This is a genomic window from Pseudomonas sp. GNP013, assembly GCF_054343995.1.
In genome coordinates this window covers 1,316,685-1,372,869 of record NZ_JBTGUT010000001.1, presented here as the reverse complement: position 1 = coordinate 1,372,869, position 56,185 = coordinate 1,316,685, and the positions used below count along the sequence as shown (strand labels likewise).

Below are 56,185 nucleotides of genomic sequence, written 5' to 3'. Positions count from 1 at the left end.
ACCCACACATCGGCTACGACAAGTCCGCACAGATCGCCAAAAAAGCCTATGCCGAAGGCCTGACCCTACGCCAGGCCGCACTGGACCTGGGCTACCTCACCGACGAAGAATTCGACAAATGGGTACGCCCTGAAAACATGCTGGAAGCCGGCCATTAAAAAGCCTTTGATCTTGATCTTGATCTGCTTTTGATCTTGACCTTGATCCCAGGCGCCCCGTCAACCACGCTGGCCGCACGCAGGCTTGAATCCGTGGGTAACCCGGCAGGACGCCGGGTTAGCCGCACTGGGCCAGGGATGGCCCATTGCGGCGGCCCACGGATTCAAGCCTGCGTGCGGGCACACCGAGCATTAGCGAGGTGCCGAGTGGTGGGGCAAGAGCCCTTTTGGTTACTTTTGGGGCTCTTTTCCAAAAGTGACCCGCTGTAAGAGCGGAACCAATACCCGCCATAACCGCAGCAACGGATATGTACACAACCAAACCACCATCGGGAGCAAGCCCCCTCCCACATTAGGAAGCCAGTCTTAACCGACGAGCCCTGAGCCCGGCAATCAAAGAAGGCGCCAAAGCGACCATCGCCGACCCCATCACCACCACCAACGCCCCAAAATACCCCAACGCATTAATCTCCTCAGCCTGCACAAACCCAGGCCACCACCACGCCGCCAACGCCACCGCTATAAACGTCACCAACGGCGTCAACGCCAACGTCGCACTCACCCGGGAAGCTTCCCAGTGCGCCAGCGCCTCCGCAAACGCCCCATACGCCACCAACGTGTTCATGCAGCACGCCAGCAACAACACCCCCTGCAACGGACTCAACGCCAACGCCTCCAGCGGCTGCGCCCACGGCGTCAACAACGCCGCGCAAAACAGATAAATCACCATCATCACCTGCAGCGAATTCCACACCGTCAGCAACTGCTTCTGCCCCAGCGCATAAAACACCCAGATCGTGGTCGCCAACAGCACCGTCAACACCCCGGCGGTATAAGTGCCCATGGACGTAAGCAGCTCCGCCAGGCGCTGATTGAAGAACAACCCGAAACCCACAATCAACACGACCAACCCCACGCCTTGCCCAAGGCTGAAGCGCTCCTTGAACACAAACACACTGGCGACCATCAGAAAGATCGGCCCCATCTGCACCACCAGTTGCGCGGTGCCGGGGCTGAGCATTTTCAGGCCCACCAGGTACAGCACGTAGTTGCCCACCAGTCCGCACACCGCCATTGCTACCAACCCGCCACCTCTGGCGCCCAGCACCTTCAAGCTGGGCAAACGCCGGGTCGCCGCCAGGTAGATGAACAGGCAACCGCCGGCCACCATCAGGCGAAACCAGGTGACGGTGATCGGGTCCATCACCTGCAAGACCTGTTTGAGCTTGATCGGGAGAATGCCCCAGAGCAATGCGGTCAGCAGGGTCAGGAGAAAACCGTAGACCCAGCGACCGGAAGAGATGTGCATGAGTTGCCCCAAATGCCTGAGGTAGAAGAGCCTGCATTCTAGGGCCAAGCAAACAGATCGGGCTATGCCCTAATGCCGTTCAGGCAAGCGCAGATCCCCTGTGGCGAGCAGGCTTGTCCTGCGTTGGGCTGCGCAGCAGCCCCAAAGCCAGGCGCTGAGCCGTATCAGGTACACCGCGTTTTGCTCGATGGGGGGCGCTTCGCACCCCAACGCGGGGCAAGCCCGCTCGCCACAATAAGCCCACACATTTTCCTTAACTGAACGGCATTAGGGCTTGCCCCAATGCCGTTCAGCTAAGCGCAGATCCCCTGTGGCGAGCAGGCTTGTCCTGCGTTGGGCTGCGCAGCAGCCCCAAAGCCAGGCGCTGAGCCGTATCAGGTACACCGCGTTTTGCTCGATGGGGGGCGCTTCGCACCCCAACGCGGGGCAAGCCCGCTCGCCACAATAAGCCCACACATTTTCCTTAACTGAACGGCATTAGGGCTTGCCACAGAGGCGCCAGTTTGCTGCGCGACAGCGCTGGTTCAGCGCACGGCTTCAAAGAGTCCGCTCGCGCCCATGCCGCCGCCCACGCACATGGTGACGATGCCATAGCGCAAACGACGTCGCTGCAGTTCGCGCACCAGATGCCCCACTTGCCTCGAACCGGTCATGCCGAACGGGTGGCCGATAGCGATAGCGCCGCCATTGACGTTGTACCTGGCATTGTCGATTTCCAGCCGGTCACGCGCATACAGGCACTGGGACGCGAACGCTTCGTTGAGCTCCCACAAGTCGATATCCGCCACCTGCAAGCCCTTCGCCTTGAGCAGTTTGGGCACCGAGAACACCGGCCCGATGCCCATCTCGTCGGGTTCGCAGCCGGCCACGGTAAAGCCACGGAAAAACGCCTTGGGCTTGAGCCCCAGTGCCAGCGCTTTCTCCAGGCTCATCACCAGCGTCATCGATGCGCCATCGGACAACTGCGAGGCATTGCCCGCCGTCACCGAGCCGTCTTCGGCAAACACCGGCTTCAAACCGCTGAGGCTGGCCAGGGTGGTGTCGGGTCGGTTGCAGTCGTCGCGGTCGACCACACCGTCGAGGATCTGCACGCCGCCCGTGTCCTTATCCTCGACCCGGTACTTGACCGCCATCGGCACGATTTCATCATCGAACAGGCCATCCGCCTGCGCCTGCGCGGTGCGCTGCTGGCTTTGCAGCGCATACGCGTCCTGCGCTTCACGGCTGACGTGGTAGCGGCGCGCGACGATTTCGGCGGTCTGGCCCATGGGAAAATAGATGCCCGGCACCTGTTCCTTGAGCAACGGATTGATCAGGTTGTCAGTGTTGATGCTCTTGAGAGTCAGGCTGATGGACTCGACGCCGCCGGCGACAATGATCTCGCTGCAGCCCGAGGCAATCTGGTTGGCCGCCATGGCAATCGCCTGCAGGCCGGATGAGCAAAAGCGGTTGAGCGTCATCCCCGCCGTACCGGTGCCCAACCGCGACAGCACCGCCACGTTGCGCCCGATGTTTTGGCCCTGGGCGCCTTCGTTGGAGGCCGCGCCGACGATGCAGTCTTCCACCGTCGCCGGGTCAATGCCGTTGCGGGTGAGCAGCGCGTTGACGCAATGGGCCGCCATGTCATCCGGGCGAGTCTGGTTGAACTTGCCGCGAAAGGACTTGGCCAGGCCGGTTCGCACGCTGTCGACGATCACTACTTCACGCATGGGCTACCTCGATCTTGTGGTTGTTGGCAGATCAATCGAGGATAGATCCAGACCTGCCCAACCGCGATGATCATTCACCCGGCCTATACAAAAGCATGGTGATCAGGCTGCCTGTGGCAAGCGGCCGAAGGTTATTTCTTTTTCTTCTTCCCGCGCTTGCCAGCGTGCTCGAACGCCTCTTCCAGCGCCCGGTTGATCGTGCGCAACACCTTGACCCGCGCCCAGCGCTTGTCGTTGGCCTCCACCAGCGTCCAGCACGCAACCTCGGTGCTGGTACGGTCGACCATATCGTCGACGGCGGTGCGGTAGGCGTCCCACTTGTCGCGGTTGCGCCAGTCGTCCTCGGTGATCTTGAAGCGCTTGAACGGAATCTCCTCGCGCGCCTGGAAGCGTTCGAGCTGGGTCTGCTTGTCGATGGCCAGCCAGAACTTGACCACGATCACCCCGGCGTCGCGCAGTTGCTCTTCGAAGTCGTTGATCTCGCCATAGGCGCGCATCCAGTCGGCCGGGGTGCAGAAACCCTCGATCCGCTCCACCAGCACACGGCCGTACCACGAGCGGTCGAACACGGTGAACATGCCGCGCGCCGGAATTTTCTGCCAGAAGCGCCACAGGTAAGGCTGGGCGCGCTCGTCTTCGCTGGGCGCGGCAATCGGCACGATGTGGTACTGGCGCGGGTCCAGCGCGGCGGCGACCCGGCGGATGGCGCCGCCCTTGCCTGCTGCGTCGTTGCCTTCGAACACAGTGACCAGCGCGTGGCTGCGCATGCGCTTGTCACGCATCAGGCCAGAGAAGCGCGCCTGCTCGGTAATCAGTTGTTCTTCGTAATCGTCCTTGTCCAGGCTCACTGTCATGTCGAGGCTGTCGAGCAGGCTTTTTTGATCGACCGAGGCCAGCAACGGTGCGGGGTTCATGCCACTGGTTTTGGCCTTGGGCAACGTCAATGCACTGTGCAGGCCCTCGAGGAGAATTTTGCCCACGGTGAGGCTGCGGTAGTGCGCGTCGGCGCCCTCGATCACGTGCCACGGCGCATAGTCGCGGCTGGTGCGACGCAGGATGCGTTCGCCAAAATGGACAAACTTGTCGTAAGTCTTCGATTGCTGCCAGTCCAGCGGGCTGATGCGCCAGCTGTGCAGCGGGTCGTCGGCCAACGATTTGAGCCGCGCCTTCATCTGTTTTTTGGACAGGTGGAACCAGAACTTGAAGATCAGCGCGCCTTCGTCACACAGCATTTTCTCCAGCCGCTCGGCACCGGCAATGGCCTGGTCGAGCCGGGCATCCTTGATCTGCCCGTGCACCCGGCCCTGCAGCATCTGGCTGTACCAGTTGCCGAAGAAAATGCCCATGCGCCCCTTGGCCGGGAGCTGGCGCCAGTAGCGCCAGGCCGGCGGGCGCGCCAGTTCTTCGTCGGTCTGCTGGTCGAAGGTGCGCACCTCGATCAGGCGCGGGTCCATCCATTCGTTGAGCAGCTTGACGGTTTCGCCCTTGCCGGCGCCTTCGATGCCGTTGATGAGGATGATCACCGGGAAGCGTTTCTGCTGGTGCAGCTCGTACTGCACGTCCAGCAACGCTTCACGCAGCGCGGGAACCTCTGCCTCGTAGGTGTCTTTGTCGATGGCGTGACCGATTTCGGCGGATTCGAACATGGGCAGCTCCGTTTCAAGATGGCTCAAGACTAGCGGATTGGGCAACGACACGCGGGAGGAAATTCCACCGGCGCCTGTCACGGGGCAAATCATTGCCGGTCGATCGGCTAGAATGGCCGCCTTGCCTTTGCCGAGCCGCCCATGAACCCCGTAACCCACGCCCAGCTCGACTGGGACGACCAAGGTCGCCCGCACTCGCAGGTCTTCGACGACGTGTACTTCTCCGACCAGTCGGGCCTTGCAGAAACCCGCTATGTGTTTCTTGAGCAGAACCGCCTGCAGGAACGCTTTGCTGCCTTGCCTGCGGGCGGGCGGCTGGTGATCGGCGAGACCGGTTTTGGCACCGGGCTGAATTTTCTATGCGCCTGGCAGTTGTTCGAACAGCACGCCATGGCGGGCGCGCGCCTGCATTTTGTCAGCGTCGAAAAATACCCGCTGAGCCACGCCGACCTGCAACGCGCCCTCGCCCTCTGGCCGGAACTTGCGCCGTTCGCCGAACAACTGCTGGCCCACTACATTGCCATCCACCAGGGCTTCCAGCGGCTGGTGCTGGACAATGGCCGCGTGACCCTGACCCTGTTGATCGGCGACGCCCTGGAGCAGTTGCCGCAACTGGACGCACAGATCGATGCGTGGTTTCTCGACGGTTTTGCCCCGGCGAAAAACCCGGACATGTGGACCGCCGAGCTGTTTGCCGAACTGGCACGCCTGGCCGCGCCGGGGTCGACCATCAGCACCTTCACCAGCACCGGCTGGGTACGCCGGCTGATCAATGCCGCCGGGTTCAAGATGAAACGCACGCCGGGCATCGGACATAAATGGGAAATCCTGCGCGGTGAGTTTCTTGGCTGGCCCGCCGACACCCCGGCAGCGCCGGGCATCAAGCCGTGGTTCGCCCGCCCTCCCGCCGTTAGCGGTGAGCGCAAGGCCCTGGTGATCGGCGCCGGCCTGGCCGGGTGCGCCACCGCTGCCAGCCTCGCGGCCCGAGGTTGGCAGGTGAGCCTGCTGGAGCGCCATGAAGCCCTGGCCCAGGAAGCCTCGGGCAACCCGCAAGGCGTGCTGTACCTCAAGCTCTCCGCGCACGGTACGGCGCTGTCGCAGATGATTCTGGCCGGGTTCGGCTACACCCGTCGCGTGCTTGAGCACCTGCAGCGCGGCGTGGCATGGGACGGCTGCGGCGTGCTGCAATTGGCCTTCGATGCCAAGGAAAGCGAGCGCCAGGCACAACTGGCCGAGGCCTTCGCGCCAGGCTTGCTGCACCGGCTCGACCGCGAACAGGCGCAGGCTCGCGCCGGGGTCGCACTGGCGCACGGCGGGCTGTTTTTCCCGGAGGGCGGCTGGGTCCACCCGCCCGCCTTGTGCGCATGGCAAGCGCAGCGCGGCGGTATCACCGTGCTGACGCATCACGAGGTGCTGGACCTGCGCAACATCAACGGACGCTGGCAAGCCTGGGAAGGCGAGCGGCTGCTGGGCGATGCCCCGGTGGTGGTCCTGGCTGGCGCCGCCGAGGTGCAACGTTTCGCCAACCTGCCGCTCAAGCGCATCCGCGGGCAGATCACCTCGCTGGCGCAAACCGCCGAAAGCCAGGCCCTCGCCACGGTGGTCTGCGCCGAAGGCTATGTGGCACCGCCACGCCTGGGTGAGCACACCCTTGGCGCCAGCTTTGACTTCAAGAGCGATGACCTCACGCCCACCGCCGCCGAACACGCCGGCAACCTGGAACTGCTCAAGGGTATTTCCGTGGACCTGGCCCAACGCCTGCACGTCGACAGCCTCGACCCGGCCACGGTGCAAGGCCGTGCGGCCTTTCGCTGCACCAGCCCGGACTACCTGCCGATCGTCGGGCCACTGGCCGACGCGGCCGCCTTTGACCAGGCATATGCCGGCTTGCGCAAGGATGCGCGCCAGGTGCCCGCCATCGCCTGCCCGTGGCTTGACGGCCTGTATGTCAACAGCGGCCATGGCTCGCGCGGCCTGATTACCGCGCCGTTGTCGGCCGAGCTGCTTGCCGCCTGGCTGGACAACGAGCCCTTGCCGCTGCCACGCAGCGTCGCCGAAGCCTGCCACCCCAATCGCTTTGCCGTGCGCAGCCTGATCCGCAGCCATGCGCCCGTTCCACGCTGACGGCGTTTTGCCTTATAACTTATTGTTCTAAAACTCCACGTATAGCACCGGGTCAGTTTCTGGGTACGCGCCCTCTTGGGCGTATTGAGTATTGACCCTCCCCAACGGAAAAACCGGTAAGGAATTTATGTGCGGATTAGCTGGAGAATTACGTTTCGATGCCCAACCTGCCGACCTGGCAGCGATTGAGCGCATCACCCATCACCTGGCCCCGCGTGGCCCCGATGCCTGGGGCTTTCATGCCCAGGGGCCGGTTGCCCTGGGCCATCGGCGCCTGAAGATCATGGACCTGTCGGACGGCTCGGCGCAGCCGATGATCGACGCCCAGTTGGGGCTGTCCCTGGCGTTCAACGGTGCGATCTATAACTTTCCGGAATTGCGTGAAGAGCTGGAAGCCTTGGGCTATGCCTTCTATTCCGGCGGCGACACCGAAGTGCTGCTCAAGGGCTACCACGCCTGGGGCGAAGCGCTGCTGCCCAAGCTCAACGGCATGTTCGCCTTCGCCATCTGGGAGCGTGATGCCCAGCGCCTGTTCATCGCCCGTGACCGCCTTGGCGTCAAGCCGTTGTACCTGTCGCGCACCGGTCAGCGCCTGCGTTTTGCGTCGGCATTGCCGGCACTGCTCAAGGGCGGCGACATCAACCCGATCCTCGATCCGGTGGCGCTGAACCATTACCTGAATTTCCACGCCGTGGTGCCTGCGCCGCGCACGTTGCTGGCGGGCATTGAGAAACTGCCCCCGGCGAGCTGGATGCGCATCGACGCCAACGGCACCACCGAACAGAAAACCTGGTGGACGCTGCCCTACGGTCCCCATGACGATGAAAAAAACCTGACGTTGCAGGACTGGACCGACCGTGTCCTCGACAGCACCCGCGAAGCCGTGGCCATTCGTCAACGGGCGGCAGTGGACGTGGGCGTGCTGCTCTCCGGCGGCGTCGATTCGAGCATGCTCGTCGGCCTGCTGCGTGAAGTCGGCGTGCAGGACCTGTCGACCTTCTCCATCGGCTTTGAAGATGCCGGCGGCGAGCGCGGCGACGAATTCCAGTATTCGGACCTGATCGCCAAGCATTACGGCACGCGCCATCACCAATTGCGCATTGCCGAAAGCGAGATCATCGAACAGCTGCCGGCGGCGTTCCGCGCCATGAGCGAGCCGATGGTCAGCCACGACTGCATTGCCTTCTACCTGCTATCGCGGGAAGTGGCCAAGCATTGCAAGGTGGTGCAGAGCGGCCAGGGCGCCGACGAACTGTTTGCCGGCTACCACTGGTACCCGCAGGTGGACGGCGCCAGCGATCCCTACGCGGCCTATCGCGAGGCGTTCTTCGACCGCAGCTACGACGATTACGCCGCCACCGTCGCGCCGAAATGGCTGACCGCCAACGACGCCGCCGGGGATTTTGTGCGTGAACACTTTGCAATGCCCGGTGCCGATGCCGCCGTGGACAAGGCCCTGCGCCTGGACAGCACGGTGATGCTGGTGGACGACCCGGTCAAACGCGTCGACAACATGACCATGGCTTGGGGCCTGGAAGCGCGCACGCCGTTTCTGGACTATCGCCTGGTGGAACTGTCGGCGCGGGTGCCGGGTAAATTCAAGCTGCCCGATGGCGGCAAGCAGGTGTTGAAAGAGGCGGCGCGCCGGGTGATCCCGAGCGAAGTCATCGACCGCAAAAAAGGCTATTTCCCGGTGCCGGGCCTCAAGCATTTGCAGGGCGACACCCTGAACTGGGTGCGCGAGCTGTTGCTGGACCCGAGCCAGGATCGCGGCCTGTTCAACCCGGCCATGCTCGACCGCCTGCTGACCGACCCGCAGGGCCAACTGACCCCGCTGCGCGGCTCCAAGCTTTGGCAACTGGCGGCGCTGAACCTGTGGCTCAGCGAACAAGGAATCTGATTGATGAAACAGAATGCCGCGGCGTACAGCCAACGCTTGCTCAAGGGCCAGGCGCCGACCTATGAGCGCCTGCAAGCCCGCCTGGCCGAGGACGGCAACCCGCAGAGCCCCGGCCATATCGCGGTGCATTGCGGCTGGGGACGGCTGTTGATCGGCCATACCTTCCCGGACCCGGCGAGCCTGGCCGAGGAACTGCTCAATGAACAAGCCGGTGAGCGCGACATTGCGTTGTATGTGGCCGCGCCCCAGCAGATCCTCGGGATTGATCCGCAGCAGTTGTTCCTCGATCCGTCCGACACCTTGCGCCTGTGGTTCAGCGACTATCGCCCGGCCACCCGGGTGTTTCGCGGCTTTCGCATTCGCCGGGTGCAGAATGAGGCGGACTGGCAGGCGGTCAACCGCCTCTACCAGGGACGCGGCATGTTGCCGGTCGATACCGAACGCCTCACACCGCGTCATCAGGGCGGCCCGGTGTACTGGCTGGCCGAGGACGAAGACAGCGGCGCAGTGATCGGCAGCGTGATGGGCCTCAATCACCAGAAAGCCTTCAACGACCCGGAGAACGGTTGCAGCCTGTGGTGCCTGGCGGTCGATCCGCAGTGCACGCGCCCAGGCGTGGGCGAGGTGCTGGTGCGCCACCTGGTGGAGCACTTCATGAGCCGTGGCCTGAGCTACCTCGACCTGTCGGTGCTGCACGATAACCGCCAGGCCAAGAGCCTCTACGCCAAGCTGGGCTTTCGCGCGCTGACCACCTTTGCGATCAAGCACAAGAACGGCATCAACCAGCCGCTGTTTCTCGGCCCGGGCCCGCAGGCGGGGTTCAACCCGTATGCGCGGATCATTGTCGAAGAGGCGCATCGGCGCGGTATCGATGTGCAGGTGGACGACGCCGACGCCGGTCTGTTTACCCTCAGCCACGGCGGGCGCCGCGTGCGTTGTCGCGAATCGTTGAGCGACCTGACCAGCGCCATCAGCATGACGTTGTGTCAGGACAAGAGCCTGACCCACAAGGTGCTCAAGGCTGCCGGTTTGAACGTGCCCTCGCAACAACTGGCGGGCAGTGCCGATGACAACCTGGAGTTTCTCGACGAACACCAGCGCATCGTGGTCAAGCCGCTGGACGGCGAACAGGGCCACGGCGTGGCGGTGGACCTGCGCACCATCGAAGAGGTGCAGCAGGCCATCGAAGCGGCGCGTGCGTTCGACAGCCGTATTTTGCTCGAAAGCTTTCACGAAGGCCTGGACCTGCGCATTCTGGTGATCGGTTTTGAAGTGGTGGCCGCAGCGATCCGCCGCCCTGCCGAAGTCAAAGGTGATGGTCAGCATTCCATCGGTGCGCTGATCGAGGCTCAGAGTCGGCGGCGCCAGGCCGCGACCGATGGCGAAAGTAAAATTCCCGTGGATGCGGAAACCGAACGCACCCTGCACGCCGCCGGCTACGACTACAGCAGCATCCTGCCCCGAGGCCAGACCCTGGCCGTGCGCCGCACCGCCAACCTGCACACCGGCGGCTGCCTGGAAGACGTGACCGCGATCCTGCACCCGACGCTGGTGGACGCTGCCGTGCGGGCCGCTCGCGCCCTGGACATTCCCATGGTGGGCCTGGACCTGATGGTGCCCGCCGCCGATCAACCCGAGTATGTATTTATCGAGGCCAACGAACGGGCCGGCCTGGCCAATCATGAGCCGCAGCCGACTGCCGAGAAATTTGTGGATCTGTTGTTTCCCCACAGCCAGTCAACGGTTTGAGAGAGGCGTTGCCTGATCGGCCGCCTCGCGGGCAAGCCCGCTCCCACAGGCTGACCGCATGCCACCGTGGAAACCGGCTTGCCCGCGAAGGCGCCGATACCGGCGCCACCCTTCCTCAGGCCTGCCACTTCAACAGGAGTCCTTATGACCCGAACCATCCCCGAACCGGACCTGAATTACCTGCAGAAAGTCCTGCTGGAAATGCTCGCCATTCCCAGCCCCACCGGTTTCACCGACACCATCGTGCGCTATGTCGCCGAGCGCCTGGAAGAACTCGGCATTCCGTTTGAAATGACTCGGCGCGGCACCATTCGCGCCACCCTCAAGGGCCAGAAAAACAGCCCCGATCGGGCCGTGTCGGCGCACCTGGACACCATCGGCGCCGCCGTGCGGGCGATCAAGGACAACGGTCGCCTGACCCTGGCCCCGGTGGGTTGCTGGTCGAGCCGATTCGCCGAAGGCAGCCGCGTCAGCCTGTTCACCGATAACGGCGTGATCCGTGGCAGCGTGTTGCCGCTGATGGCCTCCGGGCACGCGTTCAACACTGCCGTCGACGAAATGCCGGTGAGCTGGGACCACGTGGAACTGCGCCTGGACGCCTACTGCGCGACCCGTGCCGACTGCGATTCGCTGGGCATCAGCGTGGGCGACTACGTAGCCTTCGACCCGCTGCCCGAGTTCACCGAGAGCGGGCATATCAGCGCGCGACATCTGGACGACAAGGCCGGCGTGGCCGCCCTGCTCGCGGCACTCAAGGCGATCATCGACAGCGGCGAGCCGTTACTGATCGACTGCCACCCGCTGTTCACCATCACCGAGGAAACCGGCAGCGGTGCCGCGGCCGCCCTGCCGTGGGACGTGAGTGAGTTTGTCGGCATCGATATCGCCCCGGTCGCACCCGGGCAGCACTCCAGCGAACATGCGGTGAGTGTGGCGATGCAGGATTCCGGCGGGCCGTATGACTACCACCTGTCGCGTCATCTCCTGCGCCTGGCGGCGGACAACGACCTGCCGGTGCGCCGCGACCTGTTCCGCTATTACTTCAGCGATGCGCACTCGGCGGTGACCGCCGGCCACGACATTCGCACCGCCCTGCTGGCGTTTGGTTGCGACGCGACCCACGGTTATGAGCGCACTCACATCGACAGCCTGGCCGCGTTGAGCCGTCTGCTGGGCGCCTACATCCTCAGCCCGCCGGTGTTCGCCAGCGATGCGCAACCGGCCCAGGGTTCACTGGACCGGTTCAGTCATCAGATCGAGCATGAAACGCAGATGGAGAGCGACACGCGCGTGCCGTCGGTGGACAGCCTGGTCGGGAACAAGACCTGATACTGGCAACTCGGGTCCCGGCGCAGTAGCATCGCCGGGACCCGCTACCTGAGGCTTGTATGCTGATTCCCTACGATGCACTTGAAGTCGACACCCTGACCCGCCTCATCGAAGATTTCGTGACCCGCGACGGCACCGATAACGGTGACGACACGCCCCTGGAAACCCGTGTATTGCGCGTGCGCCAGGCGCTGACCAAGGGCCAGGCGCTGATCGTGTTCGACCCCGACAGCGAGCAATGCCAGTTGATGCTCAAGCACGATGTGCCCAAGCATCTGTTTGACTAACACCCTGCAATCAGGGATTGGGCACCGGCACCGGATGGGTGTTGGCGTCCTGGCTACGCTGGATTTTCCGGTAGACCTCGGCGCGATGGACGTTGACGCCCGCCGGCGCCGCAACGCCAAACCTCACCTGGCCTCCATTGAGTTCAAGAATGTGCAGAGCGATGTCATCGCCGATGGCGATGATTTCGCCCACTGCGCGGCTTAATACCAGCATGTCGATTGTCCTTTTCGAATGACAGGACCTCGACCATGCGCGCACCGGGCGTGTCGCGACAATGGCGCGCGATCAAATCAGGTCTTCCCTACACCGCTGGGTAATTTGCCTGACAGACCACGCCTAAATCAGCCTTTAACAGCCTGCGCCTTGGCGCGCATCTTGTCGGCCATGGTGGTCATTTCGTCATACAGCAACTGGGGATTTTTCTGCTTCAACACCCAGGCCATACGCCCCTGCTCGTGGGGCAGAATCATGAACTCGCCTGCGGCCACGCGCTGGTAGATGTAATCGGCAATGTCCGCCGCCGAAATCGGTGAGCTTTCGAGCAACTTGCCTACCTGCGCTTTCATCGCCGGGGTGGGCCCGCGAAACGAATCCAGCAGGTTGGTCTGGAAAAACGACGGGCACACCACGTGCACGCCCACTTCCTGCTGCTTGAGTTCCACCAGCAGGCTTTCCGACAGCGCCACCACGCCGGCCTTGGCCACGTTGTAGTTGCTCATCGCTGGCCCCTGCATCAAGGCGGCCATTGACGCGATATTGATGATGCGGCCCTTGCTCTTTTCCAGCAGCGGGAGGAACGCTTTGCAGCCCTTGACCACGCCCATCAGGTTGATCGCGATCTGCCAGTCCCAGTCTTCCAGAGACAGCTCGGCGAAGAAGCCACCCGAGGCCACGCCGGCATTGTTGACGATCACATCGATGCCACCCAGCTTGACCTCGCACGCCTGGGCCAGGGCGGTGAGCTGGCTGTAGTCGCGCACGTCGCAGCGCTGGGTGAAGCCATCACCGCCCGCCTCGCGTACCCTTTTCAAGGTGTCCTGCAGGCCCGGCTCGCTGACGTCCGACAAGGCCAGCTGCCACCCCTCACGGGCCCAGCGCAGAGCGATTTCACGACCCAGGCCGGACCCGGCGCCAGTGATCATCATGCGATTTTGCATAGGAGAGCTGCCTTGTGGTTCACGGAAGAAGTGAGCGGCAGTGTAGCGAAGGATTTTGCGCCAACCACGCACCATCAGGGTGATGAATGCCCCAGGCAAACCGTCGGCCCGGTCGGCTGCCGATCTATTGCTCAGAGGCGATTTTTTCAACTAAGGGAAAAGTTTTTTGTTCAGTGAAAAAGAAATAAGCAACTAATCGAAATACTTTAAAAAATTACTGAATTTTTTATCACACCCTCTAGTCCGAGTTGTTAAGGCGTACGCAATTAACGGTGCGAGCCTCTTGATAAATAACCGGTCTCGCTGAAGGCCTATAAGGAAATAAAACCATGAGCCTCATTCTGATCATTATCCTGATTCTGCTGCTGGTCGGCGGTCTGCCCGTGTTCCCGCACTCGCGTAACTGGGGCTACGGCCCGTCGGGTATCCTGGGTGTTGTGCTGGTAGTACTGGTGGTGTTGTTGTTGCTCGGCCGCATCTAAAAGCCGGACAAAAAAAGAGGCCTTTAAAGGCCTCTTTTTTATTGCCCGTGAATTAATCGGGCTTGCCGTCCACTACGCCGGCGGTGTTATCCAACAGGCTCTTGGTGGCCGTTTGCAGGAACGATTCAAGTTTCTGCTTCAACGCGGCTTCGTCCGGCGATTCCGCGATCACTTTACCGGTCGGGTTCGCGCCCAGTTCGTATTGCCACAACTTCGGCGGCATCTCCTTGGGCAATACCAGCACGCGGTCGCCGGTGAGCAAGGCCACGGTCTGGTCGCTGCCCGACGGTTTGATCACGCCGAAGCCCTTGTCGCCTTCCGGCAGGTTCAGCAGGTCGCGGCCCCAGCACTGGTGCAGGGTGTCGCCACCGAGGCGGCCCATGATGGTCGGCACGATGTCGATCTGGGTGCCCACGGTGTGGTCACGCTCGCCGAATTTTTCCTGCATGCCCGGTGCAATCATCAGCATCGGCACGTTGAAACGGCCCAGGTCCATTTCGGTGATCTGCTGCTCGTTGCCAAACCCGTGGTCACCGACGATCACGAACAGTGTTTCCTTGAAGTACGGCTCCTTGCGCGCCTTTTCAAAGAACTGGCCCAGGGCCCAGTCGGAGTAGCGCATCGCCGTCAAATGCTCGTCGAGGCTGCCACGGCCAGTGACTTTGTCCACCGGCAAGGGGTTGGGCAACGCGTACGGCGTGTGGTTGGACAGGGTTTGCAGCAGTGCGTAGAACGGCTTGCCGCCTTCACGGGCTTTGAGCTCTTCGAGGCCACGGTTGAACATGTCCTGGTCGGACACGCCCCACGTCGGGTCGGAGAACACCGGGTCGACGAAGTCGTTGCGCCCGATGAAGTTGGTCATGCCCTGGTTGCTGAAGAAGCCCGACTGGTTGTCCCAGGCGAAATCGCCGTTGTAGACATACACATCGTTGAAGTCACGCGCGCTGAGCAACTGCGGCAGGCCCGACAGCTTGTGGCTGCCTTCCGGGGTCTGCATCAGGTATTCGAAGCCAGGCAGGTTCGGGAAGCAGGCCATGGTGGCGAACATACCCTGGTGGGTGTGGGTGCCGTTGGAGAAGAAGCGGTCGAACAGCAGGCCTTCCTTGGACAGTTTGTCGAAGTAAGGCGTGATGTTGCCCGGGCGGCCCAATGCGCCCACCGAGTGACCGGCGAAGCTTTCCATCAGGATCACCACGACGTTCTTGATCGGCAGGGTCTTCTCGGCCGGTGGCGTGTAGTCGCGGCGCACAGCGGCTGTGTCGGTATCCACCAGTTTTTCGCTCGGCAGTACCAGCATGTCGCGCACGGTCTGAGTCGCCAACGGCTGTTCCAGGGTGGCTTTCCACACGTTGTCGCGGTGCTCGGAGAAACGTGCCTTGGCGGCGCCGATCAATGACAGCGTACCGTTGAGGCCCAACTGGTTGGCGAAGTTGGAATCGGTGGTGTACACGTCACCCCAGCGCAGCGGCGGGCCCTGGCGCAGGGTGCCACGGGCGGCGACCACGGCGATCAGCAGGCACACCACAAACACGGCGATGCGGCTGTACCACGGCGCCACCTGGCGGGTGCCGATACTGCCGCCGCTGAACGGGCCGCGCGGACGGGTGGCGCGGTCGGCGCCCTTGAACGCCATACTCAGGATCAGCGTGCCCACGGCCCAGGCCAGCAGGTAGCGCACCACCGGAAAACCGTACCAGAGCATGCTCACTACGGTCTTGGGATCTTCCTTGACGTACTGGAACACCAGGCCGTTGAGGCGCTGGTGGAACTCGCGGTAGAAGTCCATCTCCATCAGGCCCAGGAACAGCGCGATGCTCGAGGCAACGGTGAGCCAGCAACGGAAGAACCCGCGCGCCGCCATGGCTCGCACGCTGAACAGCGCCAGCAACAACGGGATCAGCAGGTACACCACCAGGCGCAGATCCAGACGCAGGCCATTGGCGAACGCTTCGAGGAAGGTCGCGGCCGGCGTGTCGAGGATCATCTCGCGGTTGTAGACCAGCAGCGCCAGGCGCAGCAGGGAGAACATCACCATCATGACCAGTGCACAGAGCAGCGTGTAAGCCAGATGGGATTTGACGGTCGGTTGCAGCAGGCGATTCGAAGCTCGCTGCTGACTCAGGGCGTCCGGGTTTGCCATGTCGTTTTCAGGACCCATTGGAAGTTAAGTGACGAAGCATTGCAGTGGCGCGAATGGTGCCCGATCAGTGCCGGCAAGGCTATTAATTACTGAACGAGTAACGCTACCACGCCTTTAAAAGCGCCCAGGGCAGGCCCGTGGCCGGAGGATAGAGCCAGCGAATTCTCTTGGATGAAATGTGAAAATTCTGTGCAGCGAATATTTCGACACACAAATCTCCCCTGGCACCGTAATGCAAATGTGGGAGGGGGCTTGCTCCCGGTAGTGGTGTTTCAGTACCAGATTGACTGGCTGATACACCGCTACCGGGAGCAAGCCCCCTCCCACACTTACCGTGCCCGCTCCCGCTATAGAGGGGTGTCAGATCCGCACGTTGCCCCGTGGCCCGGCGATTGCCCAGATGATCAGGCCAAGCACAGGCAGCAGCAGGATTAACAGGATCCACAACACTTTGGCGCCGGTACTTGCGCCGCTTTTGAACACGTTGATGATCGCCCAGATATCCAACGCCAGGATGATCAGGCCAATCAGGCCATTAAAGGTAGAACCCATGGTGTCGCTCCTTAAGTGAGGTCATGCCTGCTTAGGATAGGCGCTGCCAGCCATCGTTCCGTTTTAATTCAGACGTGTACGGCCACACGCAGGGCTTCCAGGGCCGGTTCAGCCTGGATGCCGACCTCGGCGCAGCGTTGCAAGACGTGCGGCAGGTGATTGCCATGCACCAGCACCACCTGGATGGCGTCATCCAGCAACTGGCTGAAATTCACCAGCACATAGCCACCGTCTTCGGCACTCAACGCGCTCATCTGGATCTGAATGCGATTGAGCGCCGTGAGGTCGTCGGCCTTGGCCAGTTGCTTGGGCTTGAGGTTGAACGCCACGCCAGGGCCGAACGAGGCAACGATCTGCGCGAACAGATCGGCATAACTGTCGGCCTGGAACAGCACCGTGTCCGGCAGGCTGCCGACCACCACCCACTCGCCAAGGGGGATTGGGAAGCTGTCGTCGTAGTTGATGTCCGGGTTCGCCGCCAAAAACGCCGCCGGATCGGCATACGCCTGGGCGGCCTCATCGGCAATGCGCGCCACCTCGTCCTCGCCCATGACGCCGGCGCTGATGTGGCTGATGAGTTCGACGAGGGCGGTTTTCATGGGGCAATCCTGTGGCGGGCGGGTTTTGGAGGGCGCAAAGCCTACACCAGTTTCTGTAACTTCGCCGCCGCATCCACCGCGCCCATGGTCTGCGCCGCCGCCAGCGCCGTGGCGCCCTGCGCATCGGTCGCCTTGGGATTGGCGCCCTGCTCCAGCAGGTAGTCGAGCATTTCGATACGGTTGAACATCGCGGCCATCATCAATGCGGTACGGCCATCGGAGGATGCGGCCTCCAGCGGGGTGCCACCTTCTATGAGCGCCTTGACCACGGCCATATGGCCCTTGAACGCCGCGCCGGCAATCGGCAGTTGGTTCTTGTCGTTGGCAATCAGCGGGTCGGCCTTGAATTCGAGCAGCACTTTTACCGCGTCGGCGTGGCCGTGGTAGGCCGCGAGCATCAGCAAGGTGTCGCCATTGTGATTGCGCAAGTTGGCGGGCAACCCCTTGGCCAGCAGCGCGGCGAGCATGGCGGCGTCGCCTTTGCGGGCAACATCGAAGACCTGCTCGGCAAATTCGGCAGCTTCGTCGTCGGTCATCTGTTTGGGTTGGTCTGACATATGGGGCTCCTTGATCAGTACTGAATAGGCGCCAGTGTTGCGAGGGAGTTCCCGCCTGTCATGGCTTTTTTGTCAAAAGTCGTCATAGCGACAATCAATCACCTGTTCAGACCGGCAGCAACGACAGAAGGGAATTTAACCGTATGTTTCGAGTCTTTTAGCTTAGGGACCTTGCAACCGCCGCTGACCAGACAGCGCAAAATGCAGGGGTGCACGATGGCCCTTCATGCAATTTGCACGAAACCGAAAATCCAGAATAAATTCAAGCCATTGATTTATAACGATATTTTAAATAGCCACTAGCTGGCACAATCACTGCACCTATCACTCCATGCTTGCCAACTTGAGCCAACGGAGCTGATAGACATGAGCCTGATCCAAGATAAATTCGCTTCAGTATTTTCCCAATACGACGTCACCACCCAGCCCCGTCCGGACGGCGGCATCCTGTTGACCCTGCGCAACGGCGAAGGCAAACAGGTCAAGCGCTCGATTTCCTATCAGCAGTTGCACACTGCCGACCAACTGACCTGGGTAATCAGTGCCATCCGCCGCGACCTGGCTGAACAAGCCAGTGACCTGCCGCAGATTTCGATGCTGCAAAGCCAGAACCGCTTTGCCCTGCCGACCTACCATTCGGCTTAAGCAACGGCTTTTTACGAGAAGGGCCGCGACGTCGTTGAACGTCGCGGCCCTTTTTCATGCGTTCAATACAGCCGTTGGCGCACCGCCTCATTGACTGCCTGCACGCGATTGCTCACCTGAAGCTTGCCGTAGATATTGCGCAGATGAAATTTGACCGCCGCCTGGGAGGTCGCGCGAATCTTGCTGATTTCCCAGACGGTCTTGCCCTCCGAGGCCCAGCGCAGGATTTCCAGCTCCGTGGGCGTCAGGGGTTTGCCGGACAGACTCAAGCGCTTTCGCGCCGCCATGGCCGTGTCGCACAGCCCGGTCGCGGGTGGATACAACTCCTGTGGGCCACTCATGCCGCTCTCCTTCTTATAAGCGCTTGGCGGATGCCTATACCGACCTTCGGATTCCTCCTATTGACAGCTGGTATAAGCACCGAAGCTTGAGAGCGTTACATAACCCACGCAGCCGTGCGCTTGGTCGCGACATAAATAGCCGTGACCTACACGTAAATACGGCTCTTCCCACAAAAAAATCCAACTCTTTGCGGTTGAACATTTACCTGGCTATTGCACTACCTCGCCCTGTCAGCGCGTGCGGACCATCAGTCATCCAGTCCCGGTAAGCCTGCAGTCACCGCGCCCACCGTGAACTCAGGCGTCAGCCCCTGCACACTGTTGGACAGGCACAACGTCACGCAGCAGGGGTTCTCGCCGATGTCGAACCCGTGTGACAAGCCTGCAGGGATCACCAGCAGGTCGTTTTTTTCACAGCGCACGGCATACAGGTAGTCACCCACTTGCAGGGTGTACAAGCCCTGACCTGCGATGAACAAACGCGCGTGGTCCTCACTGTAGCGTCGCGCCTTCAGGTGCCTGGCGCGCAACGCTTGCGGGTGCGGTTGATCGCTGCCGACGCTGAACACCTCGACCGCGCTGTAGCCCAGGGCGTCGATCTGCGGCTGGCACGCGGCAATCATCTGCGCCTCGCTGGCGCCCTTCTCCAGCGGACCAGGCTGCCAGCGCTCGAACCGCACACCGTGGTCGGCCAGGGTCGAGGCAATATCGTCGGCGTGGGTAAGGACTTTGTTCGGAGTATCCAGTGTGGCAAGGGCGTAGACGGCGACATGGCTCATGGGACGGTTCCTTGATTCTGCTCGTGCAAGCGAAGGCCGATGATAACGGCGGCGGCCAGGGCGGCGGCGCTGGCGATGCCGAACGTGAGGGTCGGGCCCAGCAGGTTCCAGCTGTAGCCCGAATAGAGGGCGCCGAGGGCGCCACCGGTGCCGGCCAGAGCGGCGTACAGCGCCTGGCCCTGACCCTGTTGTTTATCGCCGAAGCTGCGTTGCACAAAGGCAATCGCTGCGGCGTGAAAGCTGCCGAAGGTCGCAGCGTGCATCACTTGCGACAACAGCAGCACCCAGAAGAATTCGGCAAAGGTGCCCAGCAGCAGCCAGCGCAGCGCCGCCAACAGGAAACTGGCCAGCAGCACCCGGCGTAGGGAAAAGCGCATGAGGATGCGGCTCATCGCCAAAAACATCAGCACTTCGGCTACCACGCCCAGGGCCCACAGCAGGCCGATCACGCCACGGCTGTAGCCCAGGTGCTCAAGGTGCAGGGTGAGAAAGGTGTAATACGGGCCGTGGCTTAATTGCATCAGCGCCACACAGGCATAAAACGCCAGCACGCCGGGGCGGCGCAGCTGTTTGAGGAAACCGTCGCCGGCCGGGCGGTTGCCGTGGCTGACGGGTTGCGCATTCGGCACCCACAGGCTGGCCACGATAATCCCGGCCATGATCACCACGACCACCACCGGGTAGATGTCCAGGCTCAGCCAGTCGAACAGGCGGCCCATGAGCACCACGGTGAGGATAAAGCCGATGGAACCCCACAGCCGCAGCTGGCTGTAGCGTGCGGTCTGCTCGCGCAGGTGCGCCAGGGTGATGACCTCGAACTGCGGCAATACCGCGTGCCAGAAGAACGCATGCAGGGCCATGACCAGCGCCAGCCAGGCGTAGGTTTTGCTCACGAAAATCAGCGCAAAACTGGCCAGGGTGCACACCGCGCCAAAGCGCACGATGGCCAGGCGCCGGCCGGTGTAGTCGCCCAGCCAACCCCACAGGTTGGGCGCCACGCAGCGCATCAGCATAGGGATGGCCACCAGTTCGCCAATGCGCGCGCTGGAGAAGCCCAGGTGATCGAAGTACAGCGCGAGGAAAGGCGCGGTGGCCCCCAGCAGGGCGAAGTAGAACAGGTAGAAGCTGGAGAGGCGCCAGTAGGGGAGCGTTGACGTCATAGGTTACACGGGCCGCTTCGCGGCCCAACGCGAGCAAGCTCGCTCGCCACAGCAAGCTCGCCCGCCACAACGGACCGTCACAGCTGGCCCAGCACCGGGGTGTTCACGTGTACATCGGCGTTCTGCCCACGATGGCGCAGCAGGTGGTCCATCAGCACGATGGCCATCATCGCTTCGGCAATCGGTGTGGCGCGAATGCCCACGCAGGGGTCATGACGACCCTTGGTGATGATGTCCACCGGATTGCCGTGCACGTCGATCGAGCGGCCTGGCGTGGTGATGCTGGACGTGGCCTTCAGCGCCAGATGCGCCACGATCGGCTGGCCCGAGGAGATGCCGCCGAGGATGCCACCTGCGTTGTTGCTGAGAAAACCCTGCGGGGTCAGCTCGTCGCGATGCTCGGTGCCACGTTGGGACACGCAGGCGAAACCGGCGCCGATTTCCACGCCCTTCACAGCGTTGATGCTCATCAGCGCGTGGGCCAGCTCGGCGTCCAGGCGGTCGAAGATCGGCTCGCCCAGGCCCGGCTTGACCCCTTCGGCCACCACGGTGATGCGCGCGCCGACCGAGTCCTGGTCGCGGCGCAACTGGTCCATGTAGGCTTCCAGTTCCGGCACCTTGTCCGGGTCGGGGCAGAAGAAAGCGTTGTCTTCGACGCTGTCCCAGGTCTTGAACGGGATTTCGATGGGCCCCAATTGGCTCATGTAGCCACGGATCACGATGCCCTGGCTCGCCAGGTATTTCTTGGCGATGGCGCCGGCGGCCACCCGCATCGCAGTCTCGCGAGCCGAGCTGCGGCCACCGCCACGGTAGTCGCGTTCGCCGTATTTGTGATGGTAGGTGTAGTCGGCATGGGCCGGGCGGAACAGGTCCTTGATCGCCGAATAGTCCTTGGACTTCTGGTCGGTGTTGCGGATCAACAGGCCGATGGCGCAGCCGGTGGTGCGGCCTTCGAAGACGCCGGAGAGGATCTCGACTTCGTCGGGCTCCTGACGCTGGGTGGTGTGGCGGCTGGTGCCGGGCTTGCGGCGGTCGAGGTCACGCTGCAGGTCGTCCAGGGACAACTCAAGGCCGGGCGGGCAGCCGTCGACAATGGCGACCAACGCCGGGCCATGGCTTTCGCCCGCGGTGGTGACAGTGAACAGCTTGCCGAAGGTATTGCCGGACATGCAGGGCGCTCCGTGAAATCAGTTGAATCAAGTCAACCGTAATAACTTAAGGCCGCCAGTATACGCAGGCTAACCGACTAGTTCATCCTCGAAACCTTAGCGGTGGACACGGGTCCAACCGGCACCTTCCAATGATGGCGCGATGATGCTTCGAGTTCTGCTGTTAGCCCTTACCCTCTTTACAAGCCTGGCCCATGCCGCCTCCCCGGTGGTGCTGCAACGCCCCATCAGCCTCGACACCGGCAGCGGCGAGCTGTTCGGCTCGCTGCTGTTGCCACAATCGGACAAACCGGTGCCGGTAGTGCTGATCATCGCCGGCTCCGGCCCTACCGACCGCAACGGCAACAGTGCCGACGGTGCACGCAACGACAGCCTCAAGCGTCTGGCCTGGGTGCTTGCGCGGCATAACATCGCCAGCGTGCGCTACGACAAGCGCGGTGTGGCCGCAAGCCTTGCGGCCACACCCGACGAGCGCAACCTCACCCTCGACGCTTACGTGGCCGACGCCGTGGCCTGGGGCAAACGGCTCAAGGCGGACACACGCATGGGCCCGCTGATCGTGCTGGGGCACAGCGAAGGCGCACTGGTCGCCGCCCTCGCCGCGCCGCAACTGGACCCGGCCGGGGTGGTGTCGCTCTCCGGCAGCGCGCGCCCGGTCGACCAGGTGATCCGCCAGCAACTGGCCGACCATCTGCCTCCTGCCCTGTTGCTGCGCAGCAATGAAATCCTCGACCACCTCAAGGCCGGTCAGGTGGATGCCGATGTGCCGACTCCCCTGGAAGGGATTTTCCGGCCCAGCGTGCAGCCTTACCTGATCAGCCTGTTCCGCGCCGACCCATCGGCCGCGTTCGCCAGGCTGCACATGCCGGCACTGATCATCCAGGGCACCAACGATATCCAGGTCGGTGTGGCCGATGCGCGGCAACTGCAACAGGCCAAACCCGACGCGCAGTTGACCATCATCGAAGGCATGAACCACGTAATGCGCATCGTGCCCAACAACGTCAAGCAGCAACTGGCCTCCTACAACGACCCGAAACTGCCGCTGGCCGCCGAGCTGGGCGAGCGCCTGGTACGCTTTATCGACGGACTGCGCTCGCGCTAAGCAAGTATTGGCCTCCAGTCCTGGCAGAACCGGCCGATAAGCCCAGGGTCGACAGTAAAAAGACTGTCGGCTCGCACGGCTTGGACAGGATCGCGCCGCATGACAATCACCGAAGCAACACCGGAACCGACCAGCGACACCCCGGCCGACGTGCCCGAGGCCGTCGAGGCAGCGGCCCTGCCGTGGGCGGACGTGCAGGCCGAACATTTCAAGATGCTGCGCCTGGCGCCCCTGGCAATCGACCGTGCCACCGGAGCACGGCCCTTGCGCTTTGTGCAGTTCGGCTACGCCGAGCGGCATGATGCGCAACGCAGCCTGTTGCGCATGGTCATCGAGTTACCGAGCCAGCGCGTGCGGCGTGAGCAGAACCAGCTCGACGTGTGGGTGGACCACGAAACACACCGCGTGCACTTCGGCCCGGGCAACAGCCTGGAGATCGAACCGGTCAACCGTGGCCTTGGTCGTTTCCTGGTGGCCCAGGCCGCCGCCTGGGCGAAAAGGAAGTGGTCACATTACCGCGTCGACGGCGTGAGCCTGGCCAACAAGGATGCACTCAACGAAGCCACGCGCCTGCGCCGTGATCACTTCCTGCGCATTCAGGGTTTCGATGTGGCCTACGCCGATGTGCAGCATTTGAAAGGCAATGTGCAGCCGGGCAAGGTCAGCGACGTGCTGGACAGTTGGAACACCGAGAAGGTGCAGTTCGTGCAGATTCTGGAAGCGGCGCAGATGCTGCAACAGGCCGAGCAGAACCTGCAGGAGCAGGAAGTGAAGCTGCGCAAGGAGGAGGAAAAGGTCACCAAGTTCAAGCGCGAGGACAGCGGATTGCGCTTTACCATTACCTGCCTGGTGGCATTTACGGTGTTTCAGGCGGGGCTGTTGATCTGGATCGCCACGCACCGCTGATAAATGCAATGCGATCAACATGTGGGAGGGGGCTTGCTCCCTCCCACATTGACCTCACGTCCTCAGCTAGACCCGGGCGGCAAAGACGGCCTGATGCTCGCGGCACTGTTCAGCCGTGAGCATGAACACGCCATGCCCGCCGCGCTGGAAGTCCAGCCAGGCAAAATCCACTTGCGGGTACAGCGCCTCGACGTGCACCTGGCTGTTGCCCACTTCGACAATCAGCAAGCCCTTCTCGGTCAAGTGGTCCGCCGCCTCGGCGAGCATGCGCCGTACCAGGTTCAAGCCGTCGTCACCGCAGGCCAGGCCCAGCTCCGGCTCGTGCTGATATTCGTCGGGCATATCGGCAAAGTCTTCGGCATCCACGTAGGGCGGGTTGGACACGATCAAGTCAAAACGCTGGCCCGGCAGGCCATCGAAGCCATCGCCCTGCACGGTGTACACGCGCTGATCCACGCCATGGCGCTCGATGTTCTGGTTGGCCACTTCCAATGCTTCAAAGGACACATCACCCAGCACCACTTCAGCCTCCTGGAACTCGTAGGCGCAGGCAATGCCGATGCAACCGGAGCCGGTGCACAGGTCGAGGATGCGCGCAGGCGGCTGGGCCAGCCAGGGTTCGAAGCGGTTTTCGATCAGTTCGCCAATCGGTGAGCGCGGGATCAACACGCGCTCATCGACGATAAACGACAGACCGCAGAACCAGGCTTCCTTCAACAGGTAAGCCGTGGGCACGCGCTCATGGATGCGGCGATGCAGCAAACGCTGCACGTGGGAGATTTCCTCTTCTTCGAGGTTGCAGTCCAGATAGCTGTCGGCAATTTCCCAGGGCAGATGCAGAGCGCCGAGCACCAGTTGCCGGGCTTCGTCCCAGGCGTTGTCGGTGCCATGGCCAAAAAACAGGTCTTCCCCGTGGAAACGGCTGACAGCCCAACGGATATGGTCGCGCAAAGTGCGCAGGCGGGAAGTGATCACGGGGCAAGCTCCTGGAAAAAACGACTGGCGATTCTAACAGCCTTCGCCGGGACCGACGATGAGTGCAGTGCTCGCGCCATCTGTCGGATTTCATCCAAATGGCTGCCCTCTGGTTAAACACGGCAGTCTCTTGACAGGGCTGCACGCCAGCAACGGCGCAGCTTGCGATGGTAGCGATTCACAGAACCGCTCTGCCAGTGGACAATGTCGCAAACGCCCCCCTGACAGGAGCCCCAGAATGTCCGTTCCAAAGACGATGTTTCAACTCAGCGGTCGTGGTTACGCAGCAGCGAACCTTGCCCATGCGACCCTCGTGATCATCGACGCCCAGAAGGAATACCTCAGCGGCCCGCTCGCCCTCTCGGGCATGGACGCGGCCGTCGCCAACATCAGGCAGTTGGTGACCTCGGCGCGCAATGCCGGGCGCCCGATTGTGCATGTGCGTCATCTCGGCACCGTCGGCGGCCTGTTTGACCCCCAGGGCGAACGCGGCGAATTCATCCCCGGCCTTGAGCCTGAGGGTGACGAAACCATCATCGGCAAGCTGTTGCCAAGCGCCTTCCACGGCACCGGCCTGGAAAAACACCTGCAGGACCTGGGCTCGCTGGACCTGATCGTCTGCGGCTTCATGAGCCACTCCAGCGTCAGCACCACCGTGCGCGCCGCCAAGAACCTGGGCTTTCGCTGCACGCTGGTGGAGGACGCCTGCGCCACCCGCGACCTGCCTTGCAAAGGCGGTATCCTGAGTGCCGAGCACGTGCAGCAGACCGAAATGGCCATCATGGCCGACAATTTCGCGACCCTCGCGCTGACCAAAGATCTGATTTGATCGACCTGCGGGTGAGCGGTGTGTTTAAACCCCACTCATCCGCAAAGCCCTTTCATTTGGCGCATTTACCCCTCCACCCGGAACAACCTGTGTATCTTCCGGTCGAAGGGCCGATACCCTGGAGGAAAGGTCGGAATGAAGATATCCGATGGTTTTGATGCTCGTCGCTTGCGCCCCAAGGGCCCGAGCAACTGGCGTCTGCGTCTGGTGGCGTGCTTTGCCGCGCTGCTGACGATGTGTGGTCTGTTGTTGGCCGGCGCTGGTGGCGCCGGTTTGTTTGGTCACTCGCCGGCCCTTGGTGAGCTGAATGCCAGCCCCGGTGGCTCGGCGATTCTGCTGGTAATCGGCCTTCTGGTGCTGTGGTTCGGCGTATGGTTGTGGCGCCGCAGCCGTCGGAAAATGCGCCAGACCTCGTCACTGAATATCGCCTCGCACCTGATGAAAAAGCACGACTGATGGCGCCTGGATAGCGTTTCCTGCGCCCTGGCCGCCGCGATTAGGTAAACTGCCCGCCCCTCGCGGAGGCTGACATGCAAGACGACGACTTTTCCCTGTTCAAAAACGAGCTGCGCGGCGTCAAGCCGATCAAGCACGACCGCGCCGACACCGGCAAACCCAAAGCCGACCGGGCGCAGATCGCCAAGCTGCGCCAGGCCGCCACCGTGCGCACCGATGCCACCACCGTGGATGGTCTGTCGGACCAGTTCGTGATCGACGTCGGCCCCGAGGACGAGCTGATGTGGGCCCGCGACGGCGTGCAGGAAAGCCAGATGCGCAAGCTCAAGCTCGGCCAGATCCCCTTCGAAGGCAGCCTCGACCTGCACGGCATGACCGTGGAAAAAGCCCGGGAAACCCTGTGGGCCTTTCTCGCCGAAGCCACAAAATTCGAAATCCGCTGCGTGCGCGTCACTCACGGCAAGGCCGTGCGTCTGGACGGCAAGCGGCCGATGATCAAGAGCCACGTCAACACCTGGCTGCGCCAGCACACCCAGGTGCTCGGCTTTACTTCCTGCCAGGCCCGCCACGGCGGTGCCGGTGCGGTGTATGTGATGCTCAAGCGCACCATGATGGAAGGCCGCGACGAGTAACAAGTGCCATCGTCAGGCTTGCAGCGATGTGTCCGCCCCCGTAACCTTGCGCTTTGCGAAAATCCAACAGGTAGTTTCATGTCCCTGGAACAGAATTACACAGAGATTCTCGGCCAGCTCGGCGAGGACGTCTCCCGCGAGGGCCTGCTCGACACGCCAAAGCGTGCCGCCAAAGCGATGCAGTACCTTTGCCGCGGCTATGAACAGACACTCGAAGAAGTCACCAACGGTGCCTTGTTCAGCTCCGACAACAGCGAGATGGTGCTGGTCAAGGACATCGAGCTGTACTCGTTGTGCGAACACCACCTGCTGCCCTTTATCGGCAAGGCACATGTCGCCTATATCCCGAGTGGCAAGGTGCTGGGCCTGTCGAAAGTAGCGCGGATTGTCGACATGTACGCGCGCCGCCTGCAGATCCAGGAAAACCTCAGCCGTCAGATCGCCGACGCGGTACTGGAAGTGACCGGCGCGCTGGGCGTGGCCGTGGTGATCGAAGCCAAGCACATGTGCATGATGATGCGCGGCGTGGAGAAACAGAATTCGTCGATGATCACCTCGGTGATGCTCGGTGAGTTCCGCGAAAATGCGGCCACCCGCAGCGAGTTTCTCAGCCTGATCAAGTAACGGGCTGCTTCGATAAAAAACCGGCATTCATCGCCGGTTTTTTTTCGCCTGCAGAATTCAGGTAAGCTGCCACCCCTCAAGTTTAGGGCCAGAGGTTTCAGCCATGTTCGTCAAAGCACTTCGAGTGGGCCTGGGCCAACTCATCATCGCGGGCGACTTTCTTACCCGCCCCCGCAAAAAACAGCGTCCCGCCGAGCAACAGGCCCAGGTGAATGCGGCGGCCAGGGACCTGACCCTGTACCAGTTCCACGCCTGCCCGTTCTGTGTGAAAACCCGTCGCACCCTGCACCGCCTCAATGTGCCGGTGGCCTTGAAGGACGCGAAGAACAACGAACATGATCGCCAGACCCTGCTGGAGCAAGGCGGCCGGATCAAGGTGCCGTGCCTGCGCATCGAAGAGAATGGCCAGACCACCTGGATGTATGACTCAAAAGTGATCATCGACTACCTCGACAAGCGCTTCGCTGCGATCTGACCGCCCTGCGAATATCCCTGTGGCGAGCGGGCTTGCCCCGCGTTGGGGTGCGAAGCGCCCCCCATCGAGCAAAACGCGGTGTCCCTGATACGGCTCAGCGCCTGGTTTTGGGGCTGCTGCGCAGCCCAACGCAGGACAAGCCTGCTCGCCACAGGGAATCTGCGCTTGTGGGCTTATTGTGGCGAGCGGGCTTGCCCCGCGTTGGGGTGCGAAGCGCCCCCCATCGAGTAAAACGCGGTGTACCTGATACGGCTCAGCGCCTGGCTTTGGGGCTGCTGCGCAGCCCAACGCAGGACAAGCCTGCTCGCCACAGGGAATCTGCGCTTAACTGAACGGCATTAGGGCTTGCCACAACATGCCTGCTTGCCACAACGTGCCCGCTTGCCACTGTTCGAAGATTGGGTCACCTTCAGTCAAATATTGTCAGCTCCAACAACGCCGAACCCAGGCACTTGCCATGCGCATCCAGCGCCAGCGAGCGGGTCACGCCGCCGCGCAGGATCCCCGGCAGCACGAAGTTCAGCGCCTGCACGTTGGGCAGTTCATAGCGCCGCACCGGCGCAGCCCCCGGTTCGCGCAAGCCGTCGAAAAACTGCGCCACGCGTTCGGCGGTCAGTTGTTCACATAACAACGGGTAATCCTCGGCGCGGTAAGCAATGATCGAGATGTTCGACGTGTCGCCCTTGTCCCCGGTACGGGAGTGGGCCAGGGTGTGCAATTTCATGCTTCGATCCTCGCGTTGACCTTACCACGGGGCAGCATCAACGATGCCACCGCCACCACCTGACGTACGCTTTTGCTTGCGCCACCGCCGCCGGCCGGGCCATTGGTGTAAAGGGTTTCCACTTCATTGCCAACGCGCACCGCGTCGCTGCGCTCATCACAGCGCGCCGCCACGCGCAGGCGCACTTCCCAGGGTTCGACGCTGCTGCGCGGGCCATGCAGCGCGTCCATGCCGATCAGTTCGGCGCGCACCTCCTGCATCTGTACGCCCGTCAACGCCAGGCGCTTGAGAACGATGTCCCGCGCCAGTTGCGCCCGCGCGACCGCTCCCGGCCCGCCATAGGACATTTGCCCCTCACCGATCCAGCCATCCAGATAACCGACACTGACTTTCAACTGCTCCGGCCGCGCCCGCCCCGACGCCCCCTCGGCGCGCACGCGGTCGATGCCCTCCTGGGTAAATGCCACCTGGGAAAAGTCCGCCGTCACGTCGGGGGTCAAATACGCCGACGGGTCATGCACTTCATAGATCAACTGTTCGGCGCAGGTAGCAGGGCTGACGAGGCCACCGGAGCCGGCCACCTTTGTGATCACCGCAGCACCGTCTGCGTCGACCTCGGCCAGCGGAAAGCCCAGGCGCGCCAGATCATCCACGTCCTTCAAACCGGGCTCGGCGAAGTAGCCGCCGCTGACCTGCCCCGCACACTCGAGCAGATGCCCGACCAGGGTGCCGCGCCCCAGCAGTTCCCAATCGTGCGCCGCCCAGCCGAATTCAAACATCTGCGGCGCAAGAAACAACGAAGGATCGGCCACCCGCCCGGTGATCACCACATCGGCATCCTCGCGCAGGGCGTCCAGAATGCCATCGACGCCCAGGTAGGCATTCGCCGAGATCAGCCGCTCGCCCAGCGAGCCGAGCGTCTGGCCGTTATCCAGCACATGCTCGGGGCGCAACCCCTCCAGCACATCATCCCCGACCACGGCCACGACCTTGCAGCTCAGGCCCAACTCACTGGCGATGCGCCGTACCTCGACAGCCGCCGACACCGGGTTGGCCGCGCCCATGTTAGTGATCACCCGCAAGCGTCGCTTGCCTGCGTGGCGGCCCACCAATGGCAATACCCGGCGCATGCGTTCAGCCAGCAATGGGTCGTAACCGCCAGCCGGGTCGCCGATGCGCGCCTGCTGGGCCAGGGCGATGGTGCGTTCGGCCAGGCATTCGAACACCAGGTAATCCAGATCGCCCTGCTCGGACAGTTCCACGGCAGGTTCGATACGGTCGCCGGAGTAACCGGCGCCGGAGCCAATGCGCAAGGTTTTCATCTCAGATAACTCCCAGGAGCAATGCGGTGAGGGTCATCAACACCGACGCGGCAAACAGAAAAGGAATGGTGAAACGCTGGTGATCGGCCAATTCGATCTTGCACAGGCCCACCAGCAGGAAGGTCGCGGGGGTCAGCGGGCTGACCGGAAAACCGGTGGTGTGTACGCCGAGCAGCGAAGCCTGGGCCACCTGCAGCGGGTCGACGCCCAGGGCCTTGCCGACTTCGGCGATCACCGGCATCACGCCGAAGTAATAGGAATCGGGGTCAAACAGCATGCTCAGCGGCATGGAGATAAAACCCACCACCGCCGGGATCAGCTTGCCGTGACCGGCCGGAATCTGTGCCACTGCCACTTCGGCAATCGCCTTGAGCATGCCGGTGCCTTGCATGATGCCGGTGAATACCCCGGCGGCGAGCAGGATACTGGCCATGGTCAGGGCGGTCCTGGCGTGGGCGTCGATGCGGGCGCGCTGGGCATCGACGTTGGGGTAGTTGATGCACAGCGCCAATACCGTGCCGAGCATGAACATCACCACCGGATCGACCCAGCCGGCGATCATCACCACCATCACCGCGAGGGTCAGCATCAGGTTGACCCAGAACAGCCGGGGCCGGCGCAGCTTGATGTCGTCGTCGCTGAGCACCCGTTGCGGCACCGCATCCACCGTGGAGCCGGCGCCCAGGCCCAGGCGTTTTTCTTCACGCCGGCCCAGCCACCAGGCGCAGGCGAATACGAAAATCAGGCCGACGATCTGCACCGGGATCAGCGGCTGGAACAGGTCTGCCACCGGCACATGCAGCGCCGCCGACGAGCGCAGCACCGGGCCGGTCCAGGGCAGGAAGTTGACCCCGGCGGCCATGGCGCACACGCAGGCGAGGATGCGTTTGTCGATGCCCAGGCGGGTGTACAGCGGCAGCATCGCCGGCACCGTCACCAAAAAGGTCACGGCGCCGGAGCCGTCCAGGTGCACCAGCAACGCCAGGGTCGCGGTGCCCACCACAATGCGCGTAGGACGCGTGCCGACCGTGCGCAGGATGCGGTCGATGATGGGGTCGAGCATGCCGGCATCGGTCATGATCCCGAAGAACAGAATCGCGAACACGAACATGCCCACCACGGGGGCGACGTTCTTGATACCGGTGATGATGAAGGCGCTGGTTTGCAGACCGAACCCGCCGAGCAGCGCGGCGATAATCGGCAACGCGATCAGGGCGACAAGGGGCGAGAGGCGTTTGCTCATGACAGCAGCGAGCAGGCACAGAATGGTGATGACACCCAGAGTGGCGAGCATGGGTTACTCCAGAGCGGCCTTGGTGGCCGGTTATTGTTTTCCCCGGAGTATCAAAAGCACGCCAGCCTTTGTAAATTGGAATATTCAGCCCTGTGTGTTCGGAAAAACAAAATGAAAAACTCAGTCCAGCATATCCAGGCCTTCCTCGCGGTGGCGCGCCTGGGCAGCTTTGTTAAAGCCGCCAACGAACTGAATCTGTCGCCCTCAGCCCTCACCGTGCAGGTGCAGCAACTGGAAGATTGGCTGGGCGTCGCCCTCCTCGACCGCAGCCCGCGCCATCTGAGCCTCACCGCCGCCGGCCGCGACGCCCGTGGCCCCATGGAAAAACTGCTGCTGGACCTGGATAACATCGTCACCGGCTCGCGCGATCTCGCCGCCCTGCGGCGCGGCGTGGTCACCCTCGCCGCCCTGCCCTCGGTGTGCGCCGACACCCTGCCGCCGGCCCTGCGCCTGTTTCGCGAGCGCTTTGCCGGAATCGAGGTGCGCCTGCATGACCTCGTGGCCCAGCGCATTCACGCCGAGGTCCGCGCCGGAGCAGTGGACTTCGGTATCGGCGTGCGCGCCAAACTCAGCCATGGCCTGGATTTCGTGCCGGTGTTCAATGACCGGTTGTGCGCATTCGTGCCGCAGGACCACAGCCTCAGTCGCCACCGCCGGGTGACGCTGGCGCAACTGGCCGAGCACCCGATCGTCCTCACCGGGCGCGACAGCAGCGTGCGCGAGCAAGTGGACCGGTTGTTCGATGAGACGCGCTTGACGATGAACGCGGGGATTGAGGCCAACTACATGTCGACGGTGCTGGCACTGGTGCGCCAGGGATTGGGGATCAGTATTCTGCCGGAGTCGGCGGCGGACAGCCTGGAGGGATTGCAGCGCGTTGATATCGATCATCCCGGCGTTAACCGGGAGATCGGGCTGATCAGCCGCACAGGGATCGCGTTAAGCCCGGCGGCACAGCGCTGTTTCGAACTGCTGCATGAGCACTTACCTGAATAACGTTCGAACTGGATGTGGGAAGCAGCGCATCGATCAATCCAGCATCGCCACATGCCCGGGATGGTCGGCCACCCGCGCCAGCCACGCCTGCACACCCGGATAGGCGTCCAGGTCAAACCCGCCCTCATGGGCCACGTGGGTGTAGGCATATAGCGCCACATCGGCAATCGAGAACTGCTCCCCCACCAGGTACGGCGTCAGCTGCAGTTGGCGTTCCATCACCTTGAGCGCCTTGTAGCCGCCTTTGTGCAACTTCTTGTATTCCTCCTGCCGCTCCTGGGGCAGCCCCAAGTAAAACTGGATGAACCGCGCCACCGCAATGTACGGCTCGTGGCTGTACTGCTCGAAGAATTGCCACTGCAGCACCTGGGTCCGCAGGCGCGGCTCGCTCGGCAGGAACTCGCTGCCGTCGGCGAGGAAGTTGAGGATCGCGTTCGACTCCCACAGGCAGGTGCCGTCTTCGAGTTCCAGCACGGGGATCTTGCCGTTGGGGTTCTTCGCCAGGAACTCGGCGGTCTCGGTGTCGCCGTTGAGAATATCCACATCGATCCATTGATACGGGATGCCCAGCAGGTTGAGCATCAGCTTGACCTTGTAGCAGTTGCCCGACTTGTAATCGCCATAAACCTTGTACATGAAGCTCCCCTTATGCCGCTTGCGCGAGCTGTGCTTGACGGACCACCGCGGCCAGACGCTTGAGCCCTTCATCCAGGCGGGCCGGGTCGATATGGCTGAAGTTGAGGCGCAATGAACCCAGGTGCTGGTCCGGCTCGGAAAAGAACGGCTCTCCGGGCATGAATGCGACGTCCTGCTCCAGTGCTGGCGCCAATAAGGTGCGGGTGTCGAGCGGTTGTTTCAAGGTCAGCCAGAAGAATAATCCCCCCTGGGGCACTTGCCAGTCGGCGAGGTCACCGAAGTGGCGCATCAATGCAGTCTGGAACGCGTCGCGACGCTCGCGGTAAAAGCTGCGCAGTTCGGCCAAGTGTTGCTGATACTGTTCGGTACCGATCCACTGCATCGCCTGCCATTGGCCGACCCGATTGGTGTGCAGGTCGGCCGATTGCTTGAGCTTGAGCAGGTGCGGGAACAGGTCCGGGCTGGCGATCAGGTAGCCCACGCGCAGGCCCGGCAACAAGGTCTTGGACACAGTGCCGGTATAAATCCAGCTGGCCTTTTTCAGGCGACCGGCGATGGGCCTGGCACTGCCGCCATCGAAAGTCAGCTCGCGGTAGGGTTCGTCTTCGATCAGGGTCACACCGAACTCGTCGAGCAGCGCCGCAACGGCTTCGCGCCTGGCTTCGCTGTAGCGCACGGCCGAGGGGTTCTGAAACGTCGGGATCAGGTAGATGAACGCCGGGCGATGGCGTTCGAGGTTGGCGCGCAGGCTGGCCAGATCGGGGCCGTCAGCTTCCAGTTGCACGGTGAGGCAATCGGCGCCGAACAGTTGGAATATCTGCAAGGCGGCCAGGTAAGTCGGGCCTTCCAGCAGGATTTTAGTGCCTTTGTCGATATACAGCTTGGCCGCCAGGTCCAGGGTTTGCTGTGAGCCGCTGACCACCAGCACCTGGCTGGCCTGGCAGGGTACGCCCAGGGCGCGCGCCTGCGCGGCGAGCAGTTCACGCAGTTGCGGCTCGCCCTCGCTCATGCCGTATTGGCCGATGGTGGGCGGCATGTCATCCCAGTTCAGCGCCGGCAGCATGGTCTCGGCCGGCAGGCCACCGGCGAACGACATCACGTGCGGGCGTTGCGCCGCCGCGAGGATTTCACGGATCAGGGAGCTTTTTAAGCGCGAAACACGTTCAGAGAAGGCCATGAAAGTCACCGGTAGCGAAGGCTGTGGGAAATACGTCAAACTGCTTGACCGAAATTACGACGACTTGCGCGGATACGTCAAGATGATTGACCTTAAAAACTCGACCAGCCAGCAGCAGGCCATGGAAGCGTTCTTCTTCGGCTACCAGGCCTTTACCGCCAAAGCCGATGAAATGCTCGAGCGCCGTGGCCTGAGCCGGGTGCACCAACGCATCGTGTTTTTTATCGCGCGCTACCCGGCCTTGAGCGTGAAGGAACTGCTGGAACTGCTGGGGGTGAGCAAACAGGCGCTGAACATACCGCTGCGCCAATTGCAGGAAATGCATCTGGTGGACAGCGTGGCGTGCGACACCGACAAGCGTAAGCGCCTGCTGCAACTGACCGACGAGGGCCGGCGTTTCGAGCAGTCGCTGCGCCGTGAACAGGTGAAGCTGTTGCAGCGCGCATTCAGTGAGGCCGGCGAAGCAGCGGTGATGGGATGGCTGGCGGTCAATCAGGCCCTTGCCGGATAGCCTTGCACGTTCTCTGGTCAAGTTAATCGAAAACACTATTTGCTTTATTTGTATACAAAAGCATAATTCGCTTCGTGCGAGTTCCTGACTAGATGGTCAACAAACTCGCCACTCCCTCACAGCGCCGCAGCCCACTCAGGCGAGCAGCGCTGGACATAACAATAAAATGCTTGAGGAGTACTCGCTGTGGATAGCCGCAAACCCGAAGCTTCTACGCTCGACCTCGCCGCGCCACGCAGCGGCTTGCTCGAACGCCTGTTCAAACTGCGCGTGCATGGCACCACGGTGAAGACCGAATTGCTCGCCGGCCTTACCACCTTCATCACCATGGCCTACATCATCTTCGTCAACCCCAACATCATGGCGGACGCCGGCATCGATCACGGCGCGGCATTCGTCGCCACCTGCATCGCTGCCGCGCTGGGCTGCCTGCTGATGGGCCTGTACGCCAACTGGCCGGTGGGCCTGGCACCCGGCATGGGGCTCAATGCGTTCTTCACCTACACCGTGGTCGGCACGATGGGCTACAGCTGGGAAACCGCACTCGGCGCGGTATTCATCTCCGGTGTGCTGTTCATGATCCTCACCTTGTCGCGCATCCGTGAATGGCTGCTCAACAGCATTCCGGTGAGCCTGCGCCACGCGATGGGCGCCGGGGTTGGCCTGTTCCTTGGGGTCATCGGCCTGAAAACCGCCGGCATCATTGTCGACAGCCCGGCCACCCTGATCCGGCTCGGCTCGTTGCATGAGCCGGCGCCGCTGCTGGCGGCGGTGTGCTTTCTACTGATTGCCATCCTGAGCTATCACCGGGTGTTCGGCGCGATTCTGATCAGCATCATCGCCGTGACCCTGGCCGGCTGGGGCCTGGGCCTGGTGCACTACAACGGCATTCTCGCCGCGCCGCCGAGCCTGGCGCCCACCTGGATGGCGATGGACGTGATGGGTGTGTTCAATGTAAGCATGATCAGCGTGGTATTTGCCTTTCTGTTTGTACACATGTTCGACACTGCCGGTACACTGATGGGCGTTGCGCAACGCGCAGGCCTGGTGAATGCCGACGGCAGGATCGACAACCTGTCCCGCGCCTTGAAGGCCGACAGCGCGTCCAGCGTGTTCGGCGCCATGGTCGGTGTGCCGCCGGTAACCAGCTATGTGGAAAGTGCCGCGGGCGTCGCGGCTGGCGGGCGCACCGGGCTGACGGCGGTGACCGTGGGCATCCTGTTCGTGGCGGCGATGTTTTTTGCGCCATTGGCGGGCATGATCCCGGCTTACGCCACCGCTGGCGCGCTGATCTATGTGGCGATGCTGATGATGGGCAGCATGGCCCACATCAATTGGGATGAGGCCACCGACAGCATTCCGGCGATCGTCACCGCGATCATGATGCCGCTGACGTTTTCGGTTGCCGACGGGATTGCCCTGGGTTTTATTACGTACGTGGCGCTCAAGGCCGGTACCGGCAAGTACCGTGAGATTTCCGTCAGCCTGTGGGTGCTGTGTGCGATCTTTATCGCCAAGTTTGTATGGTTATGAACACGTGCAGTTGCCAAACACTGGAGCAATGAAATGACGCTTGAAACCTGGCTGCTGTTCAGCGGCGCCGCACTGATCGTGATTCTGATTCCCGGCCCGCTGTCGCTGCTGATGATCAGCAACAGCCTCAACTACGGCCTGCGTCGCTCGTACCCGGCATTTCTCGGCGGGGTGTTTGCGTCAATCTGCCTACTGAGCGCTTCGGCGCTGGGCCTGGGCGCGTTGCTGCTGGCTTCGGAGCACCTGTTCAACGCGCTGAAAATCGTCGGCGCGCTGTACCTGTTCTACCTCGCCTGGCAAAGCTGGCAGCAGTCGCGCCGGCCGGCCCAGGCAGCCAACGTGCCGCAGGCGCCAGGCGTGCCGCGCTTTCGTGCGCTGTTTGGGCGTGCGTTCGTGCTGGGCGCCAGCAACCCCAAGGACATCCTGTTCTTCGCCGCCTTCCTGCCGCAGTTTCTCGGCAGCCAGCAGCCGTTCCTGCCGCAACTGCTGATCATGATCGCGACCTGGACGGTGCTCGACCTGCTGTGCAAGCTCGCTTACGGCCTGAGCGCCCATGCTGCGGCGCGATACTTGCGCAGCGGCAATGGCCAGAGCTGGTTCAACCGGGTCAGCGCCGGGCTGTTCGGCGGCGCCGGCGCGGCGTCGCTGATCAATGCAGGGAATCCACTTTGACGAAATAGACGCTTGGAGGCGACAAGTCCTTGGTGGGCCACTGAATGCCAGCGAAAATTCGCCCCAGACGACCGCTTCGCATCGCGTTATCGACCGCTGCCATTAACAACGAAGCGTCGTGTTGCTTGATTGCCACGTTGATCCAGGCGTCCGTGAGTTTCTTCCCCACTGAAAGTTGCCCGGTCCCAATCCATCGATAGGTCAAGTAATACAGCTTGTCCGAATCGATATGCGTCGCGATTGATTCAAGGTTGCCCAATCCGGCCGTCGCGCCTTGACGTCGCACTGACAGGTCCAGCACGGAGAAACCCTGGGCTTCCAGCACGGCCCTGACCGCTGCATGTTGTGCAATAAACCGCTCATCCCCGACTGCAGTGGCCACGAATTTGAGTCTGGGGTTCAACGAGAAAGGCGGCGTGAAGTCAACACGGATGAAGCCGGGCGACATGCCCTCGAACCCGATATTCACATTGACACCGCTTCTTTTAGTCGGGCGCAGCATTCTCAGCAAGTCGTCCGTTTGACCGGGCCTGGCGGGCGCCGCAGGCAACCAGCGGTCCAACGTCGCGCGAATATTGAGCAGGTGGCTGGCCGTGGCCGCGCTGTCAGGATCGCTCAACTCAATCATCCTTGCCGCTGCGAACGCCCGGCTTTGATGCGTCATGGTGGGGAAAGCCGCACCCACATAATCCGGCAAAGACCTGTCGAACAAGGGCGCGTGGACCAGCCAGCCGCCCGTTGCAATACGCGACACCGCCAGAGGTTGCTCATCAAGGGCTGTGCTTGTCCATCGCTCGATATCAGCCCTGGCCGATGAACCCGGTGTGTCGTCCTTGCGGATAAACACGATGTTATCAAGAGGGGCCTGATCGCCCTCCGAAAGCAACCTGAAGTAACTGCTGGAAGGATCGGCAGGCCCGACGTTTGCCGGGGCCATCCGGATGATTTTATGGCGAGCGCCTGAGGAACCCTGGGTGATCTGAAACACCTCCGGGTCCGACGAAATCAACTGCATGTCGCGCTGAAACGGAATGGACCACGCTGTCCAGTGATCAGTCGTCACATACGACTGCACAATGGCTGTGTGTGTGGCCACGCGCGTAGCCGAGGTGGGCGACTGCCAGTCCGGCGGCGGCTGCGCAGGCGCACGCCACGGGTTGAGTCGCCCTGAACTGCTGCCTGCCACCGGCTGTGGGGCGTCCGCGTCGAGCAGCCACTCTCCGGGCCGATGGATGCTCAGGATCAGTTCATCCTTCCCCGGTGCCTGCTGGTTTTTCAAGCGATAGAACGGTTCCTTGTCGCGCCGGTAAAGTGGGTAATGGGATGAGTCATCGGCCACAAACAGCTCGCCATTTTTTACGAACACGCCTTGCTCACTCAGGCCTTTCAACGCTACGGCGCCCTCAGGCACACCCTTGCGCTGGAAACGTTCCAGGGCATTGAGTCGGGTGACGGGCGACGGGGCGGATACAGCCTGCGCGGTCATACGCCAGCGTTTCAGTTGCCCCAGGGCAGACCTAAGCGTGGGCTGCAGCGTGCGCGGCTTTACAGCGCCGATTCGCCTGGGCCCTGGCAAAAAACTCAGCAGCAGGTCAGTCGCAATAAGTGCGGTCCTGAAACCCACATCAATGGCATCGTCGGAGTCGCCGAAGCGATGATAGTGACGCGCGGCAAGCAACAGTTCGTAAACATCGATGAACCACCCGATCACCGAGCTGGAGGAGGCGACCAGATTGCGTAGCGCCGCATTGCGCCGCTCGGCAATGCGCCGGATTCGATAGGACTGCAGCTCTGTTGCAGAGCGACTGACAGCCTGGGTCTGACGCTGCCGCGCAAGCAGGCTGGCACGATACAACAATGCCTGAGCGTTACTGTGGGAGGTGGCGACCAGGGCCAGCCAGTTCTGGGGATCACTGGCAATCTGCTCAAACGTCTGTTGTTCAATTTCCTCAGGCACAGCCGTAGGCTCAAGATGCCGGATGGCAAATGAGCGAATAAAGTCCTTGGACTGACGAACGCCGTTGACCATGGCAAACGTAACCCTATCGAACATGTTGAATTCCTGGGCACGCTCATCGGCTCTGATCGGGTGATGCGTGATGGCTTCAAATGCCCAACAAGGGGCGACCTGACGTGCCAGTGCCCTGGCGTTGTCAGGCAATGCGCCGATGCAATTGAGTTCCGTATGGGCGTGCTGCAAGCAGCTGTAGAGCGTCAGAACCATGCCTTCAGGGGCCTTTGGCCAGTACACCAGACAGCGCCCGGAGCGCTTGTCATGCACCGCCACAATCCCGGCGATGTAACGGTCATGTTGCATCGTGTGGCCCACCAGATGGACCACATACAATTGCAATTGATGCTGGTTTTTCAACAAGTCCTGCGACGTACGCGCCGCCATCGCGGTATTGAATAGGCATTGGTCATTCACCGACAGCCCCTCTTGAACCGACGAAAAAAGCTGCTGCGCAAAACACGCCTGCAACGCGCGATTCAATAGCGGGGGAATACGCCCTTCGCCGAGCTTGCCGTGAGCGTCCCCAGGCGGATAAAACACCCTGTTGAGCAATCGGTCATACTGCCCGGCGATATCCAATGCCGACACCGTACTTATCAGGTAAGTGGAATTAATCTGACGCTTCCATTCGGGCTGCAGAAAACGGGCGTACCTGAATCGCCAATCGGTCCAGGCCGCCAACGGGTCCAGGTTGTGCAGCGCCAACTGCATCAGACTGAAGGTGGTGCGCGCAGTGGTCGGGGTATATACGATCATCTGGCCGACGCGCGTACAAAACGACGGGCTCGAGCAATACCTCGCGGTGACGTCATCGGGCATATCGATAAAGGGCTGATAAATATCCAACGACGCAGCGATGCCATCCTGGCGCAAGCGGGTGGTCAAGGCGCGCTGGGCAAACGTGTCCAGGCCCGGCAAATGTTGTTCAACTCGTTGTTGATAGGCAAGCACGCCACTCAGGTAAACCCGTTGCAGGCGCCTGAAGCCTTTATGCTGTACAGGTGTCGCATTCGCCAGCCAGGCCGGCATTTTCTTCGCCTCGGCGGCGGCCTTGCGCAGCAATTCAATCGTAGTCTGCGCCTGATTGAGGAGGCTATTGACGGGCATCTTCAGGTGATCTTGCAGCTCAACCATCAACAACTCACGGCTGACCGCGGCGTCCGTCACTTCGCTGAAAATACGCGTGATGTCTTCGTCGCTTTTATGCAGGCGATCATAGCTGCCCAGCAGTTTCTTCAGAGAGAGGAACGCGGGCTTCCCCTCGATGGGTACCAGCCGCACCGCCAGTGTTTCCCGCGCCGCATGGCCGCGCAAATCCTTGCGTTTATTCCGCTCGACATAGCGCCATAACACCGAGTCGTCACGACTGTTCAGGCTGGCCTTGAGGCTGTGGATCAATGCGTCGAGGCCGGCAAACGCTTTCACCGCGCCACTGCGGCCGAACGCACATAGCGTGACCGGCAGTTGGCGAGCGGGCCTCCTCAGCGCTGACGCTGTGGTGACCACCCAAAGGTTATGGATCGCATAGAACGCATCCGGCTCAATGCCCACTGCAATCGACAACACCTGGGTTTCGCTGCCCTCGCGCTTGCTCGCCAAGGGTTGCTCCACCACTTCGATCACCAGGTCCCGGTGCGCAGTGCTCAACAGCTTGAGGCGATGTTGCAGCTCAACCTCGCAGCGCAGCGCCTCGGTTTGGGCCTGCATGAAGAGCGACGCACGCCTCAACGATTGCTTGCCGGCGGGACGTTCAGTCCAGAAGCTCACTTTCAGTAACCTTTGCTGCGCCCCCAGCAGCAAGTCAGTCAGCGCCTGGTGATGGGCGTTGAGCTGGCTCATCAGCGACAACACTTCCTTATAAGCTGCTGTCTCAACACTTGGGTCATCCCGCTGCAGCAGCGCCACCAGGCCCATTTCGTAACGCGTGAGCTGTTGCTCTGCGGTGTGAAGCGCCAAGTTCGAACCGGCACTGGCGAAGGCTATTTCTGCGCCCCTTCGCTGCTGGTCCCACTTGAGCAGCGGCTCACGAAGATCACCAAGCCTGGCGCTGCCCACCAACTGTTTGCGGGCACGCTCGACATAAGTGAGAAAAGGCACGGCGCTCAACCGCCGCGCAGGCGTTTGGGTAGAAAACACGTACGCATGATTGATCTGCACAGCACAGGCCAGTTCGTTGCTCCACTGCCCGTCCAGCAGCGACTCGGCACTCCACGTCAAGGCGTCGCCCAACAGCTCAATACCGCCAACAAAACCGCATGTGCGGGACAGGTTATCGGGCGCGCACAATTCATTGCGACGACCCAGCGGCAAGCACTGCCAGAGGTTGTCGAACACGGCTTCCCCCAACGCCAGCAAGCCACGTTGCAAACTGTCAAGGGACGAATACTCATGGAAGTTGCGCGTCACACCCGGCAGGTAAATCACATGGAGCACAGGACTGGCGTCGCCTTCAACAAAGATATGCAAGGCGCCGGGAAGTGCTGCCGACTCATTGCCCGGCCACATCAACTGGCCCACCTTTACACGCGCCCATGCTGCGCCGGCGTGCTGGCGTGCCTCGGCGGTGGGGGCGTCGATCAGGGCCTGAACCATGGCCATTCCCGCACTCGACAGCTCATCCAGTTGTCGCGCCATAAAGGCTCGATCAGCGAAGAGTGCCCTTTGCAATTGAACCCAGTGCTCGCGCCGGGTCAGCCAGGAACCGTCTGCAAGGCCAAGCCAATAGTCAGTTGCAGCCCGATCCAGCCGTTCGAAAAGCCTCATCGCGATAACCCGGCGCAACACGTCCAGCGGTGTGTAGGGCAACCGACGGTTCGGCTCCCCCTTGACACTCAGGACAATGAAGCGATTAACGTTGGCCTCAACGGCAGGCCGAACCAACAGCAACAGCGCTTTATCGGTCAGGCTCTCGACGGTACAGCTGGACGTGGATGGCGGGAGTTCGGTGAACAACAGGCTGTCGGGGTCGATATCGAACTCTTCGCGCAACTCGGCGCGAATGACCTGCAGCACTCTGGGCGAACGCCATGTCAGGCGTGTCAGCGCCCGCGTCGACTCGGCGCTGCGCCGGTCGGCAAGGCCGATCTGGTTGATCAGGCGGCTGGGGTGGGTAGCGGCGTTGATCCGCAGTGTCAGTTGGTCGCGAATGGTTTGGGACGAGGTCATGGTTTTTCCATCTCTAAATGAGGAAAAGCCTAGGCATCGCGGGTGCTCTCAAGGCACTGCATAATTGAGCGTAAAAAAGCCCGCAGTGTGGGCGGGCAAAAAACCAACGAAGGACTTTGTGGTGTGAAGCGAGGTAACGCTCAGCTACCGCGATAGGTGGAGTAGCTGTAAGGCGAGATCAACAATGGCACATGGTAGTGCTCCTGTTCGGCACTGATGCCAAAACGCAGCACCACCACATCCAGAAAAGCCGGCTCGGGCAACGGCACACCCCGTGCGCGGTAGTAATCGCCGGCACTGAACTGCAATTGGTACACACCGCTGCGGTAGTCTTCGCCCTGCAGCAGCGGCGCGTCGCAACGGCCGTCGCTGTTGGTCATGGCGGTGTACACCAGTTCCAATTGGGCACCCTCGACGCGGTACAGCTCTATCTGGATATGGCTGCCGGGGCAGCCGTGTGCGGCGTCCAAAACGTGCGTGGTCAAACGTCCCATGGCGTTACGCGCCTCCCGAGGTCAGTAGAAGAAGAGGCCGCACTTTTTCAGGGCAGCAAAAAGTCGGCAATAGCCGATTAAGACACTTTTATAAAAAACTGTACACAATAATTTCAACAGGAGCCCAGCTCACTGTAGGAGCGAGCTTGCTCGCAAAAAACGTCAACGATGATGCGCTGTTGGAGCAGGAAAGGGCTGCCCTTCAGATCTTCGCGAGCAACGTCGCTCCTGCAGTAGCTTTTCTGTGGATTAACTGACCAGTTGGGCAAGTTTCTTGCAGTGATTGAATCAGGAAAAAATGCAGAAATGCAGGCTTACAAATTCCACGAAAAGTTGTATACAATCACGCATTGCTGTGACGCCACCCAGTATTTTCAAGGCCTTGCCGCCACACACCTGCTACCACGCACAAGAAGGAAGACTGCAGTGAGCGCTGACTACCCACGCGACCTGATCGGTTACGGCAGTAACCCTCCTCACCCCCACTGGCCGGGCGAGGCACGTATCGCGCTGTCGTTCGTGCTCAACTACGAGGAAGGTGGCGAGCGCAATATCCTGCATGGCGACAAAGAGTCCGAAGCCTTCCTTTCGGAAATGGTCTCGGCCCAGCCGCTGCAGGGCGCGCGCAACATGAGCATGGAGTCGCTGTACGAATACGGCAGCCGTGCCGGCGTGTGGCGCATCCTCAAGTTGTTCAAGCAGTTCGATATCCCGCTGACCATCTTCGCGGTGGCCATGGCCGCCCAGCGCCACCCGGACGTGATCCGTGCGATGGTCGACGCCGGCCACGAAATCTGCAGCCACGGCTACCGATGGATTGACTACCAGTACATGGACGAGGCCCAGGAGCGCGAACACCTGCGCGAAGCGATCCGCATCCTTACCGAGCTGACCGGTGAACGCCCGCTGGGCTGGTACACCGGCCGCACCGGCCCCAACACCCGGCGGCTGGTGATGGAAGAAGGCGGTTTCCTGTACGACTGCGACACCTACGACGATGACCTGCCCTACTGGGAACCGAACACCCCCACCGGTAAGCCGCACCTGGTGATTCCCTACACCCTCGACACCAACGACATGCGCTTTACCCAGGTGCAGGGTTTCAACAAGGGCGATGACTTTTTTGAGTACCTCAAGGACGCCTTCGATGTGCTCTACGCCGAAGGCGCCGAGGCACCGAAAATGCTCTCCATCGGCCTGCACTGCCGCCTCATCGGCCGCCCGGCACGCCTGGCCGCGTTGCAGCGGTTTATCGAATACGTCAAAGGCCATGAACAGGTGTGGTTTACCCGTCGCGTCGATATCGCGCGACACTGGCACGCCACCCACCCGTACACGGGAGTTGCGAAATGACCGCCTTCAACACGCTGAAACCCTCGAGCCTGAGCCGCGAGGCGTTCGTCGCCGCGTTTGCCGATATCTATGAGCACTCGCCCTGGGTGGCCGAAAAGGCCTTCGACCTGGGCCAGGATGCGTCCATCGACCAGATTGAAACCCTGCACCAGCGCATGAGCGATATCCTGCTCAGCGCCGATCATGCCAGCCAGTTGGCCCTGATCAACGCGCACCCGGACCTGGCCGGCAAAGCCGCCGTGCAGGGCCAACTGACCGAAGCCAGCACGAACGAACAGGCTGGCGCCGGTATTCACCAGTGCACGGCCGAAGAGTTTTCCCGCTTCACCGAGCTGAACCAAGCCTACAAGACCAAATTCAAGTTTCCCTTCATCATGGCGGTAAAAGGCAGCAACCGGCACCAGATCCTCGCTGCGTTCGAAACGCGCATTCATCATTCGGCGGACACCGAATTCAAATGCGCACTGGACGAGATCAACAAAATCGCGTTGTTCCGTTTACTCACCCTTTGAAGACCCGCCCCAGCCACTCAACTCAAGGCAGACAAGAAGAATGAAAGCTCACGCCGTACCTTTCGAGAAGTTCGTCAACCTCGCCGACGCCCGCCTGGGCACCCGGATTCTTTCGGTGACCGATGACTGGTTCGCCGACGCCAATCGCCTGTTCCAACCTACCCCGGCCGTGTGGAAGGAGGGCGTGTTCGATGACAACGGCAAGTGGATGGACGGCTGGGAGTCGCGCCGCAAGCGCTTCGAAGGCTACGACAGCGCGGTGATTCAGCTGGGCGTGCCCGGTTCGATCAAGGGCGTGGACATCGACACCTCATTCTTCACCGGCAACTACCCACCGTCGGCGTCCCTCGAAGCGTGCTTCCTCGCAAGCGGCGAGCCGGATGACAACACCCAATGGGTTGAGATCCTGTCGGCTGTCGAGCTACAAGGCAACAGCCATCACTTCCATGAAATCAACAACGACCAGGCGTTCAGCCACCTGCGCTTCAATATTTACCCGGATGGCGGCGTGGCCCGCCTGCGGGTGTACGGCGTGCCGTTCCGCGACTGGTCGGCGGTGGGCGACAACGAACAACTCGACCTGGCCGCGGCCTTGAATGGCGGTCGTGCGCTGGCCTGTTCCGATGAACACTTCGGACGCATGAGCAACATCCTCAACCCTGGCCGTGGCGTCAACATGGGCGATGGCTGGGAAACCGCGCGTCGTCGCACGCCCGGCAATGACTGGGTGATCGTTGCCCTGGGGCATGCTGGCGAGGTCGAGAAAATCATCGTCGACACCCTGCACTTCAAAGGCAACTACCCTGACACTTGCTCGATCCAGGCTGCTTTCGTGAAGGGCGGCACCGACAGCCAGATCGAAACCCAGTCGTTGTTCTGGCGCGAACTGCTGCCGGCACAGAAGCTGGAAATGCACGCCGAGCATACGTTTGCCGAGCAGATCAAGGCATTGGGGCCGATTACCCACATTCGCTTGAATGTGTTCCCGGATGGTGGGGTGAGTCGCCTGCGGGTTCTCGGCAAGGTAGCGAAGTAAGCGTTGAAACCATTCGCGAGCAAGCCCGCTCCCACATTTGAAATGCTTTCCCCTGTGGGAGCGGGCTTGCTCGCGAAGGCGTCAGACCAAACAACACAGCATTCGGATAAGAGACAGCCATGCGCACACTGATGATCGAACCCCTGACCAAAGAAGCCTTCGCCCCTTTCGGTGACGTTATCGAAACCGACGGCAGCGATCACTTCATGATCAACAACGGGTCGACCATGCGCTTTCACAAGCTGGCAACGGTAGAAACCGCCCAGCCTGAAGACCACGCAATCATCAGCATCTTCCGCGCCGACGCGCAGGACATGCCCATGACCGTGTGCATGCTGGAGCGACACCCGCTGGGCAGCCAGGCCTTCATTCCGCTGCTCGGCAACCCCTTTCTGATCGTGGTCGCGCCACTTGGCGATGCACCTGTATCGGGCTTGGTCCGCGCCTTCGTCACCAACGGCAGGCAGGGCATCAATTACCATCGCGGCGTCTGGCACCACCCGGTGCTGACGATCGAAAAGCGGGATGACTTCCTGGTGGTTGATCGCAGTGGCACCGGCAATAACTGCGATGAGCATTTTTTTCAAGAGGATGAGCGGTTGATCCTCGCCCCCCACCAATAAGAGAAGGCCGGATCACCCGACAACAAGGGTGACAGGCGAGAGGTAAAGACTGTGGAAGCACATCTGTTGGAATGGCTGAATCTCAGCGTGCGCTGGGTTCACATGATCACCGGCGTCGCCTGGATCGGCGCTTCTTTCTACTTTGTCTGGCTGGAAAACAACCTCAACCGCGTCAACCCCAGGGACGGCCTGGCCGGCGACTTGTGGGCGATCCACGGTGGCGGCATCTATCACCTGGAAAAATACAAACTGGCCCCACCGACCATGCCGGACAACCTGCACTGGTTCAAATGGGAAGCCTATTTCACCTGGATGTCGGGCGTTGCGTTGCTGTGCGTGGTGTTCTACTGGAACCCGACCTTGTACCTGCTGGCGCCGGGCAGCAGCCTCAGCGGCACCGAAGGCGTGTTGCTGGGCATCGGCTCGCTGTTTGCCGGCTGGTTCATCTACTCGTTTCTCTGCGACTCGGCCCTGGGCAAGCGCCCCGCCCTGCTCGGCCTGATCCTGTTCGTGCTGTTGATTGCAGCGGCCTACGGCTTCAGCAAGGTCTTCAGTGGCCGTGGCGCCTACCTGCACGTGGGTGCGGTGATCGGCACGATCATGGTGGGCAACGTGTTCCGCATCATCATGCCCGCCCAGCGCGCACTGGTGGCGGCCATCGCCGAGCACCGCACACCCGACCCGGCGCTGCCGGCCAAGGGCTTGCTGCGCTCGCGCCACAACAACTACTTCACCTTGCCGGTGCTGTTCATCATGATCAGCAACCACTTCCCGAGCACCTACGGCAGCCAGTACAACTGGCTGATCCTGGCAGGGATTGCGGTGGCGGCCGTGTTGGTGAGGCATTACTTCAACACTCGGCACAACAGCCAGAAGTACGCATGGACCTTACCGGTGGGTGCCCTGGCGATGATTTGCCTGGCGTACGTGACCGGGCCCAAGCCAGCGGTGGACGTGGCCAAGTCGCCGGCTGCCATCGAGTACCAGCCGTTGCCGGAAACCGCGCTGGGCGGTGGCTTGAAACCCGCCGCGCCCGCCGCACCACCTGCCGAACCGACACCGGCCCAGGCTGCCATCGATTTCGGCCAGGTGCACAGCGTGATCGAACAACGCTGCACCGTGTGCCATTCGGCCAGGCCCACCAGCCCGTTGTTCAGCACTGCGCCAGCCGGGGTGATGTTCGACACCCCGGCGCAGATCCAGCAGCAGGCCGCACGCATCCAGGCACAGGCCATTGCCAGTCCGATCATGCCGCTGGGCAACATCACCCAGATGACCCAGCAGGAGCGGGATTTGATCGGCACCTGGATCAGCCAGGGCGCGCACATCAACTGACAGGCTGACGCAGATCCAATGGTGGGAGGGGGCTGCTCGCACAGGGAAGAGTGTTTGTTCGCTCATGATGCGCGCTACCCAACCCGTGCGCCGCAACGGCGCACTTGAGCCAGGGTGCGCGAGTCAGTATTCTCCGCGCCCGCTCGAATTGATTGCCACTGCCTGCCTTGGCGCGGCTCTTGCTATCAGTATCAAAGCTGACCGATCAGACGATTTTTGCAGCAAACCCAAAGGCGCCACACCAGAGCGCCATTAGCAGAAACACACCACCTTAAACTCGGGAGCACCGAATGAAATCTATGTTCAAAGGCCTGATGCTGGCAGGATCCCTGCTGGCCGGCGGCCAGGCCATGGCCGATGATTTGCTGCAGTGGCAGAACAACAGCCTGACCTACCTGTGGGGCAAAAACTTTACGGTCAACCCACAGATCCAGCAAACCGTGACCTTCGAACATGCCGACGCCTGGAAGTACGGCGACAACTTCTTCTTCCTCGACCGCATCTTCTACAACGGCAAGGAAGACGGCAACGTCGGCCCGAATACCTACTACGGCGAGTTCAGCCCGCGCCTGTCATTCGGCAAGATTCTGGACAAGGACCTGTCGCTCGGCCCGATCAAGGACGTGTTGCTGGCCTTCACCTACGAGTTCGGCGAAGGCGATAACGAGTCCTACCTGCTCGGCCCGGCCTTTGATTTGAACGTCCCCGGCTTCGACTATTTCCAGCTGAACTTCTACCAGCGCCAGACCGAAGGCAATCGCCCGGGTGACGGTGTCTGGCAGATCACGCCGGTGTGGGCCTACACCCTGCCGGTGGGCAACTCGAACATCCTGATTGATGGTTTCATCGACTGGGTGGTGGACAACGACCGTAACGCCCGCGGCACTTACCACGCCAACCTGCACTTCAACCCGCAGGTAAAATACGACCTGGGCAAGGCGCTGCACTGGGGCGAGAAACAACTGTATGTCGGCTTTGAGTACGACTACTGGAAGAACAAGTACGGCATCGAAGACTCCGGCGCGTTCAAGACCACCCAGGACACGGCGAGCTTTTTGGTCAAATACCACTTCTAAACGTTGATTGCGGGCAGGCCGAGGAATCGGGTGATTTCCTCGCGCTTGGCCAACGCATCACGCCTGCCCAACTCAATCAACTCGCTGCAATAACCCGCTTCGAACAGCAAGTAACTCAACACCCCCGCCCCGCTCGTCTTCGTCGCCCCCGGCCCCTTCAGAAACACCCGCAGCGCCGCCGGCAATTCCTGGCGATGCCGCGCGGCAATTTCATCGATCGGCTGGCTGGGCGCGATCACCAGCACCTCCACTGCCGCAACGCCGGGCGCGGCATGACTGAACTGGTTCAAGCGCTCCAGCAACTCGATATCGCTCTCCAGGCTGTCGATGAACGTGCTGTTGAGCATATGCCCGCCGATCTGCGCCAGGGTCGGCTGCTGGCCGGTAAAACTGCGCGGCATCGACGGTTCATGACTGCGTAGATTGCCGCTGACGCCCACCACCAGTACCCGGCTGGCGCCCAGGTGCAGGGCCGGACTGATCGGGGCGGATTGGCGCACCGCGCCGTCGCCAAAGTATTCCTGGTCGAGTTTTACCGGAGCGAACAGCAAGGGGATCGCGGAGCTTGCCAGCAGGTGCTCGACGGTCAGTTGCGTGGGGACGCCGATGCGCCGGTGGCGCAACCACGCCTCAATGGTGCCGCCGCCCTGATAGAAGGTCACCGCTTGCCCGGACTCATAGCCAAACGCTGTGATCGCAACCGCATGCAGGTGCTTGTTGCGGATCGCCTCATCGATGCCCGGCAAGTGCAGTTTGTCCTGCAACAGGTCGCGCAGGGGCGAACTGTCGAGCAACGCCACCGGACATTGCCGGCCAAGGCCGAGCAGGCTGTGGATGAAAAACCGACTGGCCTGGCGCATCACCCCGGGCCAGTCGCTGCGCACCACCTGATGGCTGCCAAAACCCTGCCAGAACGCCGTAAGCCGTTGGATCGCCGCGCGAAAATCCATCGCGCCACTGGCCAGGCTCACCGCATTGATTGCCCCGGCCGAGGTGCCGACGATTACCGGAAACGGATTGGGCGCACCGGGCGGCAACAGTTCGGCAATCGCCGCCAGTACCCCCACCTGATAGGCCGCTCGCGCCCCGCCGCCGGAAAGAATCAAGCCTGTGACCGGTTCGGCTGAACGCATTGCATCACTCCATGTGGGGAAAAATGGCGGTTATCGACGGCGTTTTTCGTACAGTTTGGGCTCGCCCGGTGGCCGGCTCTTGAAGCGGCGGTGGGTCCACAAATATTGCTCGGGACATTCACTCACAGCAGCCTCGACCCACTGATTGATGCGCAGGCCGTCGACTTCATCGCTCTCGCCGGGGAAGTCGGTCAATGGTGCGTGGATCATCAGACGATAGCCGCTGCCGTCGGCCAGACGCTCCTGGGTGAACGGCACCACCAGCGCCTTACCGAGTTTGGCGAACTTGCTGGTGGCGGTGACGGTGGCGGCCTGGATGCCGAACAGTGGTACGAAAACGCTCTGCTTGGCGCCATAGTCCTGGTCCGGCGCGTACCAGATGGCGCGCCCGGCGCGCAGCAGCTTGAGCATGCCGCGCACGTCTTCACGCTCCACCGCCAGCGAGTCAAGGTTGTGCCGCTCGCGGCCACGGCGCTGGATATAGTCGAACAGCGGGTTGCCGTGCTCGCGGTACATACCGTCGATGGTGTGTTTCTGGCCGAGCAGGGCCGCGCCGATTTCCAGGGTGGTGAAGTGCAGGGCCATGAGGATGACGCCCTTGCCGTCCAGTTGCGCCTGCTTGAGGTGTTCAAGCCCTTCGACGTGAGCCAGACGCGCCAGGCGCTGGCGCGACCACCACCAGCTCATGGCCATTTCGAAAAAGGCGATGCCGGTGGAGGCGAAATTTTCCTTGAGCAGACGCTTGCGCTCCCGGGCGGACTTCTGCGGGAAGCACAGCTCGATGTTGCGCGCGGCAATGCGGCGACGCTCGCCGGCCACGCGGTACATGCCCGCACCCAGCAGGCGACCAATGGTCAACAGCGCCCGGTACGGCAATTGGGTGACCAGCCACAGCAGGCCGAGCCCCAGCCATAGCAGCCAAAAACGCGGGTGAAAAAATACAGCTCGAAAACGCGGGCGATCCATTACAGATTCCGGTAAAGACAGGGCCGCGCATTCTACAACGGTTCGACTCGGCTTGCGGCCAGTGGATGTTCTCGTTATAAGTCTCGACACTTTTCGTGACAAGCCGCTTTTGCCGACCATGAGCCAAACCGAACCGCTAGACCAAGATCCCGTGTTCCAGCTGAAAGGCAGCATGCTCGCCATCACCGTGCTGGAACTGGCCCGCAACGACCTCGACGCCCTGGACCGCCAGCTCGCCGCCAAGGTCGCCCTCGCGCCGAACTTCTTCAACAATGCCCCGCTGGTACTGGCCCTGGACAAACTGCCCGCCGGTCAGGGCGCTGTCGACCTGCCCGGCCTGATGCGCGTCTGCCGCTCCCACGGCTTGCGTACCCTGGCAATTCGCGCCAGCCGGATCGAAGACATTGCCGCGGCCATCGCAATTGAATTGCCAGTACTGCCACCGTCCGGCGCACGCGAGCGTCCGCTGGATCCAGGCGAAGGCGAGGTGAAGAAAAAACCGGAAAAACCGGCGGAACCGCTGATCAAGCCTACAAAGATCATCACCACCCCCGTACGCGGCGGGCAGCAGATTTACGCCCAGGGCGGCGACCTTGTTGTAGTCTCCTCGGTCAGTCCCGGCGCGGAACTTCTCGCCGATGGCAACATCCATGTATACGGTCCGATGCGCGGCCGTGCGCTCGCCGGCATCAAGGGTGATACCAGGGCCCGTATTTTCTGCCAGCAGTTGACCGCTGAGCTGGTATCCATCGCGGGTCAGTACAAGGTTGCCGAAGATTTACGCCGCGACCCGCTGTGGGGGGCCGGGGTACAGGTCAGCCTGTCGGGCGATGTGTTGAACATCACCCGTCTTTAACGGATACTGCCGCATTTTCCAAGCATCTCTAGACTCTGATAGCAAAGCGAAACCGGCAATACTTGCGTAGGAATAACTGAAAATTGGCGTCCCCCGTGGAAACCGAGTCTTTTTCCTACACAGGCTGTCCGCCTGCAGCGAGTTTCAAGAGATGTTTTTCAGGGGCTGAAAAGTCCTTTTTCCTTAGGGGTGAAACACCTTGGCCAAGATTCTCGTGGTTACATCCGGCAAGGGTGGTGTGGGTAAGACCACCACCAGCGCCGCTATCGGTACCGGCCTCGCACTGCGCGGCCACAAGACAGTCATCGTCGACTTCGACGTCGGTTTGCGTAACCTCGACCTGATCATGGGTTGCGAGCGCCGCGTGGTGTATGACTTCGTCAACGTGGTAAACGGCGAAGCCAACCTGCAGCAGGCCCTGATCAAGGACAAGCGCCTTGAGAACCTGTACGTGCTGGCCGCCAGCCAGACCCGTGACAAGGACGCGCTGACCAAGGAAGGCGTAGGCAAAGTCCTCGCCGAACTGAAGGAAACCTTCGAATACGTGGTGTGCGACTCCCCGGCCGGTATCGAAACCGGTGCTCACCTGGCGATGTACTTCGCCGATGAAGCCATCGTGGTCACCAACCCGGAAGTGTCGTCGGTACGTGACTCGGACCGCATGCTCGGCCTGCTGGCCAGCAAGTCCCAGCGCGCCGAGAAAGGCGAAGAGCCGATCAAGGAACACCTGCTGCTCACCCGCTACAACCCTGAGCGCGTCAGCAATGGCGAAATGCTCGGCGTGGAAGACGTCAAGGACATCCTCGCGGTGACGCTGCTGGGTGTGATCCCGGAGTCCCAGGCGGTGCTGAAGGCGTCCAACCAGGGCGTGCCGGTGATTCTCGATGACCAGAGCGACGCCGGCCAGGCCTACAGCGATGCGGTTGACCGCCTGTTGGGCAAGACCGTTGACCATCGCTTCCTCGACGTCAAGAAGAAGGGATTCTTCGAGCGTATCTTTGGAGGCAATTGAACAATGAAATTTCTCGACTTCTTTCGCGCCAACAAAAAGCCAAGTACCGCGTCGGTCGCGAAAGAGCGTCTACAGATCATCGTGGCGCACGAACGCGGCCAACGCAGCACCCCGGATTACCTGCCGGCCTTGCAGAAGGAACTGGTTGAAGTGATCCGCAAGTACGTCAATATCGGCAACGATGACGTGCATGTCGCCCTGGAAAACGACGGCAGTTGCTCGATTCTGGAACTCAATATCACCCTGCCTGATCGTTGATCGAACAGGCGGCCGCTGCGGCGGCTCGGTCACCTTGATCCCTGTAGGGGAACCGGGTGGTCGAGCCGCCGTTGGCGTTTGTTACGAGGCTGTTTAATGCCGCTGTCCAACATCCATATCCTGCATCAGGATGCCGCCGTCCTGGTGGTCAACAAACCTACCCTGCTGCTCTCGGTGCCCGGTCGGGCCGACGACAACAAGGACTGCCTGATCACCCGCCTGCAGGAAAACGGCTACCCCGAAGCGCGCATTGTGCATCGCCTGGACTGGGAAACCTCGGGGATCATCCTGCTGGCGCGGGACGCGGATTCCCATCGCGAACTGTCTCGCCAGTTTCACGACCGCGAAACAGAAAAAGCCTACACCGCCCTGGCCTGGGGCCAGCCGGCACTGGACAGCGGCAGCATTGACCTGCCCCTGCGCTATGACCCGCCGACCAAGCCGCGCCACGTGGTGGACCACGAATTCGGCAAGCACGCGCTGACCTTCTGGAAGGTGCTGGAACGTTGCGGCGACTGGTGCCGCGTGGAGCTGACACCCATCACCGGGCGCTCGCACCAGTTGCGCGTGCACATGCTCTCGATTGGCCATCCGTTGCTGGGCGATGGCCTGTACGCCCATGAACAGGCCCTGGCCGCATGGCCGCGCCTGTGCCTGCACGCGAGCATGTTGAGCTTTACGCATCCGCAGAGCGGCGAGCGGCTGCGCTTCGAGTGCCCCGCCCCGTTCTAAAGCTGCCAATGCATTAAAAATGTGGGAGGGGCTTGCTCCCACATTTGTACTGTGCACTTCTGACAATCGGACGGTAAACTCCGCGCACTGCTGTCTGGAGCTATTTATGCGCGAAGCGTTGAATCAAGGCCTGATCGACTTTCTCAAGGCCTCCCCTACTCCCTTTCATGCCACTGCCGCCCTCGCCCAGCGTCTGGAAGCGGCCGGCTACCAGCGTCTCGACGAGCGCGACACCTGGGCCACCGAGGCCAACGGTCGCTACTACGTCACCCGTAACGACTCCTCGATCATCGCCTTCAAGCTCGGCCGTCAGTCGCCGCTGCAGGACGGCATCCGCATGGTCGGCGCCCACACCGACAGCCCGTGCCTGCGCGTCAAGCCTCAGCCCGAGTTGCAACGCCAGGGTTTCTGGCAGTTGGGCGTGGAAGTCTACGGCGGCGCACTGTTGGCACCGTGGTTCGACCGCGACCTGTCGCTGGCCGGCCGCGTGACCTTCCGCCGCGACGGCAAGGTCGAGAGCCAATTGATCGACTTCAAGCTGCCGATTGCCATCATTCCCAACCTGGCCATTCACCTGAACCGGGAAGCCAACCAGGGCTGGGCGATCAATGCCCAGACCGAATTGCCACCGATCCTTGCGCAGTTTGCCGGTGACGAGCGTGTGGACTTTCGCGCCGTGCTCACCGATCAACTGGCCCGCGAACACGGCTTGAACGCCGATGTGGTGCTTGACTACGAGCTGAGTTTCTACGACACCCAAAGCGCGGCCGTGATTGGCCTGCACGGCGACTTCATCGCCGGCGCGCGCCTGGACAACCTGCTGTCGTGCTATGCCGGCCTGCAGGCCCTGCTCACCAGCGACAGCGACGAAACCTGCGTGCTGGTGTGCAACGACCACGAAGAAGTCGGCTCCTGCTCGGCCTGCGGTGCCGATGGCCCGATGCTCGAGCAGACCCTGCGCCGCCTGTTGCCCGAAGGCGAAGCGTTCGTGCGCACCCTCCAGAAATCACTGCTGGTGTCGGCGGACAACGCCCACGGCGTGCACCCCAACTATGCGGAAAAGCACGACGCCAACCACGGTCCCAAGCTCAATGCCGGCCCGGTGATCAAAGTCAACAGCAACCAGCGCTATGCCACCAACAGCGAAACCGCAGGCTTCTTCCGCCACCTGTGCATGGCCCAGGAAGTGCCGGTGCAGAGCTTCGTGGTGCGCAGCGACATGGGCTGCGGCTCGACCATCGGCCCGATCACTGCCAGTCACCTGGGCGTGCGCACCGTGGACATCGGCCTGCCGACATTCGCCATGCATTCGATCCGCGAGCTGTGCGGCAGCCATGACCTGGCGCATCTGGTGAAGGTACTCGGCGCGTTCTACAGCAGTCGCGACCTGCCCTGATGTGGAAGGGGCTTGCCCCTCCCTCAGAGGTTCTGTGTGCACCTGACCTGCACTGTCGTGCACAAGACTTTCGCCAAACTGGCCGAATGCCGCGTGCAATCGTACACTCGGGCCACTCGTCGTTTTCAAGGTTGACCGCCTCGTGCTTTCCCGTCTGTTTGCCCTGCCCTGCTACCTGTTGATCGCCCTGCTCACTCTGCTGCCGCTCTCACCTGCGCAGGCCGTGGGCCTGCCCGGCCTGCTGGGCAGCGGCACCAAGACCCAACCCCAGGCAGAAGTGCCGCTGGGCCAGTCGCTGGACGAGGTGATCAAGACCCTCGAAAACGACCAGCAGCGCACCCAACTGCTGAGCGATCTGAAGAAACTGCGTGCCGCCACGCAAAAGGCCCAGCCGGCGGCCGAGCAAGGCGTGCTGGGGTTGATCGGCAGTACGTTGACGGGCCTCGAATCACAGTTTTCCGGGGCTGACAGCCCGCTGGGACGCTGGTCCAGTGAAGTCGACCAGGCCAGGGACGAATTGAGCGCCCTGATGCTGCCGGCCACTGAATGGCTGCCGATCATCTTTGGTTTCGCCTTGATCCTTGCGCTGTGGAGCCTGTTGGCTGCCGCGCTGATCTGGCTGAGCCACCGCCTGCGCGAGCGCTTTGGCCTGCCCGAGGAACTGCCGCAACACCCGCGCACCTGGGACATGCTGCGCTTCGCCCTGCGCAAGCTCGGCCCGTGGCTGATCGCACTGGTGATCACCGTGTACCTGAGCTACGCGCTGCCCTCGTCGCTGGGTAAATCCCTGGCGATGGTGCTGGCCTATGCGTTGGTGGTGGGCACCTGTTTCTCGGCGATCTGCGTGATTGCCTTTTCCCTGCTCGATGGCCCGCATCGCCATCGCGCGCTGTACATCCTGCGCCACCAGGCCTTCCGCCCGTTGTGGCTGATCGGCAGTTTCGCTGCGTTCGGCGAAGCCTTGAGCGACCCACGCATGATGCAGGCCCTCGGACAGCACCTGGCCCATACCGCCGCGACTGTGGCGAATGTGATGGCCGCGCTGTCCACCGGCGTGTTTATCCTGCGCTTTCGCCGGCCGATTGCGCACCTGATCCGCAACCAGCCGCTGTCGCGCCGCCTTAATCGCCGCGCCATCAGCGACACCCTGTCGATCATCGGCTCGTTCTGGTATCTCCCGGCACTGCTGCTGGTGGGCATCTCGCTGTTCGCCACGTTCCTGTCTGCCGGCGACACCAGCACCGCCCTGCGCCAATCGCTGCTGTGCACGGTGTTGCTGGTGTTGTGCATGGTCATCAACGGTCTGGTGCGCCGCCACGCCCTCAAGCCGATGCGCGGGCACAAGCGCCATGCGCTGTACTCCGAGCGCCTGAAAAACTTCGTTTACACCCTGGCCCACCTGGCGGTGTGGCTGGTGTTCATCGAACTGGGCCTGCGGGTATGGGGCCTGTCGCTGATTCGCTTTACCGAAGGCGACGGCCATGAAATCAGCGTCAAGCTGTTCGGCCTGGGCGGCACGCTGCTGTTTGCCTGGCTGATCTGGATCCTCAGCGACACCGCGATC

General features: G+C 61.9%; 54 protein-coding genes (2 of these 54 only partly in view). 31 read left to right on the top strand and 23 right to left on the bottom strand.

Going from position 1 to position 56,185, the window contains the following annotated elements:
- Window positions 1-158, top strand: the end of a protein-coding gene (locus ACXX81_RS06235) for a class II fumarate hydratase (protein ID WP_209983297.1). It extends 1,231 nt beyond the left edge of the window; 158 of the gene's 1,389 nt are visible here — the last part of the coding sequence; the start codon falls outside the window, past its left edge; the stop codon is at window positions 156-158.
- A 352-nt stretch (window positions 159-510) separates the two neighbouring features.
- Here ACXX81_RS06235 and ACXX81_RS06230 read toward each other — a convergent pair whose 3' ends face one another.
- The 3 genes from ACXX81_RS06230 to pap form a co-directional block, all read right to left on the bottom strand.
- Window positions 511-1,467 (bottom strand): DMT family transporter, encoded by a 957-nt coding sequence (locus ACXX81_RS06230; RefSeq protein ID WP_458571362.1) that lies wholly within the window; start codon window positions 1,465-1,467, stop codon window positions 511-513.
- Between the two features lie 524 nt (window positions 1,468-1,991).
- Window positions 1,992-3,176, bottom strand: a complete 1,185-nt coding sequence (locus ACXX81_RS06225) for a thiolase family protein (RefSeq protein ID WP_209983301.1) — start codon at window positions 3,174-3,176, stop codon at window positions 1,992-1,994.
- Between the two features lie 131 nt (window positions 3,177-3,307).
- Window positions 3,308-4,822: a polyphosphate:AMP phosphotransferase gene (gene pap, locus ACXX81_RS06220; RefSeq protein WP_458571361.1), complete on the bottom strand. Its 1,515-nt coding sequence runs from the start codon at window positions 4,820-4,822 to the stop codon at window positions 3,308-3,310.
- A gap of 141 nt (window positions 4,823-4,963) precedes the next feature.
- On the opposite strand from pap, the gene mnmC reads away from it, so the two are divergent.
- From mnmC to ACXX81_RS06195, 5 genes are all read left to right on the top strand, one after another.
- The gene (mnmC, locus tag ACXX81_RS06215) at window positions 4,964-6,946 is read left to right on the top strand and encodes a bifunctional tRNA (5-methylaminomethyl-2-thiouridine)(34)-methyltransferase MnmC2/FAD-dependent 5-carboxymethylaminomethyl-2-thiouridine(34) oxidoreductase MnmC1 (RefSeq protein ID WP_458571360.1); all 1,983 of its coding nucleotides are present in this window, start codon (window positions 4,964-4,966) and stop codon (window positions 6,944-6,946) included.
- A gap of 127 nt (window positions 6,947-7,073) precedes the next feature.
- Entirely contained in the window at window positions 7,074-8,846 is a 1,773-nt protein-coding gene (locus ACXX81_RS06210; RefSeq protein WP_458571359.1) for an N-acetylglutaminylglutamine amidotransferase, read from the top strand.
- A 3-nt stretch (window positions 8,847-8,849) separates the two neighbouring features.
- On the top strand, window positions 8,850-10,595 hold the full coding sequence (ngg, locus tag ACXX81_RS06205; RefSeq protein ID WP_209983309.1) for an N-acetylglutaminylglutamine synthetase: 1,746 nt from the start codon (window positions 8,850-8,852) through the stop codon (window positions 10,593-10,595).
- Window positions 10,596-10,739: 144 nt separating this feature from the next.
- Window positions 10,740-11,924, top strand: coding sequence for an osmoprotectant NAGGN system M42 family peptidase (locus ACXX81_RS06200; protein WP_057008098.1), 1,185 nt, complete (start codon window positions 10,740-10,742; stop codon window positions 11,922-11,924).
- A 59-nt stretch (window positions 11,925-11,983) separates the two neighbouring features.
- The gene (locus tag ACXX81_RS06195; RefSeq protein WP_003236706.1) at window positions 11,984-12,211 is read left to right on the top strand and encodes a YheU family protein; all 228 of its coding nucleotides are present in this window, start codon (window positions 11,984-11,986) and stop codon (window positions 12,209-12,211) included.
- Window positions 12,212-12,221: 10 nt separating this feature from the next.
- Here ACXX81_RS06195 and csrA read toward each other — a convergent pair whose 3' ends face one another.
- Together csrA and ACXX81_RS06185 are read right to left on the bottom strand one after the other, a co-directional pair.
- Window positions 12,222-12,425, bottom strand: coding sequence for a carbon storage regulator CsrA (gene csrA / locus ACXX81_RS06190; protein ID WP_209983311.1), 204 nt, complete (start codon window positions 12,423-12,425; stop codon window positions 12,222-12,224).
- Window positions 12,426-12,553: 128 nt separating this feature from the next.
- Window positions 12,554-13,369: an SDR family oxidoreductase gene (locus ACXX81_RS06185; protein WP_209983313.1), complete on the bottom strand. Its 816-nt coding sequence runs from the start codon at window positions 13,367-13,369 to the stop codon at window positions 12,554-12,556.
- A 329-nt stretch (window positions 13,370-13,698) separates the two neighbouring features.
- Here ACXX81_RS06185 and ACXX81_RS06180 point away from each other — a divergent pair, with 329 nt between their 5' ends.
- A complete protein-coding gene (locus ACXX81_RS06180) occupies window positions 13,699-13,851 on the top strand; it encodes a DUF3309 family protein (protein ID WP_003236711.1) in 153 nt (50 codons plus the stop codon).
- A gap of 52 nt (window positions 13,852-13,903) precedes the next feature.
- Here the strand turns inward: ACXX81_RS06180 and ACXX81_RS06175 are convergent, their stop codons facing one another.
- From ACXX81_RS06175 to ACXX81_RS06160, 4 genes are all read right to left on the bottom strand, one after another.
- Window positions 13,904-15,991, bottom strand: coding sequence for an LTA synthase family protein (locus ACXX81_RS06175; protein WP_231421627.1), 2,088 nt, complete (start codon window positions 15,989-15,991; stop codon window positions 13,904-13,906).
- A gap of 360 nt (window positions 15,992-16,351) precedes the next feature.
- Entirely contained in the window at window positions 16,352-16,543 is a 192-nt protein-coding gene (locus ACXX81_RS06170; RefSeq protein ID WP_003172956.1) for a PLDc N-terminal domain-containing protein, read from the bottom strand.
- 68 nt (window positions 16,544-16,611) lie between these two features.
- A complete protein-coding gene (locus tag ACXX81_RS06165; protein WP_209983317.1) occupies window positions 16,612-17,142 on the bottom strand; it encodes a hypothetical protein in 531 nt (176 codons plus the stop codon).
- Between the two features lie 41 nt (window positions 17,143-17,183).
- Entirely contained in the window at window positions 17,184-17,699 is a 516-nt protein-coding gene (locus tag ACXX81_RS06160; RefSeq protein WP_209983319.1) for an ankyrin repeat domain-containing protein, read from the bottom strand.
- Window positions 17,700-18,065: 366 nt separating this feature from the next.
- Here ACXX81_RS06160 and ACXX81_RS06155 point away from each other — a divergent pair, with 366 nt between their 5' ends.
- A complete protein-coding gene (locus ACXX81_RS06155; RefSeq protein ID WP_003236719.1) occupies window positions 18,066-18,344 on the top strand; it encodes a DUF3509 domain-containing protein in 279 nt (92 codons plus the stop codon).
- Between the two features lie 62 nt (window positions 18,345-18,406).
- Here the strand turns inward: ACXX81_RS06155 and ACXX81_RS06150 are convergent, their stop codons facing one another.
- The 4 genes from ACXX81_RS06150 to aroC form a co-directional block, all read right to left on the bottom strand.
- Window positions 18,407-18,685, bottom strand: a complete 279-nt coding sequence (locus tag ACXX81_RS06150) for a response regulator transcription factor (protein WP_209983322.1) — start codon at window positions 18,683-18,685, stop codon at window positions 18,407-18,409.
- A gap of 248 nt (window positions 18,686-18,933) precedes the next feature.
- Complete coding sequence (locus ACXX81_RS06145; protein ID WP_458571358.1) at window positions 18,934-19,464, bottom strand: 1,2-dihydroxy-3-keto-5-methylthiopentene dioxygenase; 531 nt, start codon at window positions 19,462-19,464, stop codon at window positions 18,934-18,936.
- The gene (locus ACXX81_RS06140) at window positions 19,461-20,624 is read right to left on the bottom strand and encodes an MFS transporter (RefSeq protein WP_231421625.1); all 1,164 of its coding nucleotides are present in this window, start codon (window positions 20,622-20,624) and stop codon (window positions 19,461-19,463) included. The genes ACXX81_RS06145 and ACXX81_RS06140 overlap by 4 nt, the downstream gene beginning before the upstream one ends.
- 77 nt (window positions 20,625-20,701) lie before the next feature.
- On the bottom strand, window positions 20,702-21,793 hold the full coding sequence (gene aroC / locus ACXX81_RS06135; RefSeq protein ID WP_231421624.1) for a chorismate synthase: 1,092 nt from the start codon (window positions 21,791-21,793) through the stop codon (window positions 20,702-20,704).
- Between the two features lie 142 nt (window positions 21,794-21,935).
- On the opposite strand from aroC, the gene ACXX81_RS06130 reads away from it, so the two are divergent.
- Together ACXX81_RS06130 and ACXX81_RS06125 are read left to right on the top strand one after the other, a co-directional pair.
- Window positions 21,936-22,898, top strand: a complete 963-nt coding sequence (locus ACXX81_RS06130; protein ID WP_209983331.1) for an alpha/beta hydrolase — start codon at window positions 21,936-21,938, stop codon at window positions 22,896-22,898.
- Window positions 22,899-22,997: 99 nt separating this feature from the next.
- On the top strand, window positions 22,998-23,804 hold the full coding sequence (locus tag ACXX81_RS06125; RefSeq protein ID WP_322214132.1) for a hypothetical protein: 807 nt from the start codon (window positions 22,998-23,000) through the stop codon (window positions 23,802-23,804).
- Window positions 23,805-23,870: 66 nt separating this feature from the next.
- Here ACXX81_RS06125 and prmB read toward each other — a convergent pair whose 3' ends face one another.
- The gene (gene prmB / locus ACXX81_RS06120; protein ID WP_209983335.1) at window positions 23,871-24,779 is read right to left on the bottom strand and encodes a 50S ribosomal protein L3 N(5)-glutamine methyltransferase; all 909 of its coding nucleotides are present in this window, start codon (window positions 24,777-24,779) and stop codon (window positions 23,871-23,873) included.
- A gap of 238 nt (window positions 24,780-25,017) precedes the next feature.
- Between prmB and ACXX81_RS06115 the strand changes: the two genes are divergently transcribed.
- From ACXX81_RS06115 to ACXX81_RS06095, 5 genes are all read left to right on the top strand, one after another.
- The gene (locus ACXX81_RS06115) at window positions 25,018-25,608 is read left to right on the top strand and encodes a cysteine hydrolase family protein (protein WP_209983337.1); all 591 of its coding nucleotides are present in this window, start codon (window positions 25,018-25,020) and stop codon (window positions 25,606-25,608) included.
- A 135-nt stretch (window positions 25,609-25,743) separates the two neighbouring features.
- Entirely contained in the window at window positions 25,744-26,064 is a 321-nt protein-coding gene (locus tag ACXX81_RS06110; RefSeq protein WP_209983339.1) for a hypothetical protein, read from the top strand.
- Window positions 26,065-26,138: 74 nt separating this feature from the next.
- On the top strand, window positions 26,139-26,696 hold the full coding sequence (locus tag ACXX81_RS06105) for a Smr/MutS family protein (protein ID WP_209983341.1): 558 nt from the start codon (window positions 26,139-26,141) through the stop codon (window positions 26,694-26,696).
- A gap of 78 nt (window positions 26,697-26,774) precedes the next feature.
- Window positions 26,775-27,320 carry a GTP cyclohydrolase I FolE gene (gene folE, locus ACXX81_RS06100; protein ID WP_003192797.1) on the top strand — a complete coding sequence of 182 codons (546 nt, stop codon included), beginning with the start codon at window positions 26,775-26,777 and terminating at the stop codon, window positions 27,318-27,320.
- Between the two features lie 103 nt (window positions 27,321-27,423).
- Window positions 27,424-27,795 carry a glutaredoxin family protein gene (locus ACXX81_RS06095; RefSeq protein WP_057008115.1) on the top strand — a complete coding sequence of 124 codons (372 nt, stop codon included), beginning with the start codon at window positions 27,424-27,426 and terminating at the stop codon, window positions 27,793-27,795.
- Window positions 27,796-28,204: 409 nt separating this feature from the next.
- Here the strand turns inward: ACXX81_RS06095 and ACXX81_RS06090 are convergent, their stop codons facing one another.
- From ACXX81_RS06090 to ACXX81_RS06080, 3 genes are read right to left on the bottom strand one after another with little or no spacing between them, the layout of a single operon-like run.
- Complete coding sequence (locus ACXX81_RS06090) at window positions 28,205-28,519, bottom strand: AtuA-related protein (protein ID WP_209983343.1); 315 nt, start codon at window positions 28,517-28,519, stop codon at window positions 28,205-28,207.
- Window positions 28,516-29,841, bottom strand: coding sequence for an acyclic terpene utilization AtuA family protein (locus ACXX81_RS06085; RefSeq protein WP_458571357.1), 1,326 nt, complete (start codon window positions 29,839-29,841; stop codon window positions 28,516-28,518). Before ACXX81_RS06085 ends, ACXX81_RS06090 begins: the two co-directional genes overlap by 4 nt.
- Before the next feature lies 1 nt (window position 29,842).
- Window positions 29,843-31,135 (bottom strand): CitMHS family transporter, encoded by a 1,293-nt coding sequence (locus tag ACXX81_RS06080; RefSeq protein WP_209983346.1) that lies wholly within the window; start codon window positions 31,133-31,135, stop codon window positions 29,843-29,845.
- Window positions 31,136-31,246: 111 nt separating this feature from the next.
- Between ACXX81_RS06080 and ACXX81_RS06075 the strand changes: the two genes are divergently transcribed.
- On the top strand, window positions 31,247-32,131 hold the full coding sequence (locus tag ACXX81_RS06075; RefSeq protein ID WP_231421614.1) for a LysR family transcriptional regulator: 885 nt from the start codon (window positions 31,247-31,249) through the stop codon (window positions 32,129-32,131).
- Window positions 32,132-32,164: 33 nt separating this feature from the next.
- Here ACXX81_RS06075 and ACXX81_RS06070 read toward each other — a convergent pair whose 3' ends face one another.
- Window positions 32,165-32,767 carry a glutathione S-transferase family protein gene (locus ACXX81_RS06070; RefSeq protein ID WP_231421613.1) on the bottom strand — a complete coding sequence of 201 codons (603 nt, stop codon included), beginning with the start codon at window positions 32,765-32,767 and terminating at the stop codon, window positions 32,165-32,167.
- A gap of 10 nt (window positions 32,768-32,777) precedes the next feature.
- Entirely contained in the window at window positions 32,778-33,944 is a 1,167-nt protein-coding gene (locus tag ACXX81_RS06065; protein ID WP_458571356.1) for an aminotransferase-like domain-containing protein, read from the bottom strand.
- A gap of 82 nt (window positions 33,945-34,026) precedes the next feature.
- Between ACXX81_RS06065 and ACXX81_RS06060 the strand changes: the two genes are divergently transcribed.
- The 3 genes from ACXX81_RS06060 to ACXX81_RS06050 all read left to right on the top strand — a co-directional run bounded on the left by ACXX81_RS06060 (window position 34,027) and on the right by ACXX81_RS06050 (window position 36,660).
- Window positions 34,027-34,455, top strand: coding sequence for a MarR family winged helix-turn-helix transcriptional regulator (locus ACXX81_RS06060; RefSeq protein WP_209983355.1), 429 nt, complete (start codon window positions 34,027-34,029; stop codon window positions 34,453-34,455).
- A 186-nt stretch (window positions 34,456-34,641) separates the two neighbouring features.
- On the top strand, window positions 34,642-35,988 hold the full coding sequence (locus tag ACXX81_RS06055; protein WP_231421611.1) for an NCS2 family permease: 1,347 nt from the start codon (window positions 34,642-34,644) through the stop codon (window positions 35,986-35,988).
- Window positions 35,989-36,021: 33 nt separating this feature from the next.
- Window positions 36,022-36,660: a LysE family translocator gene (locus ACXX81_RS06050; protein WP_231421610.1), complete on the top strand. Its 639-nt coding sequence runs from the start codon at window positions 36,022-36,024 to the stop codon at window positions 36,658-36,660.
- On the opposite strand, the gene ACXX81_RS06045 is transcribed toward ACXX81_RS06050, so the two are convergent.
- Both ACXX81_RS06045 and uraH read right to left on the bottom strand, forming a co-directional pair.
- Entirely contained in the window at window positions 36,638-41,839 is a 5,202-nt protein-coding gene (locus ACXX81_RS06045) for a dermonecrotic toxin domain-containing protein (RefSeq protein ID WP_458571355.1), read from the bottom strand. The genes ACXX81_RS06050 and ACXX81_RS06045 overlap by 23 nt on opposite strands.
- Window positions 41,840-41,979: 140 nt before the next feature.
- Entirely contained in the window at window positions 41,980-42,333 is a 354-nt protein-coding gene (uraH, locus tag ACXX81_RS06040; RefSeq protein ID WP_209983362.1) for a hydroxyisourate hydrolase, read from the bottom strand.
- Between the two features lie 426 nt (window positions 42,334-42,759).
- Between uraH and puuE the strand changes: the two genes are divergently transcribed.
- The 6 genes from puuE to ACXX81_RS06010 all read left to right on the top strand — a co-directional run bounded on the left by puuE (window position 42,760) and on the right by ACXX81_RS06010 (window position 48,268).
- The gene (gene puuE, locus ACXX81_RS06035; RefSeq protein ID WP_209983364.1) at window positions 42,760-43,686 is read left to right on the top strand and encodes an allantoinase PuuE; all 927 of its coding nucleotides are present in this window, start codon (window positions 42,760-42,762) and stop codon (window positions 43,684-43,686) included.
- Entirely contained in the window at window positions 43,683-44,198 is a 516-nt protein-coding gene (gene uraD / locus ACXX81_RS06030; protein ID WP_209983366.1) for a 2-oxo-4-hydroxy-4-carboxy-5-ureidoimidazoline decarboxylase, read from the top strand. Before puuE ends, uraD begins: the two co-directional genes overlap by 4 nt.
- Before the next feature lie 40 nt (window positions 44,199-44,238).
- The gene (gene alc, locus ACXX81_RS06025; protein ID WP_209983368.1) at window positions 44,239-45,234 is read left to right on the top strand and encodes an allantoicase; all 996 of its coding nucleotides are present in this window, start codon (window positions 44,239-44,241) and stop codon (window positions 45,232-45,234) included.
- 119 nt (window positions 45,235-45,353) lie between these two features.
- Window positions 45,354-45,857: an ureidoglycolate lyase gene (locus tag ACXX81_RS06020; protein WP_209983370.1), complete on the top strand. Its 504-nt coding sequence runs from the start codon at window positions 45,354-45,356 to the stop codon at window positions 45,855-45,857.
- 51 nt (window positions 45,858-45,908) lie between these two features.
- Window positions 45,909-47,192, top strand: coding sequence for a urate hydroxylase PuuD (locus ACXX81_RS06015; RefSeq protein WP_322214138.1), 1,284 nt, complete (start codon window positions 45,909-45,911; stop codon window positions 47,190-47,192).
- A 290-nt stretch (window positions 47,193-47,482) separates the two neighbouring features.
- Complete coding sequence (locus ACXX81_RS06010; protein WP_231421606.1) at window positions 47,483-48,268, top strand: outer membrane protein OmpK; 786 nt, start codon at window positions 47,483-47,485, stop codon at window positions 48,266-48,268.
- On the opposite strand, the gene ACXX81_RS06005 is transcribed toward ACXX81_RS06010, so the two are convergent.
- Window positions 48,265-49,401, bottom strand: coding sequence for a patatin-like phospholipase family protein (locus ACXX81_RS06005; protein WP_231421604.1), 1,137 nt, complete (start codon window positions 49,399-49,401; stop codon window positions 48,265-48,267). The two genes, ACXX81_RS06010 and ACXX81_RS06005, sit on opposite strands and share 4 nt — an antisense overlap.
- Window positions 49,402-49,431: 30 nt before the next feature.
- Window positions 49,432-50,367 (bottom strand): lipid A biosynthesis lauroyl acyltransferase, encoded by a 936-nt coding sequence (locus tag ACXX81_RS06000; RefSeq protein WP_458571354.1) that lies wholly within the window; start codon window positions 50,365-50,367, stop codon window positions 49,432-49,434.
- Window positions 50,368-50,485: 118 nt separating this feature from the next.
- Here ACXX81_RS06000 and minC point away from each other — a divergent pair, with 118 nt between their 5' ends.
- From minC to ACXX81_RS05970, 6 genes are all read left to right on the top strand, one after another.
- The gene (gene minC / locus ACXX81_RS05995; RefSeq protein ID WP_231421603.1) at window positions 50,486-51,223 is read left to right on the top strand and encodes a septum site-determining protein MinC; all 738 of its coding nucleotides are present in this window, start codon (window positions 50,486-50,488) and stop codon (window positions 51,221-51,223) included.
- 199 nt (window positions 51,224-51,422) lie between these two features.
- Window positions 51,423-52,235 carry a septum site-determining protein MinD gene (gene minD, locus ACXX81_RS05990; RefSeq protein WP_057008132.1) on the top strand — a complete coding sequence of 271 codons (813 nt, stop codon included), beginning with the start codon at window positions 51,423-51,425 and terminating at the stop codon, window positions 52,233-52,235.
- A gap of 3 nt (window positions 52,236-52,238) precedes the next feature.
- The gene (gene minE, locus ACXX81_RS05985; RefSeq protein WP_003175252.1) at window positions 52,239-52,493 is read left to right on the top strand and encodes a cell division topological specificity factor MinE; all 255 of its coding nucleotides are present in this window, start codon (window positions 52,239-52,241) and stop codon (window positions 52,491-52,493) included.
- A 96-nt stretch (window positions 52,494-52,589) separates the two neighbouring features.
- The gene (locus ACXX81_RS05980) at window positions 52,590-53,225 is read left to right on the top strand and encodes an RluA family pseudouridine synthase (protein ID WP_209983381.1); all 636 of its coding nucleotides are present in this window, start codon (window positions 52,590-52,592) and stop codon (window positions 53,223-53,225) included.
- A 106-nt stretch (window positions 53,226-53,331) separates the two neighbouring features.
- A complete protein-coding gene (locus ACXX81_RS05975; protein WP_209983383.1) occupies window positions 53,332-54,621 on the top strand; it encodes a M18 family aminopeptidase in 1,290 nt (429 codons plus the stop codon).
- Window positions 54,622-54,763: 142 nt separating this feature from the next.
- A protein-coding gene (locus ACXX81_RS05970) for a mechanosensitive ion channel family protein (RefSeq protein ID WP_209983385.1) crosses the window boundary here: on the top strand, window positions 54,764-56,185 show its 5' portion. It continues 750 nt past the right edge of the window; the window shows 1,422 of its 2,172 coding nt (coding positions 1-1,422); its start codon is at window positions 54,764-54,766; the stop codon falls past the right edge of the window.

What these genes read in the sequence shown, in the direction of transcription:
- ACXX81_RS06150 (WP_209983322.1), bottom strand. Translation starts at nt 18,685, where the DNA reads ATGAGTGGCCCACAGGAGTTGTATCCACCCGCGACCGGGCTGTGCGAC.
- ACXX81_RS06210 (WP_458571359.1), top strand. Translation starts at nt 7,074, where the DNA reads ATGTGCGGATTAGCTGGAGAATTACGTTTCGATGCCCAACCTGCCGAC.
- ACXX81_RS06050 (WP_231421610.1), top strand. Translation starts at nt 36,022, where the DNA reads ATGACGCTTGAAACCTGGCTGCTGTTCAGCGGCGCCGCACTGATCGTG.
- ACXX81_RS06045 (WP_458571355.1), bottom strand. Translation starts at nt 41,839, where the DNA reads ATGACCTCGTCCCAAACCATTCGCGACCAACTGACACTGCGGATCAAC.
- ACXX81_RS06005 (WP_231421604.1), bottom strand. Translation starts at nt 49,401, where the DNA reads ATGCGTTCAGCCGAACCGGTCACAGGCTTGATTCTTTCCGGCGGCGGG.
- ACXX81_RS06160 (WP_209983319.1), bottom strand. Translation starts at nt 17,699, where the DNA reads ATGTCAGACCAACCCAAACAGATGACCGACGACGAAGCTGCCGAATTT.
- ACXX81_RS06130 (WP_209983331.1), top strand. Translation starts at nt 21,936, where the DNA reads ATGATGCTTCGAGTTCTGCTGTTAGCCCTTACCCTCTTTACAAGCCTG.
- ACXX81_RS06065 (WP_458571356.1), bottom strand. Translation starts at nt 33,944, where the DNA reads ATGGCCTTCTCTGAACGTGTTTCGCGCTTAAAAAGCTCCCTGATCCGT.
- ACXX81_RS06115 (WP_209983337.1), top strand. Translation starts at nt 25,018, where the DNA reads ATGTCCGTTCCAAAGACGATGTTTCAACTCAGCGGTCGTGGTTACGCA.
- ACXX81_RS06110 (WP_209983339.1), top strand. Translation starts at nt 25,744, where the DNA reads ATGAAGATATCCGATGGTTTTGATGCTCGTCGCTTGCGCCCCAAGGGC.
- ACXX81_RS06140 (WP_231421625.1), bottom strand. Translation starts at nt 20,624, where the DNA reads ATGACGTCAACGCTCCCCTACTGGCGCCTCTCCAGCTTCTACCTGTTC.
- ACXX81_RS06080 (WP_209983346.1), bottom strand. Translation starts at nt 31,135, where the DNA reads ATGCTCGCCACTCTGGGTGTCATCACCATTCTGTGCCTGCTCGCTGCT.
- aroC (WP_231421624.1), bottom strand. Translation starts at nt 21,793, where the DNA reads ATGTCCGGCAATACCTTCGGCAAGCTGTTCACTGTCACCACCGCGGGC.
- uraD (WP_209983366.1), top strand. Translation starts at nt 43,683, where the DNA reads ATGACCGCCTTCAACACGCTGAAACCCTCGAGCCTGAGCCGCGAGGCG.
- ACXX81_RS05975 (WP_209983383.1), top strand. Translation starts at nt 53,332, where the DNA reads ATGCGCGAAGCGTTGAATCAAGGCCTGATCGACTTTCTCAAGGCCTCC.
- folE (WP_003192797.1), top strand. Translation starts at nt 26,775, where the DNA reads ATGTCCCTGGAACAGAATTACACAGAGATTCTCGGCCAGCTCGGCGAG.
- ACXX81_RS06200 (WP_057008098.1), top strand. Translation starts at nt 10,740, where the DNA reads ATGACCCGAACCATCCCCGAACCGGACCTGAATTACCTGCAGAAAGTC.
- minC (WP_231421603.1), top strand. Translation starts at nt 50,486, where the DNA reads ATGAGCCAAACCGAACCGCTAGACCAAGATCCCGTGTTCCAGCTGAAA.
- ACXX81_RS06195 (WP_003236706.1), top strand. Translation starts at nt 11,984, where the DNA reads ATGCTGATTCCCTACGATGCACTTGAAGTCGACACCCTGACCCGCCTC.
- ngg (WP_209983309.1), top strand. Translation starts at nt 8,850, where the DNA reads ATGAAACAGAATGCCGCGGCGTACAGCCAACGCTTGCTCAAGGGCCAG.
- ACXX81_RS06095 (WP_057008115.1), top strand. Translation starts at nt 27,424, where the DNA reads ATGTTCGTCAAAGCACTTCGAGTGGGCCTGGGCCAACTCATCATCGCG.
- ACXX81_RS06105 (WP_209983341.1), top strand. Translation starts at nt 26,139, where the DNA reads ATGCAAGACGACGACTTTTCCCTGTTCAAAAACGAGCTGCGCGGCGTC.
- pap (WP_458571361.1), bottom strand. Translation starts at nt 4,822, where the DNA reads ATGTTCGAATCCGCCGAAATCGGTCACGCCATCGACAAAGACACCTAC.
- alc (WP_209983368.1), top strand. Translation starts at nt 44,239, where the DNA reads ATGAAAGCTCACGCCGTACCTTTCGAGAAGTTCGTCAACCTCGCCGAC.
- ACXX81_RS06225 (WP_209983301.1), bottom strand. Translation starts at nt 3,176, where the DNA reads ATGCGTGAAGTAGTGATCGTCGACAGCGTGCGAACCGGCCTGGCCAAG.
- minE (WP_003175252.1), top strand. Translation starts at nt 52,239, where the DNA reads ATGAAATTTCTCGACTTCTTTCGCGCCAACAAAAAGCCAAGTACCGCG.
- ACXX81_RS06085 (WP_458571357.1), bottom strand. Translation starts at nt 29,841, where the DNA reads ATGAAAACCTTGCGCATTGGCTCCGGCGCCGGTTACTCCGGCGACCGT.
- ACXX81_RS06075 (WP_231421614.1), top strand. Translation starts at nt 31,247, where the DNA reads ATGAAAAACTCAGTCCAGCATATCCAGGCCTTCCTCGCGGTGGCGCGC.
- ACXX81_RS06010 (WP_231421606.1), top strand. Translation starts at nt 47,483, where the DNA reads ATGAAATCTATGTTCAAAGGCCTGATGCTGGCAGGATCCCTGCTGGCC.
- ACXX81_RS06175 (WP_231421627.1), bottom strand. Translation starts at nt 15,991, where the DNA reads ATGGCAAACCCGGACGCCCTGAGTCAGCAGCGAGCTTCGAATCGCCTG.
- ACXX81_RS06060 (WP_209983355.1), top strand. Translation starts at nt 34,027, where the DNA reads ATGATTGACCTTAAAAACTCGACCAGCCAGCAGCAGGCCATGGAAGCG.
- ACXX81_RS06145 (WP_458571358.1), bottom strand. Translation starts at nt 19,464, where the DNA reads ATGAGCCATGTCGCCGTCTACGCCCTTGCCACACTGGATACTCCGAAC.
- ACXX81_RS06185 (WP_209983313.1), bottom strand. Translation starts at nt 13,369, where the DNA reads ATGCAAAATCGCATGATGATCACTGGCGCCGGGTCCGGCCTGGGTCGT.
- ACXX81_RS06170 (WP_003172956.1), bottom strand. Translation starts at nt 16,543, where the DNA reads ATGGGTTCTACCTTTAATGGCCTGATTGGCCTGATCATCCTGGCGTTG.
- ACXX81_RS06125 (WP_322214132.1), top strand. Translation starts at nt 22,998, where the DNA reads ATGACAATCACCGAAGCAACACCGGAACCGACCAGCGACACCCCGGCC.
- ACXX81_RS06000 (WP_458571354.1), bottom strand. Translation starts at nt 50,367, where the DNA reads ATGGATCGCCCGCGTTTTCGAGCTGTATTTTTTCACCCGCGTTTTTGG.
- ACXX81_RS06230 (WP_458571362.1), bottom strand. Translation starts at nt 1,467, where the DNA reads ATGCACATCTCTTCCGGTCGCTGGGTCTACGGTTTTCTCCTGACCCTG.
- ACXX81_RS05980 (WP_209983381.1), top strand. Translation starts at nt 52,590, where the DNA reads ATGCCGCTGTCCAACATCCATATCCTGCATCAGGATGCCGCCGTCCTG.
- ACXX81_RS06180 (WP_003236711.1), top strand. Translation starts at nt 13,699, where the DNA reads ATGAGCCTCATTCTGATCATTATCCTGATTCTGCTGCTGGTCGGCGGT.
- ACXX81_RS06165 (WP_209983317.1), bottom strand. Translation starts at nt 17,142, where the DNA reads ATGAAAACCGCCCTCGTCGAACTCATCAGCCACATCAGCGCCGGCGTC.
- mnmC (WP_458571360.1), top strand. Translation starts at nt 4,964, where the DNA reads ATGAACCCCGTAACCCACGCCCAGCTCGACTGGGACGACCAAGGTCGC.
- ACXX81_RS06090 (WP_209983343.1), bottom strand. Translation starts at nt 28,519, where the DNA reads ATGAAATTGCACACCCTGGCCCACTCCCGTACCGGGGACAAGGGCGAC.
- ACXX81_RS06020 (WP_209983370.1), top strand. Translation starts at nt 45,354, where the DNA reads ATGCGCACACTGATGATCGAACCCCTGACCAAAGAAGCCTTCGCCCCT.
- uraH (WP_209983362.1), bottom strand. Translation starts at nt 42,333, where the DNA reads ATGGGACGTTTGACCACGCACGTTTTGGACGCCGCACACGGCTGCCCC.
- ACXX81_RS06155 (WP_003236719.1), top strand. Translation starts at nt 18,066, where the DNA reads ATGAGCCTGATCCAAGATAAATTCGCTTCAGTATTTTCCCAATACGAC.
- ACXX81_RS06070 (WP_231421613.1), bottom strand. Translation starts at nt 32,767, where the DNA reads ATGTACAAGGTTTATGGCGATTACAAGTCGGGCAACTGCTACAAGGTC.
- csrA (WP_209983311.1), bottom strand. Translation starts at nt 12,425, where the DNA reads ATGCTGGTATTAAGCCGCGCAGTGGGCGAAATCATCGCCATCGGCGAT.